64 protein-coding genes are annotated in these 53,099 nt (G+C 72.0%); 57 read left to right on the top strand and 7 right to left on the bottom strand.

Features of this window, described 5'->3' with window-relative positions; all coding sequences use genetic code 11:
- Window positions 1–114 precede the first annotated feature (114 nt).
- The 33 genes from ACFV5N_RS00745 (at window position 115) to ACFV5N_RS00905 (ending at window position 26,271) form a co-directional block, all read left to right on the top strand.
- Window positions 115–750 carry a hypothetical protein gene (locus ACFV5N_RS00745; RefSeq protein ID WP_385592264.1) on the top strand — a complete coding sequence of 212 codons (636 nt, stop codon included), beginning with the start codon at window positions 115–117 and terminating at the stop codon, window positions 748–750.
- A gap of 871 nt (window positions 751–1,621) precedes the next feature.
- On the top strand, window positions 1,622–2,380 hold the full coding sequence (locus ACFV5N_RS00750) for a GntR family transcriptional regulator (protein WP_385592266.1): 759 nt from the start codon (window positions 1,622–1,624) through the stop codon (window positions 2,378–2,380).
- Window positions 2,381–2,500: 120 nt separating this feature from the next.
- Window positions 2,501–2,704, top strand: coding sequence for a helix-turn-helix domain-containing protein (locus tag ACFV5N_RS00755; protein ID WP_385592268.1), 204 nt, complete (start codon window positions 2,501–2,503; stop codon window positions 2,702–2,704).
- A gap of 243 nt (window positions 2,705–2,947) precedes the next feature.
- Entirely contained in the window at window positions 2,948–3,085 is a 138-nt protein-coding gene (locus ACFV5N_RS00760; RefSeq protein WP_385592270.1) for a hypothetical protein, read from the top strand.
- Window positions 3,082–3,471 (top strand): hypothetical protein, encoded by a 390-nt coding sequence (locus tag ACFV5N_RS00765; RefSeq protein WP_385592271.1) that lies wholly within the window; start codon window positions 3,082–3,084, stop codon window positions 3,469–3,471. Before ACFV5N_RS00760 ends, ACFV5N_RS00765 begins: the two co-directional genes overlap by 4 nt.
- Entirely contained in the window at window positions 3,468–3,593 is a 126-nt protein-coding gene (locus tag ACFV5N_RS00770; RefSeq protein WP_385592273.1) for a hypothetical protein, read from the top strand. Before ACFV5N_RS00765 ends, ACFV5N_RS00770 begins: the two co-directional genes overlap by 4 nt.
- A 259-nt stretch (window positions 3,594–3,852) precedes the next feature.
- Complete coding sequence (locus ACFV5N_RS00775; RefSeq protein ID WP_385592275.1) at window positions 3,853–4,950, top strand: hypothetical protein; 1,098 nt, start codon at window positions 3,853–3,855, stop codon at window positions 4,948–4,950.
- The gene (locus ACFV5N_RS00780) at window positions 4,950–5,204 is read left to right on the top strand and encodes a hypothetical protein (protein WP_385592277.1); all 255 of its coding nucleotides are present in this window, start codon (window positions 4,950–4,952) and stop codon (window positions 5,202–5,204) included. The genes ACFV5N_RS00775 and ACFV5N_RS00780 overlap by 1 nt, the downstream gene beginning before the upstream one ends.
- Window positions 5,201–5,914 (top strand): hypothetical protein, encoded by a 714-nt coding sequence (locus ACFV5N_RS00785; protein WP_385592278.1) that lies wholly within the window; start codon window positions 5,201–5,203, stop codon window positions 5,912–5,914. The genes ACFV5N_RS00780 and ACFV5N_RS00785 overlap by 4 nt, the downstream gene beginning before the upstream one ends.
- Entirely contained in the window at window positions 5,911–6,423 is a 513-nt protein-coding gene (locus tag ACFV5N_RS00790; RefSeq protein ID WP_385592280.1) for a hypothetical protein, read from the top strand. The genes ACFV5N_RS00785 and ACFV5N_RS00790 overlap by 4 nt, the downstream gene beginning before the upstream one ends.
- A complete protein-coding gene (locus ACFV5N_RS00795) occupies window positions 6,423–7,418 on the top strand; it encodes a hypothetical protein (protein WP_385592281.1) in 996 nt (331 codons plus the stop codon). Before ACFV5N_RS00790 ends, ACFV5N_RS00795 begins: the two co-directional genes overlap by 1 nt.
- Before the next feature lie 92 nt (window positions 7,419–7,510).
- Window positions 7,511–7,912, top strand: a complete 402-nt coding sequence (locus ACFV5N_RS00800; RefSeq protein ID WP_385592283.1) for a hypothetical protein — start codon at window positions 7,511–7,513, stop codon at window positions 7,910–7,912.
- 273 nt (window positions 7,913–8,185) lie between these two features.
- Window positions 8,186–8,341: a hypothetical protein gene (locus tag ACFV5N_RS00805; protein WP_385592285.1), complete on the top strand. Its 156-nt coding sequence runs from the start codon at window positions 8,186–8,188 to the stop codon at window positions 8,339–8,341.
- Window positions 8,342–8,465: 124 nt separating this feature from the next.
- Window positions 8,466–8,759, top strand: coding sequence for a hypothetical protein (locus tag ACFV5N_RS00810; RefSeq protein WP_385592287.1), 294 nt, complete (start codon window positions 8,466–8,468; stop codon window positions 8,757–8,759).
- 119 nt (window positions 8,760–8,878) lie between these two features.
- Window positions 8,879–9,472, top strand: a complete 594-nt coding sequence (locus tag ACFV5N_RS00815; RefSeq protein WP_385592289.1) for a hypothetical protein — start codon at window positions 8,879–8,881, stop codon at window positions 9,470–9,472.
- 306 nt (window positions 9,473–9,778) lie between these two features.
- On the top strand, window positions 9,779–10,285 hold the full coding sequence (locus tag ACFV5N_RS00820) for a hypothetical protein (RefSeq protein WP_385592290.1): 507 nt from the start codon (window positions 9,779–9,781) through the stop codon (window positions 10,283–10,285).
- A 53-nt stretch (window positions 10,286–10,338) separates the two neighbouring features.
- Window positions 10,339–11,871: a terminase large subunit domain-containing protein gene (locus ACFV5N_RS00825; RefSeq protein WP_385592291.1), complete on the top strand. Its 1,533-nt coding sequence runs from the start codon at window positions 10,339–10,341 to the stop codon at window positions 11,869–11,871.
- 42 nt (window positions 11,872–11,913) lie between these two features.
- Window positions 11,914–12,309: a DUF1360 domain-containing protein gene (locus ACFV5N_RS00830; RefSeq protein ID WP_385592293.1), complete on the top strand. Its 396-nt coding sequence runs from the start codon at window positions 11,914–11,916 to the stop codon at window positions 12,307–12,309.
- 17 nt (window positions 12,310–12,326) lie between these two features.
- Window positions 12,327–13,850, top strand: coding sequence for a hypothetical protein (locus tag ACFV5N_RS00835; protein ID WP_385592295.1), 1,524 nt, complete (start codon window positions 12,327–12,329; stop codon window positions 13,848–13,850).
- 5 nt (window positions 13,851–13,855) lie between these two features.
- Complete coding sequence (locus ACFV5N_RS00840; RefSeq protein WP_385592296.1) at window positions 13,856–14,935, top strand: phage minor head protein; 1,080 nt, start codon at window positions 13,856–13,858, stop codon at window positions 14,933–14,935.
- On the top strand, window positions 14,932–16,476 hold the full coding sequence (locus ACFV5N_RS00845) for an NUDIX domain-containing protein (RefSeq protein WP_385592298.1): 1,545 nt from the start codon (window positions 14,932–14,934) through the stop codon (window positions 16,474–16,476). Before ACFV5N_RS00840 ends, ACFV5N_RS00845 begins: the two co-directional genes overlap by 4 nt.
- Window positions 16,404–17,069 (top strand): hypothetical protein, encoded by a 666-nt coding sequence (locus tag ACFV5N_RS00850; RefSeq protein ID WP_385592300.1) that lies wholly within the window; start codon window positions 16,404–16,406, stop codon window positions 17,067–17,069. Before ACFV5N_RS00845 ends, ACFV5N_RS00850 begins: the two co-directional genes overlap by 73 nt.
- 40 nt (window positions 17,070–17,109) lie before the next feature.
- A complete protein-coding gene (locus ACFV5N_RS00855) occupies window positions 17,110–17,307 on the top strand; it encodes a hypothetical protein (RefSeq protein WP_385592301.1) in 198 nt (65 codons plus the stop codon).
- Window positions 17,308–17,446: 139 nt separating this feature from the next.
- Window positions 17,447–19,255 carry a major capsid protein gene (locus tag ACFV5N_RS00860; protein ID WP_385592303.1) on the top strand — a complete coding sequence of 603 codons (1,809 nt, stop codon included), beginning with the start codon at window positions 17,447–17,449 and terminating at the stop codon, window positions 19,253–19,255.
- A 129-nt stretch (window positions 19,256–19,384) separates the two neighbouring features.
- Entirely contained in the window at window positions 19,385–20,797 is a 1,413-nt protein-coding gene (locus ACFV5N_RS00865) for a hypothetical protein (RefSeq protein WP_385592305.1), read from the top strand.
- Window positions 20,797–21,162: a hypothetical protein gene (locus ACFV5N_RS00870; RefSeq protein ID WP_385592306.1), complete on the top strand. Its 366-nt coding sequence runs from the start codon at window positions 20,797–20,799 to the stop codon at window positions 21,160–21,162. Before ACFV5N_RS00865 ends, ACFV5N_RS00870 begins: the two co-directional genes overlap by 1 nt.
- Before the next feature lie 3 nt (window positions 21,163–21,165).
- Window positions 21,166–23,154 (top strand): hypothetical protein, encoded by a 1,989-nt coding sequence (locus ACFV5N_RS00875; protein ID WP_385592307.1) that lies wholly within the window; start codon window positions 21,166–21,168, stop codon window positions 23,152–23,154.
- A 95-nt stretch (window positions 23,155–23,249) separates the two neighbouring features.
- Window positions 23,250–24,095: a hypothetical protein gene (locus ACFV5N_RS00880; RefSeq protein WP_385592309.1), complete on the top strand. Its 846-nt coding sequence runs from the start codon at window positions 23,250–23,252 to the stop codon at window positions 24,093–24,095.
- Window positions 24,092–24,616: a hypothetical protein gene (locus ACFV5N_RS00885; protein ID WP_385592311.1), complete on the top strand. Its 525-nt coding sequence runs from the start codon at window positions 24,092–24,094 to the stop codon at window positions 24,614–24,616. Before ACFV5N_RS00880 ends, ACFV5N_RS00885 begins: the two co-directional genes overlap by 4 nt.
- Window positions 24,617–24,757 carry a hypothetical protein gene (locus ACFV5N_RS00890; RefSeq protein ID WP_385592313.1) on the top strand — a complete coding sequence of 47 codons (141 nt, stop codon included), beginning with the start codon at window positions 24,617–24,619 and terminating at the stop codon, window positions 24,755–24,757.
- The gene (locus tag ACFV5N_RS00895) at window positions 24,754–25,179 is read left to right on the top strand and encodes an HK97 gp10 family phage protein (RefSeq protein WP_385592315.1); all 426 of its coding nucleotides are present in this window, start codon (window positions 24,754–24,756) and stop codon (window positions 25,177–25,179) included. Before ACFV5N_RS00890 ends, ACFV5N_RS00895 begins: the two co-directional genes overlap by 4 nt.
- Before the next feature lie 61 nt (window positions 25,180–25,240).
- Window positions 25,241–25,699 (top strand): hypothetical protein, encoded by a 459-nt coding sequence (locus ACFV5N_RS00900; RefSeq protein WP_385592317.1) that lies wholly within the window; start codon window positions 25,241–25,243, stop codon window positions 25,697–25,699.
- Window positions 25,696–26,271, top strand: coding sequence for a hypothetical protein (locus ACFV5N_RS00905; RefSeq protein ID WP_385592319.1), 576 nt, complete (start codon window positions 25,696–25,698; stop codon window positions 26,269–26,271). Before ACFV5N_RS00900 ends, ACFV5N_RS00905 begins: the two co-directional genes overlap by 4 nt.
- A 126-nt stretch (window positions 26,272–26,397) precedes the next feature.
- Here the strand turns inward: ACFV5N_RS00905 and ACFV5N_RS00910 are convergent, their stop codons facing one another.
- From ACFV5N_RS00910 to ACFV5N_RS00920, 3 genes are read right to left on the bottom strand one after another with little or no spacing between them, the layout of a single operon-like run.
- Window positions 26,398–27,012 (bottom strand): hypothetical protein, encoded by a 615-nt coding sequence (locus ACFV5N_RS00910; protein WP_385592321.1) that lies wholly within the window; start codon window positions 27,010–27,012, stop codon window positions 26,398–26,400.
- A gap of 46 nt (window positions 27,013–27,058) precedes the next feature.
- Window positions 27,059–27,370, bottom strand: coding sequence for a hypothetical protein (locus tag ACFV5N_RS00915; RefSeq protein WP_385592323.1), 312 nt, complete (start codon window positions 27,368–27,370; stop codon window positions 27,059–27,061).
- 34 nt (window positions 27,371–27,404) lie between these two features.
- Window positions 27,405–27,995 (bottom strand): helix-turn-helix domain-containing protein, encoded by a 591-nt coding sequence (locus ACFV5N_RS00920; RefSeq protein ID WP_385592324.1) that lies wholly within the window; start codon window positions 27,993–27,995, stop codon window positions 27,405–27,407.
- A 1,083-nt stretch (window positions 27,996–29,078) separates the two neighbouring features.
- On the opposite strand from ACFV5N_RS00920, the gene ACFV5N_RS00925 reads away from it, so the two are divergent.
- The 19 genes from ACFV5N_RS00925 (at window position 29,079) to ACFV5N_RS01015 (ending at window position 47,858) form a co-directional block, all read left to right on the top strand.
- The gene (locus ACFV5N_RS00925; protein WP_385592326.1) at window positions 29,079–32,468 is read left to right on the top strand and encodes a hypothetical protein; all 3,390 of its coding nucleotides are present in this window, start codon (window positions 29,079–29,081) and stop codon (window positions 32,466–32,468) included.
- A gap of 19 nt (window positions 32,469–32,487) precedes the next feature.
- Window positions 32,488–33,714, top strand: coding sequence for a hypothetical protein (locus ACFV5N_RS00930; protein WP_385592327.1), 1,227 nt, complete (start codon window positions 32,488–32,490; stop codon window positions 33,712–33,714).
- A gap of 7 nt (window positions 33,715–33,721) precedes the next feature.
- Entirely contained in the window at window positions 33,722–34,855 is a 1,134-nt protein-coding gene (locus ACFV5N_RS00935) for a hypothetical protein (protein WP_385592329.1), read from the top strand.
- A 3-nt stretch (window positions 34,856–34,858) separates the two neighbouring features.
- Window positions 34,859–35,098 carry a hypothetical protein gene (locus tag ACFV5N_RS00940; protein ID WP_385592330.1) on the top strand — a complete coding sequence of 80 codons (240 nt, stop codon included), beginning with the start codon at window positions 34,859–34,861 and terminating at the stop codon, window positions 35,096–35,098.
- A gap of 61 nt (window positions 35,099–35,159) precedes the next feature.
- Window positions 35,160–36,971 carry a hypothetical protein gene (locus tag ACFV5N_RS00945; RefSeq protein WP_385592332.1) on the top strand — a complete coding sequence of 604 codons (1,812 nt, stop codon included), beginning with the start codon at window positions 35,160–35,162 and terminating at the stop codon, window positions 36,969–36,971.
- Between the two features lies 1 nt (window position 36,972).
- Window positions 36,973–38,049: an N-acetylmuramoyl-L-alanine amidase gene (locus ACFV5N_RS00950; protein ID WP_385592334.1), complete on the top strand. Its 1,077-nt coding sequence runs from the start codon at window positions 36,973–36,975 to the stop codon at window positions 38,047–38,049.
- A 20-nt stretch (window positions 38,050–38,069) separates the two neighbouring features.
- Complete coding sequence (locus ACFV5N_RS00955) at window positions 38,070–38,717, top strand: hypothetical protein (protein ID WP_385592336.1); 648 nt, start codon at window positions 38,070–38,072, stop codon at window positions 38,715–38,717.
- A complete protein-coding gene (locus ACFV5N_RS00960) occupies window positions 38,714–39,013 on the top strand; it encodes a hypothetical protein (RefSeq protein ID WP_385592338.1) in 300 nt (99 codons plus the stop codon). The genes ACFV5N_RS00955 and ACFV5N_RS00960 overlap by 4 nt, the downstream gene beginning before the upstream one ends.
- Window positions 39,010–39,249, top strand: coding sequence for a hypothetical protein (locus ACFV5N_RS00965; RefSeq protein WP_385592340.1), 240 nt, complete (start codon window positions 39,010–39,012; stop codon window positions 39,247–39,249). Before ACFV5N_RS00960 ends, ACFV5N_RS00965 begins: the two co-directional genes overlap by 4 nt.
- Before the next feature lie 31 nt (window positions 39,250–39,280).
- Complete coding sequence (locus tag ACFV5N_RS00970; RefSeq protein ID WP_385592342.1) at window positions 39,281–40,525, top strand: helix-turn-helix domain-containing protein; 1,245 nt, start codon at window positions 39,281–39,283, stop codon at window positions 40,523–40,525.
- A 128-nt stretch (window positions 40,526–40,653) separates the two neighbouring features.
- Entirely contained in the window at window positions 40,654–41,058 is a 405-nt protein-coding gene (locus tag ACFV5N_RS00975; protein ID WP_385592344.1) for a hypothetical protein, read from the top strand.
- Window positions 41,058–41,246, top strand: a complete 189-nt coding sequence (locus tag ACFV5N_RS00980) for a hypothetical protein (RefSeq protein ID WP_385592345.1) — start codon at window positions 41,058–41,060, stop codon at window positions 41,244–41,246. The genes ACFV5N_RS00975 and ACFV5N_RS00980 overlap by 1 nt, the downstream gene beginning before the upstream one ends.
- Complete coding sequence (locus ACFV5N_RS00985) at window positions 41,246–41,440, top strand: hypothetical protein (protein WP_385592347.1); 195 nt, start codon at window positions 41,246–41,248, stop codon at window positions 41,438–41,440. Before ACFV5N_RS00980 ends, ACFV5N_RS00985 begins: the two co-directional genes overlap by 1 nt.
- A complete protein-coding gene (locus ACFV5N_RS00990) occupies window positions 41,437–41,727 on the top strand; it encodes a hypothetical protein (RefSeq protein WP_385592349.1) in 291 nt (96 codons plus the stop codon). Before ACFV5N_RS00985 ends, ACFV5N_RS00990 begins: the two co-directional genes overlap by 4 nt.
- A gap of 202 nt (window positions 41,728–41,929) precedes the next feature.
- Window positions 41,930–42,592, top strand: coding sequence for a hypothetical protein (locus tag ACFV5N_RS00995; protein WP_385592351.1), 663 nt, complete (start codon window positions 41,930–41,932; stop codon window positions 42,590–42,592).
- Between the two features lie 781 nt (window positions 42,593–43,373).
- Window positions 43,374–44,636: an MFS transporter gene (locus ACFV5N_RS01000; protein ID WP_385592353.1), complete on the top strand. Its 1,263-nt coding sequence runs from the start codon at window positions 43,374–43,376 to the stop codon at window positions 44,634–44,636.
- Window positions 44,637–44,731: 95 nt separating this feature from the next.
- Complete coding sequence (locus ACFV5N_RS01005; RefSeq protein ID WP_385592355.1) at window positions 44,732–46,633, top strand: heavy metal translocating P-type ATPase; 1,902 nt, start codon at window positions 44,732–44,734, stop codon at window positions 46,631–46,633.
- A 44-nt stretch (window positions 46,634–46,677) separates the two neighbouring features.
- Entirely contained in the window at window positions 46,678–47,385 is a 708-nt protein-coding gene (locus ACFV5N_RS01010) for an RDD family protein (protein WP_385592357.1), read from the top strand.
- A gap of 68 nt (window positions 47,386–47,453) precedes the next feature.
- Entirely contained in the window at window positions 47,454–47,858 is a 405-nt protein-coding gene (locus tag ACFV5N_RS01015; protein ID WP_385592359.1) for a hypothetical protein, read from the top strand.
- Between the two features lie 227 nt (window positions 47,859–48,085).
- Here ACFV5N_RS01015 and ACFV5N_RS01020 read toward each other — a convergent pair whose 3' ends face one another.
- Window positions 48,086–48,811, bottom strand: a complete 726-nt coding sequence (locus tag ACFV5N_RS01020; protein WP_385592361.1) for an alpha/beta fold hydrolase — start codon at window positions 48,809–48,811, stop codon at window positions 48,086–48,088.
- Window positions 48,812–48,970: 159 nt separating this feature from the next.
- On the opposite strand from ACFV5N_RS01020, the gene ACFV5N_RS01025 reads away from it, so the two are divergent.
- Window positions 48,971–49,354, top strand: a complete 384-nt coding sequence (locus ACFV5N_RS01025; protein WP_385592362.1) for a winged helix-turn-helix transcriptional regulator — start codon at window positions 48,971–48,973, stop codon at window positions 49,352–49,354.
- Window positions 49,355–49,641: 287 nt separating this feature from the next.
- Here the strand turns inward: ACFV5N_RS01025 and ACFV5N_RS01030 are convergent, their stop codons facing one another.
- From ACFV5N_RS01030 to ACFV5N_RS01040, 3 genes are all read right to left on the bottom strand, one after another.
- A complete protein-coding gene (locus tag ACFV5N_RS01030; protein ID WP_385592364.1) occupies window positions 49,642–49,854 on the bottom strand; it encodes a DUF397 domain-containing protein in 213 nt (70 codons plus the stop codon).
- 200 nt (window positions 49,855–50,054) lie between these two features.
- Window positions 50,055–50,264 (bottom strand): DUF397 domain-containing protein, encoded by a 210-nt coding sequence (locus ACFV5N_RS01035; protein ID WP_385592366.1) that lies wholly within the window; start codon window positions 50,262–50,264, stop codon window positions 50,055–50,057.
- A gap of 8 nt (window positions 50,265–50,272) precedes the next feature.
- A complete protein-coding gene (locus tag ACFV5N_RS01040) occupies window positions 50,273–51,166 on the bottom strand; it encodes a helix-turn-helix domain-containing protein (RefSeq protein ID WP_385592367.1) in 894 nt (297 codons plus the stop codon).
- A gap of 203 nt (window positions 51,167–51,369) precedes the next feature.
- On the opposite strand from ACFV5N_RS01040, the gene ACFV5N_RS01045 reads away from it, so the two are divergent.
- The 4 genes from ACFV5N_RS01045 to ACFV5N_RS01060 form a co-directional block, all read left to right on the top strand.
- Complete coding sequence (locus tag ACFV5N_RS01045) at window positions 51,370–51,798, top strand: ATP-binding protein (protein WP_078575890.1); 429 nt, start codon at window positions 51,370–51,372, stop codon at window positions 51,796–51,798.
- A complete protein-coding gene (locus ACFV5N_RS01050; RefSeq protein WP_385592370.1) occupies window positions 51,795–52,061 on the top strand; it encodes a hypothetical protein in 267 nt (88 codons plus the stop codon). Before ACFV5N_RS01045 ends, ACFV5N_RS01050 begins: the two co-directional genes overlap by 4 nt.
- Window positions 52,058–52,423, top strand: coding sequence for a hypothetical protein (locus ACFV5N_RS01055; protein ID WP_385592371.1), 366 nt, complete (start codon window positions 52,058–52,060; stop codon window positions 52,421–52,423). Before ACFV5N_RS01050 ends, ACFV5N_RS01055 begins: the two co-directional genes overlap by 4 nt.
- Window positions 52,424–52,484: 61 nt before the next feature.
- Window positions 52,485–53,099: LysR family transcriptional regulator (locus ACFV5N_RS01060; protein ID WP_385592373.1), on the top strand; the 615-nt coding region annotated here is incomplete at its 3' end.

The following is a 53,099-nucleotide window of genomic DNA, read 5'->3' on the forward strand; positions in this document are numbered from 1 at the left end:
GGACAACCCTGTCCGGCCGCCACGCCCGGACAGCCCGGACAGCTTGTCCGGATCGCCTACGCCCGGCCAACAACCTCGCCTACCGTTCCCACATCAACCCGGCAGGAGAGCCCCATGCACACCCCGCCCGCCGCGCGCCGCCGCCACGCCCAGCTCATCGCCGCCGCCACCCGGCTCATCGCCGGCTGCGCCCAGGCCGCCAGCGAGATCTACGACCCGATCGCCCGCAACCCCGGCCAGGACGTCGAGGTGAATGCCCGCGAACTGCTCCTGCTGGCCTCCGGGGCCCCCGCAATCCTCGACCACGCCCGGAACGCCGACTGCGAACGGTGGCCGGAGGAGACCGCCGTCGAGGATCGGAACACCTTCCGCGCTCACGCCGAGCGCGCAGTCCTCGCCGAGGCCGCCGCCGTCCTGGACACGGAGCCCGCCGGCGAACCGGTGGCATGGCCGGCCGGAGTCCCCGAGATCACCCCCGAGCACGACGCCGCGATGGCGCCCATCGCCGCCGCCGAGGAACTGATGGCGGACATCACCGCGGAGCGCGTGCAGCTGCTCGCCCACGCCCACGACGCCCACCCCAGCGAGATCGTCGCCGAGGCCATCACCCAGGCGTCCGGCTCCGCATGCCTCGCCCTCGCCCAGGCCGAGGACATCCTGACCAGCGACCCGTCCGCCGCCGCCGAGATGGCCCTGACCGCAACCCGGTACCTGGCCGACCTCGTCTCTGTGGCGTCACTCGACGTCTAGCCGGCATCTGCCGGCCGCCTTCCATCCCTGAGCCGCTGCCAGACCGGCCCAACGGGATGCCCCTCGACTCCAATCGGATTGGGGTACGCCACGAAAGGCCAATCCTGCCCATCGAGCGCGGACAGTCGCGCCAGTGCCCGACCCAGTCGCGCTGCGCACCTCTCCCACTCCTCGAAATCCTTGTCGAGACGGCGCTCAAGTACCGACTTCGTCTCAGTGCCGCACACGCAACGGATCCTGCGCTCGTCCGCCTCCAGCTCTTCCCCCACGCGGTCAATCAAGCGCCTGGCTTCATCCACGTTCGGAGGATCCTTGCGCAGAGCGCTCCTCGCCTCAGATAGAGCCGCGGAGTACCCCAATCCCCAGACGAACCGATTCCACCCAGGGCAGAACTCGTCCCAGGCGCGCCTTGCATCTGCTGCGGCTTCGGTCGCCTCCGACCAAGCGGCGGACAACTCCTCCTCCCGATCCCGCTTCTCCGCAGCTCGCCGCCGCTTCCGCTCACCCGGAACAACCAACCGGCTATGAAGCCTGTGCATCGGCTCCATCAGGACATCCCGCGCAGGGCCATCAGGCAGGCCCTCCTCGCGGATCTGCTTCAGAGTGCTCCGGCGCCCCCAGCTCCGCCCGAGGATCGCGGAGAGGATTGTCGACACCGCAGCCGTCGCCAGTGGCAGCCATGTGCTCATGCTCATCCGCGCAGCATCCCGTGCAGGTTGGGACATGCGGCGACATCCGGCCACTCCTGTCACTACCCGCTGTGGCCATGTGGTGGCTGATACGCAGCTATCCGTGACGCTGCGCAGCGGATACTCTCGTGAGCCAGGACTATTGCGCAATAGTTCTGACTCACGAGAGAGAGGTGCGGCTGATGGATGACCGCCACGTGAAACGCTACGAGGACCTCGCCGCGACCCTGCGCCGCCGGATCGAGGATGGCACCTACCCGGCGGGGAGCCAGCTGCCGACCGTGCAGCAACTGACCGAGGAACACGGCGTCGCCGTCGTCACGGTGCAGGCCGCGCTGCGCGCCCTGCGGCGCGAAGGGCTCGTGGACAGCGGCCAGGGGCGGCGGTCCCGCGTCCTGGGGAAGCGGGTCATTATCAGCCATTCTGCGAGCTATCTGGCCCAGGATGGCGACGGCCGGCAGAGCCTGACGTGGGCGCAGCACATGGCCAGCCTCGGCATGCGCGGAGACCAGATCCTCGGGCACGTCGGCGAGGCGCCGGCGCCGGAGGACATCGCGGAGCACCTGGACGTGGAGCCTGGCGATCCGGTGATACTGCGCGGCCGGGACATGATCGCGGACGGCGAGGTCGTCGAACTGGCGGACTCCTGGTACCCGCTGGGCATCGCGTCCGGCACGGGCCTGGCGCAGCGGCGCCTGGTGCGCGGCGGTCTCCCGGCGGTGCTCGCCGAGCGCGGCCTGCGGGCGGTGGAGGTCGAGGAGATCGTCACCAGTCCGGTGCCGGGGCCGGAGGCGTGCGAGAGGCTGCGGATCACGCCGGACGACCGGGTTCTCTGCAAGGTGCGCGTGTACTACGCGGAGGAGGGCCGGGCGGTGGCCGTGGACGTCAGTACGATGCGGGCCGACCGGCACGAGCTGAGGTATCGGCTGCCGGTGCACTGATGCTCTGACCTGCACAGATGAGGGCGGACCATCATGGTCCGCCCTTTTCGCATGCCCGATTACCGGACACTATTGCGCTACGGCTTGACTATTGCGCAATACCTGTCCAGGATGGCCTACATGACCTACCGAGAGCGATCGGTCAGCTACACCCCGCTGACCGTCACGCAGGTATCGGGGCTGCTGGGCATCTCCCGGCGCACCGTCCTCCGTGAGATCCAGCGGGGCAACCTGGCCGCCGTGAAACCGGGCGGCATGTACCGGATCGACCCCACCGACTACGCGGCTTACCGCGAGAAGTGCCAGGTCATCCCCACCAGCTGACCGGCCAGCTCCCGGGAAAGGGAGCGGCCCCGGAGGCGCGGCTACGCCTACCGGGGCCGGTGATCAACAACCCCATCCAGCGTGAACAAGGAGTGATCGTGGTGGAGCTTAGTCAGTCCACCCAGACCCCCCCCGGGCGGGGCCCCCCCCGCCGGCGGCACCACCTGGTCCCCGGCCCCCTGGGCCCACGCCTCGGGCGCGTCCTCGACACCATCACCGGCACCCGGCAGAAGGGTGGCCGCCGTGGCTGAGCAGGACCTGCGCGACTACCGCAACGCCGCCCCGCAGCGCGACCCCCAGGCCGTCAAGGACGGCGTGCGCAACGCCCAGGCCAGCGGGTCGTCCACCGGCTCGGCCGCATCGCAGGGGGCCCGGCGATGACCACCATCGACCGCGCCGGGGACATCGCCCGGCAGTCCATCACCTGGCACGCCTACGGCGCCGAGGTGACCGGCGAGCAGGTCGCCCGCCACCTCGACGCGGCCCGCGCGCGGATCGCCGAGGTCGGCTGGCACCCCAGCGGGATGACCACCTCGCTGTTCGGTCAGCTCACGGCCGCCGCCGAGCGGGGACGGGGGACCGCGTCCACGCGCTTCGTCGCCGGACTCGTCATCACCAGCGTCCTCCGTGCCCGCACCGGCGCCCGCCTCGCCTCGCACGAGGTGTGGGAGCGGGAGACCGGCCGCACCCCCGAGGACGTGCAGCAGCTGCTGCTCGACGCCGCCGCCGTCGCCCGCGACGCCGGACCCAAGGGGGCCTCCCGGTGACCGCCCAGCAGCAGCCCAAGCCCGCCACCGGCGGCCAGAGCAACGGCGAGGGCCAGACCCTCGCCGAGACCCTCATCCGCCGCTACGGCGACCTCATCAAGCGACAGACCGGAGGCAACTGACATGGCGAACCAGTTCCCGAAGACCTGCGGGACCTGCGATGGCTGGGGGACCGTCGTCGCCCCCGGCGGCAAGGGCATCAAGCCCTGCCCGACCTGCGCGAAGTAGTCACCCCCGAGCCGTCCGGCCCCGCCACCGGGGCCGGGCGGCCACCCGCCCGCCAGCTGTGTAGGCCGCACCCCGCCCCCTCCCCTGCCTGGGTGCGGTCCACAGAGCCGACGAGCCACCACCCGACCACCCACGCACCAGAAAGGGCGCCCGATGGAGCCCGGACAGACCCCCGCCCAGCCGGGCACCGCGCCGGCCGAGAACCCGTACCTGCGATACCGCACCGAGCGGCGCGAGTGGCAGGTGCCGTACTCCGCCGACGGCGTCCACTTCGAGATGGTCAATGCGCGCGAGGACGTGCGTGTCCCCATCCCCCCGCGGGACTGGGACCTGATCGTCCTCCGCCTCATCACCGCGGCGGTCTACGTCATGCTCGCGGTCACGCTCATCTGGTCCGTCGCCAGCATCGGCGGACTCCTCAGCGGCCTCACGTGGACCCCCATCGCCTACAGCGTCGCTGTCGGGTACGACCTCTCGTGGATGGTCTGCCTCGGCCTGGAGTGGCTTGCCCGCTACGACGAGCGTAAGCGTCGCGCCCCCTTCTGGGCAGGCAACGTCTTCCTTGTCGTCTCCTTCGCCGGTGTCATCGTGCACGGCCTGAGCAAGGTCAACTCCGCATGGATTGCGACGCTCGGAGCCCTCATCTGTGTCATCTCGAAAGCTCTGTGGATGCTGCTCATGCACCACACCGCGATGCCCTTGAGCGCCGAGAACCGGCAGTGGATGCGTGGCCGCAGCGGCAGGATCGGAGCCCGCCTGGCGATGGCCAGCCACATCCGCACCATGGCGCGGATGGAGGCCAAGGAGCGTGCCCTGATGCTGGCCCTCGGCGCGCCCGGACAGCTCCCGGGCATGCAGTCCGGGCAGGCGGACAGCCCGATCCCGACCGCCGGACAGGCCCCGGCTGCACCGGTGCTGACCTCGGCGGACACGCGTCCGGACACGGCCCCGGCACTGTCCGGACCGGTGCCCCCCGTGCCCGCCCCGCAGGTGCCCCAGCCGCCGGCCGTGCCGAGCACACCGCCCCAGCCGACCCAGCCGCCCGCGAACGACGAGCAGGACCAGGAGCAGAAGCGGTACGAGGTCGTGCCGATCGAGCGGGGCAACCTCACCGCCGCCCTCCGCAAACTCCTCGCGGCCGGCATCACCGACCCCACCACCGCGCACCGCATGGTCGTGGAGGCCGGCCTGCACGACGCCAAGGCGGACAGCGTCAGCCGCACCATGCGCCGCCTCCAGCGGAGCGCCTGATGTGGCGTCGACTCCTCGCGCGCTTCACGCGCCGCCGCGCCCCGGAGGAGCAGCCCACCGTGCGGCTGCTCCTCCCCGGAGCCCCACCGCCCCCGCCGGCCACCACGCCCGGCCCGCTCCCCTCCCTGCCGCCGGACATCACCCGGCTCCAGAACCCGGCCCCAGCCGACCCGGCCGCCCCCGACCACACCGAGATCGCTCTCGGCCGCGTCCTCCGGGACCGCGGCGTACACCCCGGAGGACGCCCCCGATGACCACCCACCAGCAACCGCCAGGGGACTGGCTGGACGAGCTGTACGACGGCCCCGGCGCCACCCCGCTGGAGTACGCCGCCCGGCCCGCCCTGCCGCCCGGCCCCACGACGAGCAGCGGCCCGGTCGAGGGGCGCCTCATCCCGCCGGCCCCGACCGAGCCGCCCCGGGCTCCCCACCCGGGTCCGGTCGCCCCGCCCGGCACGGCGGACCTCCCGCCCTGGCGGGTGCCCGACACCCCGCCCGCCCCGGCTCCCCCGCCGCCACCGCCCCAGCAGGTCGTCGCGCCGGTCGTGCTCCCCGAGAACCTGACGATCGAGCTGCGCTGGGAGGACCCCCCGCCGCCGCCCACGAACTGGCAGAGGTTCAAGACCTGGGTCAAGACCCGGACGCACCCGGTCAGCACCCTCGCTGGGATCGGGCTGGCGTTCGTGCCGATCCCCGAGGTCGGCTACGGCGCTGCGGCGATCTGGGGCTCTCTTCTCCTGCGGATCCGGGGGGCAGCGGGCGCCGATTGGGGCTACGCCGCCGCCATCGCCGCCATCGTCGTCGCCTCTGCGTGGGCCTGGTGCATGCGGGACGTCGAGATCGTCCGCATGGAGTGGCCCCGCGTCCTGCTCACCCGATTTGTCGTCGCCACTGTGGCGGTCGGCGCCCTGTCCGTCATCCACCCCTGGGATCCCATCCAGGTCCTCACCGGAGTAGCACAGTGACCACCGACCAGCTGACCTACGGCGGCGGCGCCGTCGCCCTCGGGATCATCACCGTCTTCCTGATCCTTTGGTGGGTCAAGGACAACCACAAGATCACGAAGGCGCTCGGGATCGCCGCTCTGCTGTCCGTCGGCGCCCTCTTCACAGTCTGCACCGGCGGTCTCCTCGGCCTGGCCGCTGGCGTTGCAGCGCAGGGCACCAACCAGGCCGGCCGCATCGCAGCTGGTGGAACCGGCGCACTCGACGGCGACATCGCCACAGCGTCCACCCAGCAGTTGACCGGCGGCGCGGCCATCATCCTCGTGGTGCTCCTGGCCGCCTTTGCCATCAACATCTACCTGGCCAAGAAGTCGGGGGACATGCTGCGCATGGCGAGGAACGTTCTCCTCCCCGTTGCCGGGGCCGCGCTCGCATTCTCAGCCGGTGGCGCCGAATTCCTCAACGACCACCTGTACAGCTGGCTGAACGACTCCGGTCAGCCCCTCGATGACTGGCTGAACGGAGCGTAATGACCACCATCGGACTGCTCCTCGTAGTCGTCGCGCTCGTCACGGCATTCGCTTTCCAGCGGAAGCTCGTCACTGCCATTTCCGTGCGCATCACGGTGGGCGGCGAAATCATCACGCGCAAGTTGCGCCGAGCCGTTATCCGCTGGGCCCGGTGCGAGCCAAAGCCGGAAGCGGAGGAGGCAAAGGAAGGCAAGAGGAAGCGCGGCAAGAAGAGCGAAAGCAAATCCTCGGGAGATGTCGCGAATTCCAAGTCTGAGGGAATCGCGTCTCCGGCCAATGCAGCGAGCGACGGGGGAGAAGGCGACACCAAGAAAGACCCCGACGAGACCAAGGCCGAGCGTGCCTTTGAAATTACCCTTCGCGTCGCGCTGCTCCTCGGCCTCGCATATGCCGCTTTCCGCGTCTTCGTCGCCTGGCCCTGGATCGGGGTCGTGCTGTCCCTGCTGTGCGGCATCGCCGCCTGGGTGGCCGGCGCCCCCGACGAGGACCAGGAGCAGCGCCCGGTCGACGACGACATCGAGACGCCGGGGGACCGCGAGATGAGCCCCCGCGAGGAGCTGCTGCGCTGGCTCCGCGACACCATCGGCGACGACAACGGTATCCACCTCCGGGACCTATACCCCCTGCTGGCCGAAGCGCTCCCCTCAGACACCCCGGAGAGCAGCCTCACCAACCCGGCTCTGCGGGCCATGCTCGACCATCACCAGATCCCCATCCGTGACCGCATGTCAGCGCGGGGCGTAGACGGCCGCACGGGGGTCCACCGAGGGGACGTCGAGGAGGCTCTGCGGGAGCTGCTCCAGGCGCTCCCCGCCCCCACCGAGAGTGCCCCCTCTCCTGACCACTCTCGGGCCACTCTCGGGCGGCCTGACCTGCGGAAATCTCGGGACCCGAGAGGGGCCGAGAGTGGCCGAGAGAGGCACTCTCGGACGTCCGAGAGCGGCCCCGGGAGGGGTGCCAGCCCGGACTTCAGCAGCGGCCTCGTGCGGCTCTGAGACCGACCTCACTCACCCCGTGCAATCGAGCGTGCACACCCGCCCGTCCCGCTCGTAGACGCTCATGTAGAGCCCACAGATCGGAGCAGATCATGACCCCCAGGGCCCTGGAGCGTCTCGCGCTCGGCGCCCTCCTCAACACCACGTTCGGCGCGCTGCACCCCCTGATGGACCACTGGGCGCAGCGCGGCGAGGACGCACGCCTCAAGGGCCTGCACGGCCGCCAGCTGGTGCACGCCGACGGCACGCCGGCCACAGGTGAGGAGAGCCGGCCGACGATGACGGCGTCCGCGTGCGGGCGTCGGGCCGCGGCCCGACACGTCGCCGGATACACGCTCGGGCAGGTCGCCGGCACGGTGGCCGTGACCCGCGCGCTCGGATATCGCGTACCGCCCGGACGGCACCGAAGCCGGCTGGGCCGGAATGATCCAGCAGCAGACAGGAATGACCGCCCAGCAGGCGCGGGACACCGCCGAGGCCCGAGTGCGAGCTGAGGCGCCGGCGGGGACGGTCATCGTCTCGTCCACCGCCAACTAGTCGCCCGGGGCGGGCGGGTGCCTGCAAGCTGCCGCCCGCCCCGGAGCCCCGCCCAGTACCGCCGTACAGAGAGCAGGACAGCCCATCATGGCAGCACCCATCATCGTCGGCCGCGCCCCCACCTGCGGCAGCTGCGGCAGCCCCACGGTGCGTGACAGCGCGGGACGGTGGGCATGCCCCAAGGAGCAGCAGAGGGGGCGGTGAGCATCAACACCGAAGAGGAGATTGCAATGCCCAAAGACGTGATGTCCGCCGAAGACGCCAGCCGACTGCTGGAGGCCGCGCACGACGTTGACCCCCAGACCGGGCACGTCGTCGAGCAGCTGCTGGACGGGCAGCGCCTCGGGCAGGCCCTCGACAGCGGCGCCTCCAGCGAGGCGCGCTGACAGCCCGGCAGACCTGAGCCGATGAGGGGCCCGCACCATGCGGGCCCTTCTTCGCGCCCCGTACACGGCGGTACGGTCCCCACGGCCGCCCGGAGCGGGCGGCACCCTACGAGAGGACAGCGCGATGAGTCTGCCGATCGAGATCACCCAGGTCCGCGACCTGGAGGCGAAGTTCCCGAAGAAGCCCAGCGAGACGCCCACCTACGTACTGACGCTGCTCCACCAGCCCAAGAAGGGCGCCCCCATCCACCTCGCGACCATGCGGAGCGCCGGCCCGCTCCCCTCCCCCGTCGACGGGGAAGACATCGAGGTCCACGGCGAGACCCTGACGGTCGTCCGCTCCACCCAGGCCATCGGCCGCGACACCAAGACCGGAGCGCCCATCGTGCGCACCGAGCTGCTCGTAGACGCCGCCTGACCACCCCAGGTCACACGCCGGTCACGCCCGGCTCATATACGCCCACGCTCCGCGCACGATCGGGCACGATCCCCCTGCACATACCGTCTCAGCCCACCTCAGCAGGGGGATATCCCACGATGACCAGACACCGCGCCGCCGCCCTCGGCCTGGCCGCCGCCGTACTCCTCGCCGGCTGCTCCTCCAACAGCGACGACGACACCGCCGACAACCCGCCCGCGGCGCAGGACGCGGACGCCGGCTCGGACCCCCAGACCGAGACGGCCGACGACAGCGCCCAGCCGGACGGCGCCGCCGCCGGAGACCTCTCCCCCGGCGACACCTACACCTGGGACGACGGCCTGGCGCTGACGATCGGCCAGCTCACCGAGCACACCCCGACCGGCGAATACGACTTCGTGCCGGACGGCGAGATCGCATTCACCGCGACGTTGACCCTCGTCAACGGCGGCCAGGAGCCGGCCGACCTCGGCGAGCTGTCCATCACCGCAGACGGCATCACCGCCGGCGGCATGCTCATGGGCATCCACCTCGACGGCGTGACCGAGCTGCCGTCCGGCCGACTCGCACCCGGCGCAGAGACCGACCTCACCATGGCGTGGACGATCGACGAGGCCGAGCAGGGCCGGGACGTCGCGATCGCTGTCCTGCGGGTCACCGGGACGCTGCCGTCGGAGACCCCGACCTGGTCCGGGACGATCGCCGCCCCGTAGCGCTACGCTCAGCACCACACGCCGCCGCAGGCGGACGGGCCCCACTGACCGGCCCGTCCCGGCCGCTGCGAGACGTCGTGCACGCGCCGAGACCGCGGATCTCGTGCGCGCAGTGGGCCCGGACGGGAGAAGTCTGTCCGGGCCCACTGGCCTGTGACGGTCGCTACACTCTGCGTATCGCGCCCGGAGGCACCCACCCCTCGCGAGCCTGCCCCGCCGCCCCCCGTGCGGGGCAGGCACCCCCGCCTCGTACACGCCCATACCCTGCTGATCAGGACACCCGCAGGGAGGGAGGGAGGGGGCGACATGGCCAGCAAGGCGCAGCGCGACAGAGCGCTGGCCCGCGAGGTGCGCGTGGTCGAACTCCGGCTCCAGGGGCACTCATTCGACGCGATCGCGCGGGAGCTCAAGTACGCCGACCGTGCCGGTGCCCACAAGGCGTTCAGCCGCGCGATGCGCGCGGCGTTGGAGGAGCAGGCCGCGGACCGCGACGAGCTGGCCCAGGCCGAGCTGGAGCGCCTGGACTGGGTGATCCGCTCCATGGCGCCCGCCCTGGCAATGGGCGACCACCGGGCTGCGCAGGCCATCCTCGGGGCGATCGACCGCCGTACCCGCCTGCTCGGCCTGGACTCCCCGCAACGCGCCGAGGTGACGATCCACGAGCCGCCCGGCACCGAGGCGGAGCGGCAGCAGCGGCTCGCCGCCGTCGCCGCCGAGCTGATGCGCCGCGCGGAGGCCGGCGGCGGGCCGCTGGACGACGAGGCGCTGCTGTCCGGACCGCGCCCGGACGAGTCCGGAGAGGGCGAGTCGTGAGCGCTCTGACCAGGGCGGACAGGGTGTCCGGCTGTCCGGACAGCGTCGCGGACATGTCCGACGCCGAGTTGGACGCCGAGCTGCGGCGCCTGGCCGCGATGCGGGACCCGGCCACCATGGGCCTGTACCTGCACCGCCACGATCCGGGCGCGTTCCGGATCCGCGCTCACCACCGTCTGATCGCCTCGCACCTCGCCGAACTCGGCCCAGAGCGCGACCGGTTGCTGATCGTCACGCCGCCGCAGGTCGGCAAGTCGACGCTCGTCAGCGAGTTGTTGCCGTGGTGGTGGCTCGCCCGACGGCCCCGCGACCGCGTCGCCATCACCTCCTACGCCGCGAGCCTCGCGCTCAAGAAGTCGCGCACGGTGCGCCGCTGGGTGGGCGAGCATGGGCGCGAGTTCAGCCTGCGGCTCCAGCCCGGTGACTCCGCGATCTACGACTGGTCGCTCACGACCGGCGGCGGCGTCCGGGCCGCAGGGGTTGGCGGCTCGCTGACCGGCTTCCCGACCACCGGCGTGGGCATTGTCGATGACCCGCACAAGGACCGCCAGGAGGCCGAGAGCCCGCTCATGCGCGACCGGGTGTGGGACTGGTGGTCATCCGTGTTCTTGAGCCGCCTCCGGCCGGGCGTGCCCGTGGTCATGGTGCTCACCCGCTGGCACCAGGACGACCTCGCCGGGAGAGTCCTCGCCCAGGAGGGACGCGTCGAGGACGGCGGCCGGTGGCGCGTCGTGCACCTGGAGGCCATCCACACCGGCCGGCATGGCCCCGACCCTCTCGGCCGTGCCCTGGGCGCGCCGCTCACCCACCCGGCGATCGACGACGGAGACCAGGCGGCGCTCGCCGCGCACTGGGCGGACAAGCGCCGCACGTCCACGCCGCGCGACTGGGGCGCCCTGTACCAGGGCGATCCGCAGCCAGCCGAGGGCGCGCTGCTGTCCTACGACCTGCTGATGGCCCGACGCTGCTCCAGCCCGGCCGGGGCGCAGCGCCGCGCTGTGGCCGTGGACCCGTCCGGCGGCGGCCGGGACACCGCCGGCGTCGTGGCCGGCTACCTCGGCGCCGATGAGCGGCTGTACCTCACGCACGACCGGACCGGCGTCATGTCGTCCGATGCGTGGTCCCGCGCCGCCTGCGCGCTCGCTGCGGAGACCGGGGCGCAGATCATCTACGTGGAGCGCAACTACGGCGGCGACATGACCACCCTCGCGATCCGCACCGCGTGGGACGCGCTCCAGCGCGAGGGCACCATCCCCTCCGACCTGCTGCCGCCCTACGTGCAGCCCGTCACCGCGCGCACCGGCAAGCTCCTGCGCGCTGAGCCGATCGCGCAGCAGTGGCAGGAGGACCGAGTGCGGACCGCCGGGGCTGGCGGTCCGCTCGTCGAGCTGGAGCAGGAGTGGGCGACGTGGCAGCCCGGCGCCGCCTCCCCCGGCCGGATCGACGCCTCCGTGTACCTCGCCTACGGGCTGCTGCGGCCCCCGTCCACCGCACAGGCCATCAGCTCCCCCGCTGGCATCTCCCTGTCGCAGGCCGCCAGTTCAGGCCGCTCGGGCGGCGGCCTCGGCGCCGTGCGGCTGCGATAGACGCCCGAAGGGCTGCGCGTACACGCACATACCCTGCCGTCTGTGAGCACCGCAGACATCTACCTCATCGTCACCGGCGTCCTCAGCGTCGGCGCCGCCGCCCGGCTGACGCGCCTCGTCGTGGACGACACCATCACCGCGCCGATCCGGGACGCCATCACCACGCGGGGCAGCACCCGCGGCGGCACCTGGGCGTGGGTCAGCAAGCTGATCACCTGTACGTGGTGCGCGTCGATCTGGGTCACGGCCGGCGTCGGCGCCGCGCACTGGCTGGCCGGGGACACCCGCCTCTACCTGTACGTCGCCGCCGCCCTCACCGCCTCGTGGCTCGTGTCGATCGCCGCGCAGTGGCTGGACGCGCCGCCGCCGGTCCGGCAGCACGAGGTAGCGCCGCTCCAGGTGACGCACCAGCACGTCATCACCGACCGTCGCCGCTGAGCGGGGAGAGGAGCACCATGGCCTGGCCCTGGAGGCGATCCCGCCCCCGCCCGCCCATCGACCCCGGCGACGGCGCCGTGCAGCGGCACGAGGTCGACGGCGCGCTGCTCGCCTCAGCCGCGCTCGTGTCCCGCAGGCAGGTCCGCACCGTCCTCGGCCAGCGCCAGCCGTGGCAGGCCGAGGCGTGGGACTTGTACGACCGGGTCAGCGAGATCAAGTCCGGCACCCGGTGGGCGAGCAACGCCTGCTCGCGGGCCCGGCTGTACGTCGGGCGCGTCGACCCGGACGGCAGCTCGGAGCCGGCGCCGATCGACGCGCAGGACGAGGACGAGGACCAGGAGCTGGTGGCGCAGCTCCTCGCGCCGCTGAACGAGCTGGCCGGCGGCCAGGACGGGCAGTCCGAGATGCTGCGGCGGATGTCCATCCTGCTCGATGTCCCCGGTGAGATGTACCTCGTGGGGTACGACGACGAGCAGCTGGGCCGCCGGTGGGTCGTCGCCTCCCCCAGCGAGATCCAGTCGGGCGGGGGCGGCCGAATCCACCTCGCCAGCCAGGAGATCCCGGGCGCGCAGATCAGGCTGCACCTGGACTCTGCATCGGTGATCCGGATCTGGCATCCGCACGCGCAGTGGGCTGCCCGGCCCGACAGCCCGATGCAGGCCCTCCTCGACCCGCTCCGGGAGCTACAGGGCCTGTCCGGTCACGTCATGGCCACCACGGACTCGCGCCTGGCGGGCGCCGGTCTGCTGCTGGCGTCGCAGGACGTGGTGCCTGCCAAGATGGGGCAGTCCGAGGGAGTCAACCCGGCGCACGGTGGGGCCCTCGCCCAGGTGCTGCTGGAGGCCATGGCCACACCGCTCAAAGACCGCGACTCGGCTGCGAGCATCGTGCCGCTGCTGCTCACCGCCCCCGGTGACGTCAAGGACAAGGTGGAGCACCTCACGTTCGCCACCGAGCTGGACACTCAGGTGCTGCCGCTGCGGGAGTCCGCGATCCGCCGCGTCGCCGTCGGGATGGACATGCCGCCGGAGCAGTTGCTGGGCATGGGCGACATCAACCACTGGGGCGCTTGGCTGATCGAGGCCAGCGGCATCAAGTTGCACATCCGACCCAAGCTGGGGCTGCTGTGCCAGGCGCTCACATCTCGCTGGTACCGGCCGTCTCTGCGCGCCCTCGGCGTGGACCGACCCGAGCAGTACGTGATCTGGCACAACACGGCGGCGCTGGAGCGCCGCCCCGACAACGGGCTGGAGGCCGCGCAGGCGCACGAGCGTGGGCTGCTCTCCGACATCTCGTACCTGCGGGCCCTCGGCTACTCCCGCGACGACATGCCGGACGACGCCGAGCAGGAGCGGCGCACGCTGCTGCGGATCGCTCTCGCGCACCCCCACCTGGCGCCCCCAATCCTCGCCGAGCTGGGCATCACCGTGCCGGGCCTCGCAGAGGCCGCCGCCGCCATGCCGCGCCGCACCACCACAACCGCCCCAGCCGCACCGGCAGCTGAGCCGCAGCTGTCCCGACCCGGGCCGCCCGCCTCATGACCGCCGTGACCGAGCAGGCCGCAGCGGACTGGCGCCGCTCGTGCCTGGACATGGCGACCCGCCGGGCGCTGGAGCGCGCCGGCCAGTGGCTGCTGCACTCCAGCGGCCGGCCCCTGCGCGGCCGGTACCGGCACGTGCCGCTGCACTCCATCCACGTGCACGTGCTGGCGCAGCCCAGCAACCTTGACCGCATGCTGCACGGCGCCTACCGGGAGTTCACCGCGGCGACGCCGGGCGAGGTGGCGCTGCACCAGTCCGTCGACCAGTACGTGCGGGCCCTGATCCTGGCCCGGGAGGAGCACCGCACCGAGTACCTCGACACAGTGATCCGCCGCGCCGAGCGGCCCGAGGCCGTCGCCGAGGCCGAGATGTACACCGCGGTGCGCGAGGCCGTCGGCGAGTACCTGGACGCCGTCCGGGCCGGTGTCCTCGGCCTCGGCGCGCTCACCGCCGCTGGGGAGCCGGCCGGGCCTCCGGACTGGTCGGCGTGGCCCGACGCCTCGGTGTGGGCCCGGATCGTGGAGCGCCTGATCGCGCCGGTGCAGCGCCGGATCTGGGAGCGCGCCTACCGGCAGGCCGCGCCGGACGCCCCCGCCGGGGCCGAGCGGGGCCCGAGCGAGGACCTGCGCCCCGCGCTGGTCGAGCGGCTGTCCGGGCTGCCCCGCCGGGTGTGGGACCGGCTGAGGGCAGCAGCCGGCACCGGGCTGGCGCGCGGCGAGCAGCTGCCCGAGTTGCGGGCCCGCCTCGCGCAGCAGGCCACGTTGGAGGAGTGGGACGGCTCGGTGCGCACGATGACCCGCACCGAGACCATGTCCGCCCTCAACTCCGGCGGCCTCGCGGCGGCGATCAGCGAGCAGGACCGCACCGGCCGCATCTGGACCAAGACCTGGGTGGCGACCCGGGACGGGCGCACCCGGCCGTCGCACGCCGCCGCGCACGGCCAGACCCGGCCCGTCAGCGAGCCGTTCGATGCCGGTGGTGCCCGGCTCCAGTACCCGGGCGATCCGCTCGCTCCGCCCGGCGAGACCGTCAACTGCCGCTGCACCGCCACCTACCGCCTCTCACCTGGAGGATCTGCACGATGACCCAGCGCACGCACTGGCAGTCTCTGACGGCCGCCGCGTCCCCCATCGAGGTCGCCGACGACGGCACGTGGAGCGGCCCCATCACCTGGACCGGCACCTGGTCGGCCGACGGGCGGCAGCTCGCGGCGCTCGACGGCGAGGTGCCGGTCCGGCCGCTGCCGCTGCCCGTAGCCGTGCAGTGGCACCTGGCGCAGGGCCACGACGGCGCCGAGGTCGGCCTGATGCGCCTCGATGAGGTGTGGCAGGACGGCGACGCCATCATGGGCCGGGGCGTCATCGACATGCAGGACCCGCGCGGCCCCGAGCTGGCCCGGAAGATCCGCGAGAAATTCATGAGGTTCGTCAGCGCCGACGTCGACGACGTGGAGGCCCGCGACGTACCGATCGGCCCCGACGGGGACATCCTCGACACCGAGACGTTCGACGGCACCGTGCCCGCCGGCCAGCTGTGGACTCGCTGGCGCATCATGGGCGCCACGCTCCTCGCACACCCCGCTTTCCCCAACGCCCACATCGACGTTGACGAGGCTGTGGCCGCCCCGGAGCCGGAGGCCGCGCCGGTGCCCGTGGAGGTCGAGCTGACCGCCGCCGCAGAGCTGGCAGAGGACGACGAGAGCGACGGCCAGGAGCCGGTCGCGGCCGGCCTCGTCATCAAAGCGGCGGACACCGGCCGTGTGCTGATGCTCCAGCGGTCCCTGGACGACGAAGACGACCCGGCGCGCGGGACATGGGAGTTCCCCGGCGGCGGCATCGAGACCGAGGAGGGCGAGGAGCCGCTGCACGCGGCGCTCCGCGAGTGGCAGGAGGAGACCGGCGCGACCCTGCCGGAGGACCTGCCGATCGTCGCCGAGTGGCTGTCGGAAAACGGGGTGTACGCGGGCTTCGTGGCGGTCGTCCCGACCGAGGACACGATCGACATCAACCTGGACCACGACGGCAGGTCCTCAACCCCGACGATCCCGACGGCGACCACATCGAGGTCGTCGCCTGGTGGGATCCGGCCGAGCTGCCCGACATGCCAGCTCTCCGCGAAGAGGTACGCGCCACCCCATGGCACCTCATCGCCGAGGCCAGCATCACCAAGGAGCCGGACGACGGCCCGGGCGACGACGTGCCCGATGGTGAGCTGGGCGGTGCCCTCACAGCGGCGGCGGCCCGGCTGGACGGCTGGACCCCGCCCGCCGCGTGGTTCGCGGACCCGCAGCTGCCGGGACCGCAGCCCATCACCGTGGACGACGACGGGCGTGTCTCCGGGCACCTCGCAGCGTGGCACGTCCCCCACCGCTCCTACCCCGGGCGCGACATCACCGCGCCCCGCTCCAGCACCGGATACGCCGCGTTCAACTCCCGGCCGCTGGCGACCGCTGACGGCCTGGTCGATGTCGGCCTCATCACCATGGACACCGGGCACGCCGGCCTCCAGCTCGGCCGGCAGCAGGCCGCGCGGCACTACGACGACACCGGCACCATGGCCGCTGTTGTCCGCGCCGGTGAGGACGCGCACGGCATCTGGCTGGCCGGGGCCGTCCTGCCGTGGCTGACGGACGAGCAGCGGATGCGGCTGTCCCTGTCCAGGTTCTCCGGCGACTGGCGCAGCGAGGGCGGGGCGATGGAGCTGGTGGCCGCGCTCGCCGTCAACACCGAGGGATTCCCCGTGCCGTCGGGACCGTCCGGTGACCGGGAGGAGTACGCGCTGATCGCTGCCGGGGCGCTGCCCAGCAGTCAGCAGACCGCGCGCGTGACGGCCGCACTCGACGCCGGGCGGCGCCTCCAGGCGTGGCAGGCCGCCCGGTCGATCCGCTCGCCCCGGATCCTCGCCCTGGCCGCGTCCGCCGCTGGCCCGGCCGACCAGGAGGACGACCTACCGCCCCTGGACGGCATCGAGCCGGACCCCGAGGCCCTCGCGGCCCTGAACTGGGTGGACGACGTGGGCGGCTTGCCGCGCTACATCCGCCGGATCGCGGACCACCTGATGCGGGAGGGCCGCACCGAGTCCCACGCCATCGCGATCGCCGTCAACGCGGTCAAACGCTGGTGCCGGGGCGGCGGCAACGTGCAGGCCGACACCCGCGCCAAGGCGTGTGCAGCCGTCGCCTCGTGGGAAGCGAAGCGGGCGCGCGCCCGCGCGTCCTGACACAAGCCCCTGCGGACGCAGGAGAGATGAGGAGACCCCTATGGGATGCAGCAGCTGCGGCGGCCGGAGCGCCGCCCGCCCCCTGTCCGCCAGCGGCCAGCCCGTCGCGTGGCGGCACTACCAGCCGTCCGGTGGCTCGGTCGACTACCTGGACGAGGCCCGCGCCGAGCGTGCCAAGACCGCGCTCGGCGGCACCGTCGTGAAGGTCGACACCCGGACGGGAGCACCCATCGCATGATCGACCGCCACCCGGCCGCCGTGCGGGCCGCTGTCGCCGCGGCCGAGTGACCAGCGCGTACACGCATATACCCTGACACTGCTCTGGCTGGTTGGTGGACCGAGAGCTCGTGACGACCCCTGTCTGAGGACTGGACCCCATGAGCTTTCTGACCGATCTACTTGCCCGCCTCGCTGACCTGCCCGAGGACCAGCGCGCCGACGCCGTGCGCGACGCGCTGACCTCGGCGGCCGACCTCGACACCGGCGCCCTGAGCGCCGATGTCTTGGCCCGTTTCGGCGCCGCCCGGGAGGCTGGCCTCACCTCCGATGAGGACATCGCCGCCGCCGAGGTCCTGGCCGTCGTCGCCGACGGCATCCAGGCCCACGAGCAGGCCAGGGAGGCGCGGCAGGAGCAGCTGGCCAGCGTGACCTCCCGCATCAACACCCTGGTGCCGCCCGCCACCGAACCGGCCGCCGAGCCCACCGGGACGGACCCGGCTCCCGCCCCGGCTGAGCCGGTGGCCGCCGAACCGGCCCCGGCGCCGCAGGCCGTGGCCGCCTCGGCTGTGCGGCCCTCCCCCGCGCCGATCCCGCTGGGCCGCGTGCCGTCCACCCCGCCGCCCGCCGAGACGACCGAGCTGGCCCGCGAAACGTACTCGCTGGTCGCCGCCGCCGATGTGTCCGTCGGCGCCTCGACCTACCAGGCCGGTCTGAAGCTCGACGGCCTCGTCGACTTCGGCGCGATCTGGGGCGAGCGTATGCGGGCCGTTCTCGGCAGCAAGGGCCGCGAGCGCCGCCAGGTGCCCATCGCGCGGATCCAGCGGCACAGCCCGGCCGAGCTGACGATCAACGACGCCACCGACCACGTGCGCGGCCAGGAGGTCATGCGGCTGGCAACGGACGAGACCCGGCTGAAGGGCGGCAGCCTCACCGCAGCAGGCGGTTGGTGTGCTCCCTCGGAGACGTTGTACGACCTGTGCCCGATCAGGATCAGTGATCAGGGCATGGTGTCGCTGCCGACGATCACCGCCCCCCGGGGCGGAATCCGCTATCCGGCGGACTTCGATTGGGCGTCGCTGTGGGGGTCGATCGGCTTCCACCAGACCGAGGCTGAGGCAATCGACGGAGTCGAGAAGCCGTGCTTCGAGATCCCGTGCCCGGACGACTTCATCGAATGCCGCCTCGACCCGACCGGCGTGTGCCTTCGCACGCCGATCCTGTCCGAGCGGGGCTGGCCCGAGCGCATCGCCCAGTTCACGCAGGGTGCTCTGGCCATCCACGCGCACCAGATGAACGCGTGGAAGCTGAGCCGGATGGAGTCCCTGTCCACGGCGGTCACGATGCCAGCCGCAGGCGCGCCGGATCCGCAGGCCGCCGTCGTCGACCCGCACGGCCCCGGCGCGGTCGAGTCGATGCTGTCGCAGCTCGAACTGCTCGTGCAGCACTACCGGTACCGGGAGCGGCTGTCCCAGACCGAGAGCCTGGAGATGATCGCCCCGTACTGGCTGCGCGGTATCCTCAAGTCCGACTTGAGGAAGAAGCTGGGCGTCGATAACCGGTGGTCGATCAGCGACAGCCAGCTGGACACCTACCTGCGTAGCGTCGGCGTCTCTCCGCAGTGGGTGTACGACTGGCAGGACGCCTATAGCGACGGTGACGAAGCCGGATTCGGTGGTGTGATCCCCACCGTGTGGCCCTCTGAGGTCAAGATCATGCTGTACCGGGCCGGCGCATTCTTCCAGCTCCAGTCTGACGTGATCAGCCTCGACGGCGTGTACGACGCCGCCAGCCTCTCGCAGAACATGTACACCTCCCTCTTCACCGAGGAAGGCATCCAGGTGTGCAAGCGCTGCGGTGACTCCTACGTCATCACCATCCCGCTGTGCCCGTCCGGCCTGTCGGGCGGCGTGCAGTCCGTGACCTGCGTGACGTCCCCGGAGCCGGAAGCGCTCGCGCCCGCGGCCTGACCCTCCCCCTGATCAGGCGGCCCGGAGAGCGCTGCGGCACTCGCCCGTCCCCCGGCGGTGCGTGCCGCGTGCGGTGTCCGCTCCCACCCTCTCCGGGCTGCCGCCCCGTCGACCAGCGCGGAGGCGCTCATGTCCACTCCCACACCGGCCGCGCCGCGCGCGGAGGTCGCTCCGCCGCCGCTGGAGCCGTACAGCTACGGCCTGCTGTCCGTCGCCCGCGTCATGTCAGGCGAGGGCCGGTGGCAGGTCGGCGGTGTCGAGTACCCCACCGACGCGTGCGCTCAGGGCGGGTCGGTGCCCGGGTCGTGCCCGGTGCCCGAGGGCGGCGGCGAGGAGCGCACCGCTGTCCTGACCGCGACACCGGGCGGCGGCGACGGCACGGGCGGGTACGGGGTGCTGGTGGTGCCGGCCGCCCCGGACTCCACCACGGGTGTGGTGCTGGTCGCTGACGAGCATCTGCCGGGCCCGGTCGATGTCGAGGTCGTGCCGCCCGGCGAGCTGGGCCTGATGCGCATGCAGCTCCAGCCCGGCCAGCGGCACGAGCTGGCGACACCGGCCGACGGGCTGTGGCGCCTGTCGGTCGGCGCCGGGGACTGCCCCGAGGTCGGCTGGGAGGTGCCCTACGCGACCGGTCAGGAGGCTCTCGCGGGCTGCCTGACGATCGCCTACCCGGTGGTGTGGTCGTCGGCGGCGGACAGCGAGACCGCGGTGACCTACGAGGTCCACGATGCCGGCACTCAGGAGGTTGTGGACCGGGGCACGGTCGCTCCGGGCGAGACCCGGCCGCCGGTCGTCTACCCGTCGCCCGCCAGCTACGAGTTGACGTTCCGCATCCCGGGCGCCGGCAACACGGTGGAGGGGCAGCTGTCGCTGCCGGGCGGCACACTGACGCAGGATCTGCTGCTGGTCACCCCGGCCGGCTCGTCGCATGACAAGCCGGTCGGCGGCGGCCTGGACTGGGTGACTGGCGCACCACCGTTCACGGTGTACTCCCGTGCCGAGTGCAACCGGGTCGGGTTCCCCGAGGCGGCAGCCGTCGCTGAGAGCCGCCTGCGCCTCATCGAGGAGCGCGAAGTCGAGAAAGCCTTTTCGCTCTACCTGGGGACGCTCACGCACCGACTGCCACTCGGCGAGGACCCGGTGCCGCTGCTCGTGGCGCTCGGCGCGCTGGAGCAGGACGCCGCCCTGCACTACGCCGGCGCCCCGACGCTCCACGCCCCGCGCTGGACGCAACCGGCGTGGACGCGCCTCAGCCTCGTGGAGCCGGCTGGGCCGATGATGCGCACCGCCCTCACGAGCCGGGTGGCGTTCGGCGGCGGCTACTACGACGACCCACGCGCGCCGCTGCCGCCCGCCCCCGCCAGTGGCGAGTTCTGGTTGCTGGCGACCGGCACGGTCACCGCCCGCCGCAGCTCGCCCTTCACCCGCGAGGCGTTCGATCCGCCGACCAACCGTGCGCTGGCGATCAGCGAGCGCACCTACGCCCTTGACCACGACTGCTACACCGCGGCCGTCCTCGTCTCCCTCGGAGGTACCCCCTGATGCCGCCCGTCATCTACCCGGAGCCCGGCGAGCGTCTGCCCGCGCTGGTGCGCCGCACGCTGGCCGCTCTGCCGGCCGATCAGCGGCACCGCGTCACGGTGGTGACCGGCGGCACCCGGTACGGCCTGGACGTGCCGCCCGGGGCTCCGTCGGTGCCCGGTGCCGACGGGCCCGGACCGGAGACCGCCGCCCCCTCCATCCCGGAGGGGAGCGGGCAGCACGCGCCGCCCGATGCTTCCGAGCCCCAGCTGGCCGAGGGCCTCTCGGCCGACGCCGACGACGAGACCCCCGTCGACGCCCTGACCGTCCCCGACCCGACCCCCCGCAAGACCAGCAGCGGCAAGCGACGCCGCACGAAGGAGTAACGGATGCCAGCCATTGAGTGCCCGTCCCTGGTGCGCGGCGTCGTGCTGCGCGCGACCCGCCTGGACCCGTGCGGCCGGCCGATGTACGGCGACTGCAACCAAGTCGTGTCCAAGGGGTTCATCTCGGTTCAGATGTCTCCGCAGACCGAGGAGGGGGAGTCGATCACCGTGACTAACGCCGCGGGCGAGACGTGCGTGTCGGAGGCCCCCTGTACGCAGATCTCCAGGATCAACACCACGATCGAGTTCTGCGCCGTCGATCCCGACCTCGTCAACATCCTCAATCCCACGTATGAGCCGTACCTGGACTGGCAGGGCAACACCATCGGTTGGGACACCCCGGGCCGCCTGACCTGCGACCAGGGGTTCGCGCTGGAGGTGTGGACCGGGACCGCGCGCTCCGACGCCGCGTGCAGCGGTGGAGGTGGTCAGGGCTCATGGGGCTACCTGCTGCTGCCGTGGGTCATCGGCGGCGCCGAGGGCGACCTGAACGTCGGCAACTCCGCGCTCACGTTCACTTTCAACGGCAGTACGAAGCTCGGCCACGGCTGGCGGCGCGGCCCTTACGCGGTGCAGGCAGGCGAGGGCGGCGTCCCGTCCCCCATGCTCCAGCCGATCGCGCCGGACAAGCACCGGCGATTCTTCGTGACGTCGATCCGGCCGCCGGAGCCCGAGTGCGGGTGCCAGCCGGTGGACCGCCCGACGCCGGACCCGGCGGACCTGGAGGTCACGGGCATGCCGGGCGAGTCGCCGCGGCGCACGGTGCGCCTGAGGGCCGACAACCACGGTTTCGGACCGGTCGTCATCAACTGGGGCGACGGCTCCGCGCCGCAGGAAGCACAGGATGGCGCGTGGGTCACCCACACCTACACGACGGACGGCGACTACACGATCAGCGTCGCCGACAAGGAAACCCCGGTCGTCACCGCAACCCGGGACATCACCGTGCCGATCCCGGCGGATGAGCCGACGGTGACACTGACCGGCCCCGACCCGGACAACCGGTACACCGTGGCGGCGACGGTGACGCTGCCGCCGCAGGCCGCCCGCACGGCGACGCTCGACTGGGGCGACGGCTCCGACGTCCAGGAGGTGACCGTCGGCGAGGACGGCACCGTGACGGTGCTGCACACCTACACCGTGCCGGGCGTGTACACGGTGACGGTGCGGCGTGGCGACATCAACACCTACCGGGGTCGGTCGGCGATCCGCGTGCCGGTGACGGAGGCCCCGGACGCCACCGTCGCCGTCGACCCGGAGGACCCATCGGGTCAGAGCGTGGTCCTCACCTACGACAACTCCGGGCGCGGGCCGGTGAGCATCACGTGGGGCGCGGGCGGCACTCCGCAGCAGGCGGAGGAGAGCGGCACGGCCTCGCACACCTACGCGCAGCCCGGGGACTACGTGATCCGGGTGCAGTCCCTGGGGGACCCGGCGGCGGCCACCCAGGTGCCGGTGACGGTGCCGATGGATCTGCCGGCGGAACCGCTCACCGTGACGGTGGCGGGCGACAACGCGGACCCCACCGGCATGACTGTGACGGCGGCGGTTGACAACAACGGCCAGGGGCCGGTGAGCATCACGTGGGGCGACGGCCAGGAGGACACCGGAGTCACCGGATCGGCGACGCACACCTACGCGGCAGCCGGCACCTACACGGTGACCGCCACGGACGAGGACGATCCGGCCCGCACCGGCACTGCCGAGGTGACGGTGCCCGTCGAGGTCGAACAGCCGGCGCCGGGCGTGACGCTCGCCCAGGACCCGGACGACGCCACCGGCATGACGGTGGTCGCAACGGTCGACAACGGCCTGTTCGGGCCCGTGACGGTGGCCTGGGGCGACGGCGAGGAGAGCACCGACGTGCCCGGTGACGGAACCGTCTCCCACCAGTACGCCGAGGAGGGCACCTACACCGTCACCGTGACCGACGAGGACAACGCGGCGGCCCCGGCGGGGACGGCGACCGTCACCGTGCCCGTGGGCGGCTGACGCATCATCTCCGCCGCCCCGGGGGCGGGCTCTTGGGCTGGGACTCTCCGGACCCCGGGGCGGCGGGCTCATCACACCAACAGGGGGCACATCACATGGATGAGGTCCGGGACGACGACAGCCCGTGCGGGCCGTGGCCGGTCGACCTGACGTGCTGCCCCGGCTGGCCGGAGGACCCGGCCGACTGGCAGCCGGAGCACCACCTGGCGGTGGAGATCGCCACCGACGTGCTGTGGCGGCTGACGGGCGGCCGGTACGGGTTGTGCGAGGAGCTGATCCGGCCGTGCCGCACGGCGTGCTCTTCGGGGCGCGGCGGGGCGCTGGCGTGGGGCGCGGGCGGGCTGCTCTCCCCGACGCTCGGGCCGGGCGGCCGGTGGACCAACGGCGGCGGGTGTGGCTGCCGGTCGGGCTGCTCGTGCCGGCCGCTGTGCGCGATCGACCTGCCGGGGCCCGTCCATGAGGTGCTGGAGGTCCGGCTGTCCGGGCATGTCCTCCCGGTGTCCGCGTGGACTGTCCACCGTGTCCCCGCAGGTGGGAGGCTTGTCCGGACAGACGGCGGGTGCTGGCCGGACTGCCAGGACATGACGCGTCCGGACACCGATCCGGACACGATGTCTGTCCGCTACCTCATGGGGCGCGACGTGCCGGCAGCCGGGCGGCGCGCCGTCGGCCAGCTGGCGTGCGAGATCTACAAGCAGTGCACCAAGTCCAGCGGGTGTGCTCTCCCCGCCGGGGTGAAGACCGTCACGAGAGAGGGCGTGTCCTACGAGATCGTGCCGCCCGGGGACTGGCCGGAGACGCTGCGCATGCACCTGCCGCAGGTGTGGGCGTGGGTGCAGCTCGCCGCCCCGCGGCCCGGGGCGACCCGGCCCGCGCTGTACTCCCTGGACCTGCCGGGCCCGCCGCTCGCCACCCGCTACCGGCCCGGAGGCCGCCCATGACCACCCCCACCGAGCAGTTGCTGCCGGGCGACGCCGACCCGCTGTGGGGACCGGTCCTGACCAGCCTCACCACCTGCCTGTGCGCCACGCTCACCGCCGCCGGACGGCCCGCCTGCGCCTGCTGCCTCGTGTGGGGCGCCTCCCCGCCCGCGCACGACTGGTGCGATTGCGACTGCGGCGACGGCAGCGGCCAGGCGTGGGTGCGGCTCGTGCGCCTGGACCCCATCACGGACTACGGCGCCGACAGCGCCGGCCGGTGCGGAGCATGGCGGATGCGCGCCGTCATCGAGGCAGGCATCTCCCGCTGCGTCGCCGTCGCCGGGCCGGACGGCTCCGCCCCGGACTGCGAGCAGCGCGAGACGGACGCACTGTCGGCGCTCGCCGACGCGCGGCTGCTGCGGCAGGCCATCGCCTGCTGTGACGCCCTGGCCGACCTCCGCGTTGAGCCGGACACCATGCGCCCGACGGGCCCGCAGGGCGGGTGCGCGGGCGCCATCATGCAGATCACCGTGGAGGCGTAGATGTCCGGACCCACTGCTGTGGTGCTCGTCGTCGGCATCGGCGGGCTCGTCATGATCGTGGCGATCCTCGCCGGAGTCGCCGCCTGGCGGCACGTCAAGGTTGCGCAGATCGAGCAGGCCCCGACCCGGGCACGCCGATGAGCAGCCGCGTGCGCGTCGACCTGGACGAGGCCGCGATCGCCCGCGACCTCGGCGTGGACGGTCGCGTCGGCGACCTGGTCCGGCAGGTCACCGCCGACGTGGCCGCCGCCGCCCAGCGCCGCGCGCCCGTCGTCAACGGGCAGCTGCGCGCCTCGATCCGTACCTCCGTGACCGGCACCGGCACCGAGGTGCGGGGCGAGGTGTACACGCCGCTGGAGTACGCCCGGTACGTGCATGAGGGCACCGGCATCTACGGGCCCGCCCGCCGGCCGATCCGGCCCGTGCGCGCCAAGGCCCTGTCGTGGCGCGGCCCCGGCGGCAGGCGCGTGTTCGCGGCCGAGGTCCGAGGGCAGCGCCCCAACCCGTTCCTGCTGGATGCCCTCATGGAGGCGTCGCCCTGGCCCGTCACACGCGGCAGTTGAGCGGCGCGTACACGCACATACCCTGCCGGGAGCAACGATTCTTCCCAGCTCAGGAGAGACGATGGCCAGCATCGAAACCGACTTCATCATCGACGGCGACGAGGGCTACGACCCGGACAGTGCCCCCACCGTCCCCGTCCGGGTAGACGGGAAGGTCTACACCGCGCACCGACCCAAGGACAGCGTGCAGCTGCTGTTGGAAGACCTCCAAGCGCAGGCCACTGACACCCGTCAATACCGCGAGATCCTGCACCAGCTCCTGCTCGCCATGTTCGACGAGGACGATGCGGAGGCACTCCTCGCGCAGATCATGGACCCTTCGAACCGGAAGGTCGGCATCCTGTACATGCTGGACCTGTTCCGGAAAGTCGTGGCGCATTTCAAGGATGAGCTGGGCTTTGAGCTGGAGATTGAGGAGCAGGCGCAGAACCGGGAGGGGCGCCGCGCCGCAGTGAAGAAGGCCGCCGCGAAGAAGACCAGCACCCGGAAGGCTCCCGCCAAGAAGACGGCCGCGGCGTGACATTCGGCCCTGTCTCCCAGGGCCGGCTCCCCTTCACGGTCAACGGCACGGCATATTCGCTCCTGCTGCCCGACGACGGCCGCGTCCTTGCGGGGATCGCAGCGTCCGGGCAGTGGTCGCAGATCGTGCCCGGCCTGCTAGATGACCACGACTGGCACGAGTGGATGGACCGGCTCCGGGACCCTCGCGACCCGCTCCAGTACCGCGTGTGCTGGCGGGTCGCGCTCGGCCTGTCCGAGCGCATCTACGGCATGCCCTGGTGGGCGGCGCACCGGCTGTGCGCGATCGCCGTGGATCAGTGGCGCGTGTATGAGCCGTGGACCGTCACCCGCGGGTTCGACCCCGGGGCGGCGCCGGCGCACCGCATCTGCGCGTCGATCCTGGCGTGGGCACGGGCTGGCTGCCAGAAGGAGAGTGAGCTGGCGCGGCTGGACCACACGATTTTCACGCCGCCGCCGGAGTGGGTCAGCGTCAACGGCCCTGCCCGGCCAGCGGGGTTCAGCGACGCCGAGTTGGAGCAGCAGGCCGCGCAGCTCGCCGTGTACCAGCCGGGCCAGATCGCCGACTCTTGAGAAGAAGTTGCACGACGAAGGCCCCGACTACCACGGTGGTCGGGGCCTTCGCGCATCAGGTCTGAGGTCGACGCGCGGCAGCAGCCCCGACCTCCGATTGAGGGCGGGGCCGCCGCTGTGGGGGTGCTAGCCCTCCGCCTTCTGCCAGCCGACGGTGCGGCGCAGGGTGTAGAGCTGGTGCCAGAGGGCGAGGTTGGCGGTGCCCTGCTGGAGGGGGGTCATGGGCGCCAAGCCGATATCGGTGGTGGCGTGGCCGTAGACGTCCAGCAGCGCCTCGTCTGCCGCCTTCGCAGTGCCAGCGGGCCCACGCTTGCGCAGCATGGTGAGATCCCGGTCGATCCGGACCTGTGAATCTGCCACGATCGCGGGCGGGATCTGGAATTTCTGGAAGAAGGGCATGACGAAATCCCAGGCGGTGCTGATTGCGGTGCGCCCGTCCCGTCGCGCGCCGCGAGTGCGGGCCTCGTCAATGAACATCAGGACACCGCACCAGCGGCCGATGACGGCGGCAGGATCGTTGCTGTCCATGACGGTGGAGTTGGTGGGCTGGTGGACGAGCTTGGAGACGGCGGCCTGGCTGATCTCGCCCAGCTCGGCGAGGCGGGTCTGGGTCCAGGTCTGCGGGTCGGCGTCGTAGAGGGCGCGGATCAAGCGGGCCCGCTCCTTCTTCGCGTCTTCCCCATCCTTGACCTGGACGGCGAGTTCGGCGAGGCGGTCGGCGGGGGCGGTGATGTCGGTCATGGTGCTCCGGTGGTTGTCGGTTGGTCAGCAGGTGGGAGTCGGCGTGCTACCGGCAGTGAGCCTGGATCACCTCGGGCTCGTAGACCGTCGCCCAGCCGTTCGCGTGCGGCTCGGAGGCGCCCTGAACTTTCAGGTATCCGTCGAGGTAGAGAGCAGCCTCGGGGTCGGCGAAGTCCCCCGGGCCGCGCTTCAGCTCGCCGGCCTCCAGTGCCAGCTCGACCGCTTCCTCCAGGTCGGCGGCGCGAAGCCGACCGACTGCGAAGCCGCCGTTGAAGTCCCAGTCGAAGGCGTACTGCTTGCCCTTGGCGGCCACCTGTTCGGGGGCCAGATCCTCGGGCTGCGTCTGGGTGTCGCTCATGTCGGTCCTCTCGGGGGTTTGGCTGTCGGGTTGGTCAGCAGGTGCAGGCGCCGCCGTAGCGGCCGGACGCGCACTCGCAGCGGAAGGCGCGGCGGCCGGTAGTGCGGCGGGTGGCGAGGCGCTTGAGGGTGTCGATCCAGTGGCTGGCGGCCGAGCGGGTCAGCAGCGGCCAGTCGGTGCGGGGCGGGCAGTCCGCGGGGAGGACCGCGATCCGGTCGGCAAGCTGGGCGAGGTAGTTCAGCTGCGGCTGGGTGGCGCGGGGGCCGGTGCCGTACTGGGCGGCGCGGGCGTCCTCCGTGGCCCGCTCGGCGCGGAGGGCTTCCTGGGCGGCGCACTTGCCGCAGGGCCGCTGACGGGCGCCGGGGATGCGGTCCCAGGCGACGGTGGCCAGGTGGCCGCAGGTGCCTCGGGCGCAGGTGGCGCTCCGGGAGGGGCGGGGCCAGGACCGGCTGGTGGCGCGGTCGCGGGCGATCTGGAGGCGGCGGGCGAGGGAGGCGGCCTCGATGACCCACCGGCCGGCGGTCTTGGTGGCGGCGATGACGCCGGTGCGGCACCATGCGCGAATGGTGGCGACGGTGACGCGGGCAGTGGCGGCGGCCTGCGTGGTGGTGATGGTGTCGGTCATCGGGCCCTCCCCTCGGTCGGTATAACTCAGTTATACGCAACCTGAGGAACGATTACAACTCGGTTATACCAACGTGTTGGAGCTGGCACGGCCGAGCAGAGACAGGCCCCGCCCTCCGCGCGGGCTTCGGGGCGCTGCCGGCGTGCCCTGCTAGGGTCGGCACCCTCATCTCCGCGCGAGCGGAGGAGCGCGCCACCTGCCCGCGAGACCGGGCGTAGCCCCGGACCGCAGTGAGCTGCGGCCCGGGGCTTTCTGGCAGCGCGGCGACTCGGCTTGGGCTATGAATCCGCCTAGCCTGACCGACATGGGTGGTCACACTTCGAGCGATAGCTCTCGGCTGGCGACTCGGCACCAGCTGGCGGAGGAGGTCGAACTCAGCGTGTCGTCGCTGGAGCGACTCTGGGCGGCGAGAGCGACCAATGGCCACCCGGCGCCAGCCGACTGGATCACCAACACGCCGGGGCCGGCTCGGCCGCTCTGGCTGGTCAGCCAGTGGCGCCAGTGGTACGCCGAGTACCTGAGCAGGCGGCGAACGATCGGAGAGGTCCCCGGCCTCCAGTCCGACGATCTCGGCGGCCCGGCTGAGTTCGCGAGGCTCTGCGGACATGCCGACACCTCGACCATCAGCCACTGGGTGACGGACCTCCCGGAGGGTTTTCCCAGACCAGACACCTGGGTGGAGTTGTCCGGCGGCGGACGCCGACCGCAGTGGCGGATCTCCCGGATGCAGGAATTCGCAGCCAACCGTCCGTACCGGGGCCAGCGCGGCGGCCGTCCCGCTGGGTCTGCATCCGGTGGCCAGCCATACGCGGGCGACCCACGTCTAGAGCTGGCACGTCAGGCCCTCGTGGACCACCCGCATGCGTCCGACGCCGAGCTGATCCGCCACCTGCGTGCCAGCCCTGGCGACGCGTCATCTCGATCGACGTGGCACCGCATCCTCAACGCTGCTCGCCGCAGTCCTCGCCCCTGACAGCATCTCCGGCTGCCCGTACACGCGCGTACCCTGGCCGCAGGTAGCTGACTGGCTGGTGGGCCGGGCGCCGCACCCCTTCGGGGTGCCGTGTGCCCGGAGGTGCCCCCGTGACGACGCCGTCCTACGGCCGCGCCTCTGTACAAATCGTCGCCGACCTCAGCACGTTCCGCCCCGAGCTGCGCCGCGAGCTGGACCGCGCGGGCCGCGACGGTGGGCGTGCCCTCGACACGGCGCTGCGCCGCCAGCTCCGCGATACCGGGGCCCGCGCGGGACGCCAGATCCGGCAGGACCTGGAGCGGGCGCTGCGTGGCCTGCGCGTCAGGGTCGATGTCGTGGCGCCGACGGCGGGGGTGCGGCGCGAGATCGAGCGGGCGCTGCGTGGCCTGCGGGCACAGGTCGCGGTCACGGCCGACACCGACCGGATGCGCCGCGACGTGCAGCGGGCTCTGGTCGGGCTGCGCGCCCAGGTCGATGTCCACGCCAACCTGACCGGCCTGCGGCGGGAGTTGCAGCGCGGCCTGCGGGCGCTCCCGCCCGTCCAGGTGCGCGTCGACCCGGACTCGCCCCGCGCGTTCCACGCCGCGCTTCAGCGCGGCGTGCGGGCGCTGCCGCCGGTGCGGGTGCGGGTCGATACGGACATCGACACGGCGGCGCTGACGCGGCAGCTGACCGCCGCGCTGCGGGCCGTGCCCTTGCCACCGCTGGTACTGCCCGGTGGCGGCAATCAGGGGGGCGGGAGCGGACCGAACGCCGGGGCGATCGCGGCCCTGGGAGATGCCGCACGCTCGGCAAGCTCGGCTCTGGCCTCGCTGTCCAAGGCCCTGGCGATCACAGGGCTGGTCAGTGCGCTGGCGGCCGGTGTCGGTGGCCTGATCGCTGCGCTGGGATCGCTGGTCGGCGCTGCCGGCCAGGCGGTCGCCCAGATCGCCGCGCTGTCTGCTGAGCTGGCGCCAGCGGTCGGGATCCTCGCGGCGGCTCCGGCCGCTGTGGCTGGTCTGGGTGCGGCGCTCGGTGCGCTCATCGTCGGGTTTCAGGGCATGGGCGATGCCCTGTTCGGCGATGCTGAGAAGTTCGAGGCGGCTCTGGAGGGGCTGGCGCCGGCCGCTGCGGACGTGGCCGTCGAGTTCCGGGGCCTGGGCGACCAGCTCACGGAGATCCGGCAGACCGTACAGCAGGCCATGTTCGAGCCGCTGGTCGGTGAGGTCGGCCGCCTGTACGAGGCGCTGTCCGGGCCGCTGTCGGATGGCCTGACCGCGATCTCGGCTGAGTTCGGCCGCGCTGCTCTGGGTGTCTCCGAGTTCCTGCGGTCGGCACGGGGGATCGCGTCGATCGAGTCGATCATGGCCGGTACGACGCAGGCCACCCGTGGTTTCGCTGACGGCCTCCAGCCGCTGATCGCAGGGTTTTTCGAGATCTCGGCGGCGGTTCAGGACGCGTTCGGCGAGCGGTTCGGTGACTCCCTCGCCAACCTCATGACGAGGTTCGGCGAGTTCATGTCGCGGGCGGCGGAATCGGGCGACGCGGTCCGCTGGGTCGAGGACGCCCTCATCGTCTTCCGGGAGCTGGGGCAGCTCGCGGCGTCCGTGGGCGGCATCATCCGCACCGTCTTCACCGCCGCGTCCGAGGTCAATGAGAATCTCCTCGGCGCGCTCAACGCCAACCTTGCTGCGCTCGACGCGTTCTTCAAGAGCGCGGAGGGGCAGGAGACGCTCCTCAACGTCTTCGCCGGGCTGCACGCCATCGGCACCGCCATGGGGCCCGTCTTCCTGGAGCTGGTGCGCGTCATCGGGCAGCTGGCGCCCGCGTTCGTACCGCTGTCGGAGGTCGTCGGTCCTGGCCTGGTGTCGGTCGTCCAGGCGCTCGGCCGTGCCCTGGAGGTCGTCCTAGACCAGGTGGAGGGCAGCTTCGGAGACGTGGCGGACACGGCCGTCGCCCTGCTCGATCAGGTCGGGCCGCTCCTCGCGGCACTCATCGCCCAATTCTCCCTGGTGGCGGGGCCCGCGCAGGAGCTGATCGCCGTACTCGGCCCCGGGCTGACGCAGGTGGTCCAGGCCCTCGGCCCTGCCGTCGCCTCGCTGGTGTCCGGCCTCGGCCCGGCGATCTCTGGCCTGCTGCCCGGCCTGATTTCGGTGGCGGACGGCCTGGCGGGAGCCTTCGACGCGATCGGTCCTGCCCTTGGCCCGGTCGGCGCTGCGCTCGGTGAGGTGCTGTCCGCCGCCGCGCCCCTGCTGCCGGTCGTCGGTCAGATCGCTGCCCTCGTGGGGGGCGCCTTCGCGACGGCGCTGTCCCTCGCCGCGCAGGTAGCCGCACCCCTGGTGCAGGTCCTCGCGTCCAGCCTCGCACCGATCCTCCCCCAACTGGCGGGTGCCTTCGACGCGATCGGCGCTGCTCTTGGACCGGTCGCGGCCGAGATCGGTGGGGCCCTGGCCGAGGCGGTCGCGGCGATCCTGCCGCACTTCATGGCGCTGGTGCCTGAGCTGGTGGATGGACTGATCCCGGCCCTACTGGCCGTCACCACCGCGGTGATGCCGCTGGTGCCGGTCCTCCTCGACCTGGTCGTCGTCGCGCTGGAGCCGCTGCTGGGCGTACTGCCCGATGCGGCCGGGCTCCTCGTCTCTCTGACGGAGGCCGCGCTGCCACTGATCGAGATCGCCGTCGCCCTGCTGGTTCCGATCACCCAGGTCACGGGCGCCCTACTCGGATTCGTGTCGGCGGGCGTGGTAGTCCCCGTGATCCAGGGCATTGTTTGGGCGCTAGACCTGCTGGTATCCGCCGTAGAGGCCGTCCTGCGGCCGATCGAGGCCGCCGTCGACGGAATCATCGGCGTTTTCCAGTGGCTGTACGACCGGCTGGTGGGCAACAGCATCATCCCGGACCTCATCAGCGGCATCGCGTCCTGGTTCGGCCGGCTGCCGGGCATGGTCTACGGGCTCGTCGAGGGATTCGTCGCAACGGTGGTCGGCTTCTTCACCGGGCTGCCGGGACGGGTTGCGGGCGCGCTGGCGACGGTCGGTACGCGCATCGCGTCCGCGATCGCCGGATCGGGTGTCGTCTCCTCCGTCCGCACAGCCGTCAACAACTTGATCTCCAACATCGTGAACTGGTTCAGCGCCCTGCCGGGGCGCGTTGCCGGCGCCATCGGCGATATCGGCTCCACGATCGCCAGCTCGGTGACGGGCGGCCTCGGCAAGCTCGGCAGCCTGATCGGCCTGGCGGACGGCGCGATCGTCCGCTCGCCGATGATCGCGCAGATCGGCGAGGCAGGCCCGGAGGTCGTGATCCCGCTGACCCGGCCGGAGCGCGCGGCCGAGCTGGTGCAGCAGTCGGGCCTGCTGGACATCCTCGCCCGCCAGGGCCTCCACATCGGCGGCGCGGTGAGCAGCAGCACCAGCAACACGACCATCAACAACCACTGGCACCTGAAATCGAACATGTCCGATCCGATGGTCCTCGCGCAGCACTGGCAGGGGCAGATCGCCCGAGCAGCGGGGGTGTGAGCAGGTGTACAGCGGCTACATGGATCTCGCCGGCGTCGAGATCATCAACAACGGCCGGGCGCATGTCTACGCCACGGCGCGGGGCGTGCCTGTCACGTGCGAGCCGTGCCCGGAGATCGCCGGCGCCGTCGGCGATCTGCCGTACCGGGACCCGGTGACGGATGACGCGCCGTGGTACGACCCGCAGATCCCGCAGTCCGCGGGGGTGCTGGGCGTGATGGGCCTGGCCGTCACCGGATTCGAGCGGGGCACGACGGAGCGCTCGCCGGTGCAGCTGGTCGGGGACGGCGCGGCATTGGGGGTGCTGCGGCGCACTCACCGCGAGATCGGCTACACGGTGCTGATGATCGCCATCTCGGACTGCGCGCTGTCCTACGGCCTGGAGTGGCTGTCGTCGGCGCTGCTGGGCGGGGCGTGCGACGGCGGGGCCTGCGCGGGCGACCAGCTGTGCATGTTCAGTTGCTGCCCGACCGGCAGTGATACGGAGCTGCGGCACGTCTACGACGTGGGGCTGCTGGACGCACCGCAGGTCACGCAGACTCAGCGGCTCTCCAACGGCGTGATCTTGGCGACGGTCACGTTCGCGCTCGCGGCCGGCAACCCCTTCGTGTTCCGTGAGCCGTTGGCGGCGTCCACGAACTGGGTGGACCTCGGCGGCGGCGTCGTCGCCAACCTGGATCCGGACGCGGTGTACGACCTGTGCCAGCCGCCTCCGCCGTGCCTGGACGATCCGACGTGCCCGCCGCCGCCTCTGCCTCCGCTGCCCCCGATGCCGGTCTCCCCGTGCTACCCGACGGGCGTTGACACCTTCAAGGGCTCCGTGATCTCCCTGGGTGTCCTCGATCAACCGCAGTGGCTGGAGACCGTCCCGGTCGTGGAGGTGCAGACCGGCGCGAGCGAGATGCGGCGCCTGGTGATCCGAGGCTGGGCCAACCCGCAGGGAATCCCCTGCGCCGACGTGACGGACCCCTGCTCGGCGTGCTGGCACATCACCATCCCGTACCTGCCGCCCGGGTCGGTCCTGACCGTGGACGGCCGCACGCAGCGCGCGGTGGTCGAGTGCCCCTCGGAGATCGGCACGTCCACGGCCGCGCCGACCCTGTACGGGCCCGAGGGCAGCAGCTTCGAGTGGCCGACGTTCACGTGCCCGTCCGGCTTCTGCGTCGAGGTCCTGTCCCTGGAGTCGTCCACCGCGCCGGACGCGCGGGCCCGCGTGCAACTCGTCCCCCGATCGGACATGGGGTGAGCCGGCCGTGAGCGTCCTCGGGTGTGCCCAGGAGTACCGCGCCGTCATCCACTGGCGCGGCGGCGGCCGACCGTACACCTCCCCCGCCATCTCCTCGCTGACCTCCGTGTCCTGGGGCCGGTCGCTGAACGACATCAGCGAGGCGTCCATCACCGTCGCCAAGTCCGACGCCGGGCCGGAGTGCTGTGCGCAGCTCGGCGCGATCCACCCGTGGGTGCATGAGCTGACGATCTACCGCGACCGCGACCTGGTGTGGCAGGGCCCGGTGTCCGCCGTCGTGGAGTCCCGCGACTCCATCCGGATCGACGCCCTGGACGTGATCGCGTGGCTCGGCCGCACCGTCAACACGACGCTGCTGCGGTACGTCACCGCCAACGCGGACGCGGCCGGGCGGCGCCGGGGGCCGGTGCAGTGGATCGCGGAGCACATCATCCGCACCAACCTCACCAGCGCGCTGTCGGTGCCGCCGGACTACCCGGGGATGCTCGACTACATCGTCCGCCAGGACGGGCCGACGACCCGATTCGAGATGGACGGCGAGAGCAACACCTCCGTGTGGACGGCCTATCTCCTCACCGTGTTGGAGGAACTCGCCAAACGGGGGCTGGAGTACACCACCGTCGGGCGGACGCTGCTGCTGCGCGGCCCCGCCGACGAGACGACCCCGGCACAGGCCCGCCTCGGCCTGGCCGACATCGCCGGAGACGTCGAGGTGATCCGCGACGGGGCGAGCGCCGCCACGCACGGCTGGGCCACCACCCAGCGCGCCAACAACATTGACGACGGGCGGACGGCGGGCTGGGGCGCGACCGGCACCCCGTATGGGCGGCTCGACTGGCTGGTCACCTCGGAGACCGATACCGACGACGCCGAGCTGCTGGACATGGCCAAGGAGGCCAAGCGCGGCCGGTATCCGGCGCCCACCGGCATCAGCATCCCCAGCGGCTCACGGCTCGCCGCCACCGCCCCGGTGACGATGCAGCAACTGGTCGCCGGGGAGCGAATCGACGTGTCCACCGCGGGCTACTGCATGGAGACCGTCCAGGCGTTCCGGGTCGGCGACGTCGAGGTGTCGTGGGGCAGCTCCGGGGAGCAGGTCGCCGTGTCCCTCGTACCCGCCACGTCCCTGGGAGGGGAGTAGCCGATGCCAGCAGTACCCGGGCAGCGCGCCGCGCAACGCCCGCAGCGCGCGGCCGTCGCCGCGCAGCGGGCCCTCGGCCGGGCCGCGACCGGCAGCGGCGGCCTCGCCACCGTCCAGGTGATCCACCTGCACGGCCGGCTGTGGCACGTCGAGCACGACCAGGAGGGCCGGCAGTGGTGGACGTGCCAGCAGAGCGGGGCCCGCTACGAGGGCGGACCCCGCACCGACGAGAGGAGCGCCTGAGATGGCGAGGTGTGGATGCGCCACGGCGTGCGGCTGCCGCGTGGAGGGGTCCGGCCCGATCGTGGTCAGCGGCAACGGCAGCCCGCTGAACCCCTACGTGGTGGGGATCCAGCACGGTGGGGAGGAGGGCTGTGACGCCATCACCGCCTGCGTGGCCGACAATCTGGGGCCGGGCCTGGGCTACGATGCGGGCACCGGCCGTATCCAGGCCCGGCTGGAGCCGGGCGGCGGGATGACGTTCGGCCCGTCTGGTGGCCTGGCGACCACCGGTGGCGGAGGCGGAGGCGGCGACAGCTGCAACCGCTCCATCGGGCAACTCCCCCCGGCGCCCGACGTGGTCGGCGCCGACAGGCTGGCCGGGCTGGTGCACCCCTTTAACTCTCCCTACGGCGTGGACTACTGCATCACGCACCAGGTGGACATCGTGGGCGCGCTGCTGTGCGCCACCGCCGACGGCACGGCGTGGGTCGCCGACGACGAGACCGGCAACGTGTCGGACACCCGCAGCAGCCTGTACGTCACCCAGCACGCGAGCATCCTGGCGTCGGACACGATCGCCTCGGCCACGTCCTACGCTGGCGACCCGGACGACCCGTACCCAGCTGAGGGCATGTCACGGGGCGACCGGCGGGGCGGCTGGTACGGGTGGCTCGCCCCGAACTACCAGCACATGATGGTGACGGACCTGCTGGAGCGCATCGGGGGCCGGGCGGTCGCGATGCTCCACTGCCACGCGGTGACCGCCGCGAACGTGCCGGACGAGACCGCTGCGGCGACGGTGCAGGCCGCGATCCGGGCCGTGTTGCAGCACTGCGCGCAGGACTGGGCGATCATCGCGACCCGCCGCCTCGTCGACGTGTCCACCATCCAGAACTCCGGCTTGGTCGCGGCGCTCGCCTCGCCGCAGCCGGCGCAGTGGGGCGAGACGACGCTGCCGTGGCCCGTCGCGGACGTAACGGCCGCGGGCGTGCAGTGGATGCTCCTGGACAGGTACTACGCCGACGAGGTGTTCACCGCGTACCGGGACGCTGGCGTGCAGGTCCTGATGTGGGGCGCGACCCGGCACGTGCACCGGCAGCGCGTGGCTGACCTCGGTATCCGCGGCGGGTACGGCGGGGACCCGGTGTACTACCGGGGCCCGGACGTGCACGACTACCGCATGACGTGGGACCCGTGGACGCACCGCCGGTTCGGCGTCGGCCAGCTGACGCATGCGACCGACCGGCGATCCGTGATCGGCCCGCAGGTCCGCGGCTACACCCAGGGCGTACCGCCCACCTCCCCGCAGCCGGAAAACGTGCAGGGGTTGGTGTTGCCCCCGGATTTCGGTCGGCAATTCGGCTCTCCGGCGGCGCTCGCGGGCTGGTACTGCCCGGTCTGGGATCCGCAGGAGTATCGAATTGAGGTCGAGTCGAAGTTTCTCACCGTCAACCGGGTGCGCCGCAACAAGCTCAGTATTCTGTTCGGGTCGGAGACGGACGAGGAGCCGTATCAGTGGCCTGCGGACGATCCGGCGGTCAATCCGGAGGGTTTCCCTGCTCAGTCGCTGAATTGCTATCGGGCGTGGCAGAGGGCCACTGGAGATATTGGCATCGGTATCTGGGTCGACGGCGAATTTTCCACGCTGGCGGAGATCGCGACGCCGGAGCCAGCCGTCAACGCCTGGTCATCCTACGAGCTTGTGGTGACGCCGACGAGCATCCGGTGGACACGGACGGCGGCGAACGGCCAGTCGTATACCGTGACCGCTGCGGACACCACCCACCGGGGCGGCTATTTCTGGGTCGAGAAAGAGGAGTCTCTTCCTGGGAGTTCCGCCGTCCCATTCCGAGGGAAATTCAGGAATTTGCACTACCGACCGGGGCTGACCTGACATGGCAAATCCGCTATCCGCTGCACGCGTTCTGGCGGCACTGAAGGCCGAGGGGGTGCGCGTTGTCGAGTACAAGGGCTGGCGCACCCATAACCGTAATTCCGCTGGCGCCTGGGGGCCGGTGCACGGCGTGATGATCCATCACACGGTGACGTCCGGCACCGCCTCCTCCGTCGAGCTGTGCTACTCCGGCCGCTCCGACCTGCCGGGGCCGTTGTGCCACGCGGTGATCGACAAGGCCGGCGTCGTCCACCTGGTCGGGCACGGCCGCGCCAACCACGCGGGCCGGGGCGACAGCGCCGTCCTCCAGGCCGTGCAGGCCGAGCGGCCCCTGCCGCCCGACACCAAGGCGGACACCGACGGCAACCCGCACTTCTACGGCTTCGAATGCATCAACCTCGGCGACAACCGGGACCCTTGGCCCGCCGCCCAGGTCGAGGCCGCGGTACGGGCGTCGGCCGCGCTGCTGCGCGCGCACGGCTGGGGCCGCTCCGGCGACACCTCCGTCATCGGGCACTCGGAGTGGCAGCCCGGGAAGATCGACCCGCTCGGCCCCGGCGTGTCGATGGCCGACATCCGGGCCCGGGTCGCGGCCCGCCTCAGACACACCCCCGACTGGACACCCCCCGAGGAGGACGACATGCCGCAGCGCATCGTGCTGGAGACCAACGGCTACGAGCGCACTATCCAGCCCAACACATGGACCACGCTGAACTGGACGCGGGTCTGGGAAGGGGCGTGGCGCGACAAGGACCCGGAGCCGTCTGTGCTGCTCGGCCCGTGCGCGTACTCCATCTCTGTCGGCCTGACCGTCGCCGGTCTGGCGCACGGCCAGGAGTTCAAGGTGCGGGTGGCGCGGTACCGGGAGGAGGACGGCAGGTACGTGCGGGTGTCGGCGATGCCTACCAGCTCGCCCGTGAACGACGCCGGGAAGGGTCACTTCGTCCACGCGTGGACCGGGCATGTGCCGGCTGCGAAGAAGGGCCGGCTGCGCGTCGAGGTCCAGCACCACGGCGAGGATCCGGTCACCGTGGAGTCCGCCCGCGCGGAGGCCCTGTACTGGCCGGGTGCGTCATGACGACGGCGCGGGTGCAGACCGTGGCCGTCGACTTCGACGGCGTCGTCCACTCGTACACCCGGGGATGGGCTGACGGCTCCATGTACGACCCGCCCGTGCCCGGCGCCCTGGACGCGCTCCGCGACCTGATGACCCGGTACGCGGTCGTCATCCACACGGCGCGGGATGCTGGACAGGTCGCGGAGTGGCTGGACGGGCACGGCTTCGAGTGCGTGCTGGATGACGGTCGGCCGTTCTGGTCCGTACAAGGCCAGCTGCTGGTGACCAGCCGCAAGCTCCCGAGCGTCGCCTACGTAGACGACCGCGCGGTGCTGTTCCGAGGGGACTGGGCGGAGGCTCTCGCCATCATCGAGACGGGAGAGCCAGCCCCGACGTCTGCGCAGCTGACGGCTGTGTACCGCGAGCGGACTCATCTCCTCGCGCATCTTGCTGCGCTGTACCCGTCACGTCTGCGTGATGGGGGCGACCCAGAGAGGCCCGGATGGGCTGTGCTGGACGTGGAGCTGCCGACCGGTCAGGCGTCATGGCACATCGCACCCCGAGACCTGGACCTCCTGACGCACGTGCCAGCCGGGCCAGGCCAGTGGGACGGCCACAGCACGGCCGAGAAGTACGAGCGTCTGGAAGCGCTCACCACCACCATCGCCAACGGAGGAGCCTCCGGATGACGTTCTTCGTGTCGTTCATGCGCTTCTTCGTGCCGGTGATCGCTGGCGCGGTCATCAGCGGCGCCGCCCGCATCGGCCTGGACCTGGACGACGCCGAGGTGACGGCCGCCGTCCAGGTCGCGGTGTCTGCCGCGTACTTCGCCGCCTTCGTGCAGTTGGAGCGGTACGCGTCCCGGATCGGGTACGCGCGTCTGCGCCGCGCGGCCGGCGTCCTCCTGGGCTGGGTCCGGCCGCCGGACGACGCCGAGCCGCCCCGCACAGACAGCGCGAAGCGAGTGGAAGAGAGACCGCGGTGAGCCCGCCCGACGACGGCCAGGAGCCGGGGAGCGTGTACATCAGCGCCGCGCAGATCTACGGCGAGGTGCGCAGGCAGTCCGATCTGCTGCTGCGGCTGTCCGTGCAGTTGGAGGAGGGCCGGTACGAGCAGCGGATCCGAGCCCTGGAACGCCGGGTGTGTCGCACCGGCGGGCGCTCCCGCGCCGGCGGATTCACGGGCGCGTCTACCGTCCGACATATGGCGTCCCTACGCTGAGGGCAGGATCTCACCGCTGGGGGCACCATCCATGAGCACACTCGGGCAAAACATCCGGAAATACCGCAAGCTGCGGCAGCTCACCGTGCGGGCACTGGCTGACCGCGTGGCCATCTCGGTCAGCGCGCTGGAGAAGTACGAGCGGGGCGACCGAGTCCCGCCGCCGGCCGTCGTCACGCAGCTGGCGCGCGTTCTCCACGTCGGCCCGGACCGGCTGCACGGGCAGCCGTGGGCGGCCGAGCCGGCCGACTGCGAGCTGAGCGTCGTACCTGAACTCCGCCGGATCCTCCTGACGTATGACACCCCGGACGCCGCGGTGCTGGAGCCGCGCCCGCTGGAGGTGTTGACGGCGGAGATGGACCAGGTCGCGCGGATGCGGCAGGACGGGCAGTACGTGCAGCTGGCGCCGCTGCTGCCGGGGCTGCTGACGGAGCTGACGCACCTGGCGCTGGGCGGGACTCCAGCGGTCGCCCGGGACCGCCGGGCGCTTCCGCAGCCGCAGGCCCGCGCGTTCCGGCAGCTGGCCATCGGCTACCGGGCGGCCAACAGCCTCGCGCACAAGCTCGGTTACCACGACCTGAGCTACACGGCGTGCGAGCGGGTGCACTGGGCGGCGGACCGCTCCGGCGACCCGCTGATGCAGGCGACGGCCGCGTACCTGCGCGCGGGGGCGATGATCCGCATGGGCGCGCTCGGCTCGGCCCGCACCGTACTGGAGGGCCTGGCCGACGAGGTGGAGCGAATGGCGCCGGAGCTGTCGCTGTCGCCCGAGCACATGTCGGTGCTCGGCGCGGTGCTACTCAAACTCGCGGTCGTGGAGGCCCGTGACGGGCAGCCGGATCGGGCGATGGAGCGCCTGGCCGAGGCTGGGACGTGGGCCGAGGTCCTGCGGACGGATACGACGCACTACGAGATGTCGTTCGGGCCAGCGAACGTGCGCATCCACCAGATCTCGGTGCTGTCCGACACGGGCGATACGGAGCAGGCTCTCGCACGACTCCGGGAGTGGGGCAGCGAGCAGGGCGTGGACGAGTGGGAGCTGCCGGACGGCCTGGCGGCCGAGCGCGCGAGCCACCATCACATCGACGTGGCGGCGGCCAAGTTGGCGGAGGGCGACCGGGCGGGGACGCACCGGAGCCTGCTGGAGGCGCGGCGGATCGCGCCGATGCACACCCGCCACCACCCGACGGTGCGGGCGACGGCTGGTGCGCTGCTGCGGCTGGACCGCGGGGCGGACGACTCGATCGCCGGCCTGGCCCGCTGGGCAGGCGTGTAATTAGCGGCATCGCAGCGGCCTGTCAAGGTTGCTGACGCGGAATCATCCGCACAATCTGTGCGGTCGTGCCGGTCACAGCTCGGCATCATCACCTCACCGACAGCTACACGAGGGGATGGTGCCGAGCTGTGCCTACGACCATGCACGACACGACGAGAGCGGCCGAGTGGCTGGTGTCCGCCTGCCGTGACCCCGAGGGGCGCCTGCGGTGGCTCGCGTCCGCCGGGCAGGCCATACTGCCGCTGGGCGTCTGCTGGGACGCAGTGCGTATCCCTGCGGGCACCAGCCCGCTCCCACCCGGGCCCATCGCCCAGGACCCCCTCGGCGCGCTGTACGCGCTCGTGCCTGTGGGCACGGCGGCGACCTGGTCCGCGCGCGACACCGAGCCGATGGGCGCCCCGCGCTACCTCCAGCTGCCCGCGCCGCACCGGACCGGGCCGCCCGGGATCTACTGGGTGCAGCCCCCCGACGGCAGCGGCCTCCTGGTGGATCCCGACGAGCTGCTCCAGGCGCTGCTCGGGCAGGTGGTCTGATGCTCGCCGTGGAGGCGCCTCCGTGTGCCATGTGCCCGGCCCCTGGCGTGGTCGAGGTCATCGTCATCGTCGTCGGCGAGGAGCGGATCGTCAGGTCCTGCGGCTGGCACGTCCTCGCCGCAGGCATCGAGGAGGTGCAGGCCGCGATCGACAGCGCGGCCGAGCAGCGGGCGGGGGCGGCCCGGTGATGACCAGAGCAGAGTGCCGCTGGTGCGACGCCGACGAGGACCTGGTCCTCATCGGCGTGATCGAGCGGGGATCGAGCGCGGCTGGCGGTATCTACGCCTGCGGGACCTGCCGGGCCCGGCACAGGGTCCGGCCGATCAGCGAGGTCACAGAGTCCGGCCCTGGCCGGATCACCTACCACGGGGGGATGCGGTGACGGACAGGCCAGAGATGACGCGGCGGGCGGGCGTGCCGGCCCGGCGGGTGGGTGAGCTGCTGGAGCTGCCGGTGCTGCTCCTCGCCGGCCCGGACGGCGAGAAGACGGCGGACGGAGAGGAGACGGTGGAGGCTGTGCTGCTGCTGACGCCTGCTGGCGCCGAGGTGCTGCACACGCAGCTGTGCCGGCTGCTGGACGGGCACACGGCGCCTGCGGACGCCCCCGTGTGCCGGTATCGGACTCCGGCGGAGGCCCTGGCCGTGGCGATGCGGAGGGGGATCCGGTGAGCAGGCGGCCGTGGACGTATCGCCAGGTGCTGCGGGTCGCTCTGGGAGCTGTGCCGCTCGGGATGCTCTGCGCGGCGCTGATCCTGCTCGTCGCGGCGGTGATCTCGTGGGGGTGACCACGAGGTCTCGCTGGGCGGATGTGCATCCGGCGATCCAGCGGGCGGTCGAGGCGCGCACTGGCCCTGTGCGGGGTGTGCGGGACGTGCCGGACGTGGACGGCGCCCTGGCGGTCGTCGTGGACACCTGGACGGAGAGCGTGCTGGTGCGCGGCGCGCGGATCGGGGACCAGCGCGGCCGGGAGGCTCTGCGTGCGGAGGCTGCGGTCGCGGCGCTGGAGCTGGAGCACGTGCCGGCGCTGAAGTGGCGGGCCATGGTCGGCGCGTGGGATCTCGTCGCCACGGCGCTCGCCCCCGGCCGGCCTGCGGATCTGTCGCCCGGATCACCCGACGTCACCCGTTTGGGTGACGTGCTGCGCAGTTCGTGCGGATCGACCATTCGGGGGATGGTGCCGGAGTACGCGGACCGCTGGTTGGACTGGACCACTCGGCCCGAGTTGGAGCGGCTGCGCGGGTCTCGCCTGCTGCACACCTGCATGTGCCCGGCGCATGTGCTGGTGACGCGTGACAGCGTCGCTGTGGTCGACTGGCGGAGAGCTGCGCGCGGGCCGGCCTGGGTGGACGCCGCCTACGCCCTCGTGCAGCTCGTAGAGGCGGGTCATCGTCCGGATGCCGCGCTCGGGTGGGTGCGCAAGGTCCCGGCCTGGAGCGCGGCATCGCCGGAGGCGCCACGTGGGGGGCAGCGCACAGCCGGTACTGGGCAGCGCAGTCCCTCACACGGCGGGCGACGATCGCCCAGGAGCTGCTGACGGGGGGAGTTCATGTCTGATCACCAGAGCCGGTCGTCCACGGCAGGACAGCCCTGCCCAGCCCTCCTCGTGGGCCTCATGGCGTGAGTCGATCCGTGCAGTGAGCTGTCGGGCGACTCGCGGCCGGGTAGGCGTCGACGCGAGGTACGCCATGCCCGTCCAGATGTCGGGCCCCGGCCTTGATCACCCCGAGCTAGCCTCAATGGCTACTCGGGGTGATCTGTGTTGACGGCATCATCAGTTGCCGGTCATTTTCAGCGACGAATTTAGGGAAAGTGCTTCGACGTATTACGCTCCGGTGCGACCTGCAAAAACGCTGGTTAGCACAGCGCTCAGGAAGAAATACCTTCTAAGCACTTGGCCGCAGGTTCGAGTCCTGCCGGGGGCGCTTGCCTTGTCATCGGCGTTTCCGCAGGTCAGCGCGGGCGTTAGGGAGCTACGGGGCGCCCTGCGGGGGCGCCGTACGAGCGGGGCGGACCGCCGCCCGCTCCCCCCGGTTCCGGGGTGGCCGCACCGTGGTGCCCGGCAGCGCGCCGGGCGGGTCCGGCGCAGCTCACGGCCCGTGCGCCCGGGCCTTGCGGATCTTCACCCAGGCAGCCGCCGCTCCCGCCGGGCGCGGCCGGGACGAAAACGGGTGGCCACCGGAGGGCGGATCGGGTTCAATGCTCCGGTCACCGGACCGCCGGGAGAGCGCGTCCGATGCCGACGGGCACGGACACCGCCCGCTCGTCACCGTGCGGGACCGGGCGCGTCCCGACCCCGTCGCCGCCGTGGAGGGCCCGTGCGTGAGGATCTGTCCGTGCTGCGCCAGCGGCCGTTCCGCCGGCTGTTCCTGTCCCGGGCTCTCCAGTTGGTGGGCAGTTCGCTCGCCCCGATCGCCCTGGCGTTCGCCGTCCTGGGCATGCCGGGCGGCTCCGCCACCACGCTGGGCCTGGTGCTCTTCGCGCGCTCGGCGGCCCAGGTGCTGCTCCTGCTGTTCGGCGGGGTGATCGCCGACCGGCTGCCCCGGGCGCGGGTGATGGTGATCGCCAATGTGCTGGCCTTCGTGAGCCAGGCGGGCATGGCGCTCGTCCTGGCCGCGCAGACCGGTGGCGTCCCCGCACTGTGCGCACTGGCGACGCTCAACGGCGCCTCGACCGCGCTGTTCCTTCCGGCCGCGGCGGGGATCCTGCCGCAGGTGGTGACGCGGGACCGGCTCCAGGCCGCCAACGCGCTGATCCGGCTGTCGCGCAGCGCCGCGACCATCGGGGGCGCCGGGCTGGCCGGGGTGCTGGTGAGCGCGTTCGGCGCCGACCGGGCGCTGGCGGTCAGCGCGGTCCTCTTCGCCCTGTCCACCCTCTACCTCCGGGGCGTCGTCGCGCAGGCCCCGGCGGCCCGCACGAGCACGCCTCGGATGCTGACCGACCTGCGGGACGGCTGGCGGGAGTTCACCTCCCGGCGGTGGATCTGGCAGGTCGTGCTCCAGTTCTCGGTGCTCAACGCGTGCTTCAACGGCGGGATGTACGTGCTCGGCCCGGTCGTCGCCGACGACCGGCTGGGCGGCGCCGCCGCCTGGTCGGTGATCGTGGCCGCCCAGGCGGTGGGCTTCGTCGCGGGCGGACTGGTGGCGATGCGGATCAGGCCGCGGTTCCCGATGCGCACGGCCACCCTCGCCACTTTCGGCTTCGTCCCGCCGTTCCTGCTGCTCGCCCTCGGCGCCCCGGTGTGGCTGATCGCGGTCTCCGCCCTGGTCAACGGCGTGTGCGGCGACATCTTCGAGGTGCTGTGGTCCACCGAGTTGCAGCGGCACGTGCCCCAGGAGGCGCTGTCGCGGGTCAGCTCGTACGACGCCCTGGGCTCGTTCGTCCTGGGCCCGCTCGGTCTGGCCCTCATCGGGCCGGTCTCCGCCGCGGTGGGGGTGGAGCGGACCCTGGCCGCCTGTGCCGTCCTGGCGCTGCTGGTGAACACGGCCGCGCTGCTGAGCCGGTCCGTGCGCGACCTCCCGGCCCAGCCGGCCGTGCCGGTTCCGGCCCCGGCCCCGTCCGGCGAGGCCCAGAACGCCTGACCGTGGCCCCGGGCGCCGTCCTGCCGGGCCTCCTGTGAGCCGTGTCACTCCCCCTGCGTCCTCTCACCGCTCCGCCATGGCCTATATATGAATAGGTGTTCACGTCTACGTATGTACGGCTGCCTGAGGCGCGCTGGGCGCTCGCCGCCCTGCTCCTCTTCCTCCTCGCCCTCCCCACCCACCTGCTCGGCGCCCCCGCCTGGCTCTGGGGCCCGCTCTACGCCGCCACCTATGTCTGCGGCGGCTGGGAACCGGGCTGGGAAGGGCTCAAGGCCCTGCGCGAGAAGACCCTGGACGTGGACCTGCTGATGATCGTGGCCGCCCTCGGCGCCGCCGCCATCGGCCAGGTCCTCGACGGGGCGCTGCTCATCGTCATCTTCGCCACCTCCGGCGCCCTGGAGGCGATCGCCACCCACCGCACCGCCGAGTCCGTCCGGGGCCTGCTGGACCTGGCCCCCGCCACCGCCACCCGGCTGCGCCCCGGCGGCGACGGCGAGGAGACCGTGCCCGCCGACCGCCTCGCCGTCGGCGACACCCTGCTCATCCGGCCCGGCGAACGGATCGGCGCCGACGGCCTGGTCCTCTCCGGCGAGAGCGAGGTCGACCAGGCCACCATCACCGGCGAACCACTGCCCGCCGCCAAAGCGCCCGGCGACGAGGTGTTCGCCGGAACGGTCAACGGCACCGGCGCCCTGCGGGTGCGCGTCACCCGCGACCCCGCCGACTCCGTCATCGCCCGGATCGTGAAGATGGTGGAGGACGCCTCCCGCACCAAGGCCCCCACCCAGCTGTTCATCGAGAAGATCGAACAGCGCTACTCCTGGGCGATGGTGACCGCCACCCTCGCGCTGTTCCTGATCCCACTCGCGCTCGGCGCCGCCCTCGACGCCACCCTGCTGCGCGCCATGACGTTCATGATCGTGGCCTCCCCCTGCGCCGTCGTGCTGGCCACCATGCCGCCGCTGCTGTCCGCCATCGCCAACGCCGGACGGCACGGCGTCCTCGCCAAATCGGCCGTCGTCATGGAACGCCTCGCCCAGACCGACGCCGTCGCCCTCGACAAGACCGGCACCCTCACCGAGGGCACCCCGCGCGTCACCGCGCTGCGCCCGCTGCCCGGCAGCGGACTCGACGAGGACGCGCTGCTCGCCCTCGCCGCCGCCGCCGAACACCCCAGCGAACACCCCCTCGCCCGCGCCATCACCGCCGCCGCCCGCGAACGCGGCCTCGTCCTCGCCGACGCCACCGGCTTCAGCTCCGCCCCCGGCACCGGGGTCACCGCCACCGTCAAGGGCCAGGAGATCCGGGTCGGTGCCCCCGCCCGGCTCCTCCCGGACGAGGACCCCACCGAGCTGGAGAAGGAGGGACACACCGTCGTCGTGGTGCTGCGCGACGGCGACCCGGCCGGGTACCTCGGCCTCGCCGACCGACCGCGCCCCGGCGCCGCCGCCACCGTCGCCGCGCTCACCGCGCACACCGGCCGTACCCCCGTCCTGCTCACCGGCGACAACGCCCCGGCCGCCCGCCGGCTGGCCGAGGAGGTCGGCATCACCGACGTACGGGCCGGGCTGCTGCCGCAGGACAAGGCCGCCGCCGTACGGGAGTGGGAGAGCGCCGGCCGCAAGGTGCTGCTGGTCGGCGACGGCGTCAACGACGCCCCCGCGCTGGCCGCCGCCCACACCGGGGTGGCGATGGGCCGGGCCGGCTCCGACCTCGCCCTGGAGACCGCCGACGCCGTGGTCGTCCGCGACGAACTCGCCACCATCCCCGCCGTCCTCCATCTCGCCCGCCGCGCCCGCCGGCTGGTCATCCAGAACCTGGTCATCGCCGGAACGTTCATCGCCGTCCTGGTCACCTGGGACCTGGTGGGCCATCTCCCGCTCCCGCTGGGCGTGGCCGGGCACGAGGGCTCCACGGTGCTGGTCGGCCTCAACGGTCTGCGGCTGCTGCGCGAGTCCGCCTGGCGGCGGGCGATGGCGTCCCAAGACGGGGCCTAGGATGCGGAGTTGATCATCACAACGCCACATCTCCGGGGGACACCATGGCCCAGCAGGACCCGGCTCCACCGCCCGCCCGCGCCCCGCGCACCCGCCGGCTGCTGGCCTGGCTGCTGGACTTCACGGTGATCCTCGCGATCGCCGCGCTGCTCGGCTGGCTCACGTTCAACCGGATCAGCGCCAAACTGACCGGCGTCCCGGGCCTGGTGGGCATCTCCGCCTGGCAACTCGTCACCTCCGGCGGTGACCTGGTCGGCGCGGCCCAGGGCGTCGGCTCCTCCCTGTGGCGCTCCTCGGTGCGCGCGGTGTGGCAGGGCTTCGCCGGACTGGTGGTGTTCGCGTTCGCCTACCGGTTCGCGTCCCTGGCCCTGATGGGCCGCACCCCCGGCCAGGCGCTGCTGGCCCTGCGCGTGACGGGCCTCCGCGACGGCGAGCGCCCCACCCGCGCCACGATGGCCACCCGGGCGGCGGCCGGCACCCTGGTGGACGTCGGCTGGTACGCGCTGGCCTGCTGCCTGCTGGTGGGCGGCGCGATCGGCCTGTCGGTGCTGTGCTGGATCCTGGCGGTGGCGGTCTTCGGCCTCAGCGCGCTGCTCGCCCTCGCCGGGCCCCGCCGCTCGCTGGCCGACCGGGCGGCGGGCACCACCGTCGTCAGCGTCTTCCGGATCACGACCGTCTGGACCCGGCTGTCCGCCACCGTACGGCGCCGCGCCCCCGACGAGGAACAACCGCCGCTGGCCCCCGTCGCCTGATCCCCCATCACCCGCACGGCCCGGTGCGCTTCCCCGCGCCACCGGCCGGGCGGGCCTACGGTGCCCCCGTGACGGCCACCGAACTGCTGCCCATCATCGCCCTCTTCTCCCTGGTCTCCGTCGAAACCAGCGGCTTCATCCTGCTGCGCTTCATCAACGCGAACCGCCAGGACCTCGGCCCCGCGCGCGAACAGTTCTTCCGCGCCGGCCACGCCCACGCCGGGGTGCTGCTGATCCTGTCGCTGGTCTACTACCTGTATCTGGACCGCACCGACTGGGGCGGCTTCCTCCAGTGGCTGTTCGGCATCATGCTGCTGGTCGGCCTGCTCGCCCTGTCCGGCGGGTTCCTCGTCCACATGCTGTACGGAGCGCCCGAACGCACCACGCCCGGCATCATCCTGACCCGCGTCGGCGGCCCGCTCATCGCCGCCCCGCTCGTCGCCCTGGCCATCGGCCTGATCCAGGCCCTGTGAGGCCGGTCCGCCCCGGTCAGCCGAACCGCGCCTGCTGAAGGCCGGCTGTCCGGCCGGGTTACGTCCGGATCCGGACGATGACGGCGGAGGCGGTGGCACCGTCCGCCGATGACCGGGCTGCGCCGGAAGGCGTCACGTTCCCCGGCCGCCCCGCCGACAGGATGAGAGCGACAGCGGCCGGTTGCGGTAGCCCTCGGCCGCGTCCGCTGTGCGACGGCCGGAGGCTGTCAGAGGCCGACCCTCAACAGCAGTTCGCTCAGCTGGTCCGGCATGGTGATCATGCAGTCGTGCCCGGTCGGCAGCTCCCACACCTGGGCCGGGGAACCATTGGGCTGCAAGGCGGGGACAGGTCGCCGGGCGATGCCTTCCGGCTTCACGGCGCAGTGGATGTGCGTGCGGGGAATCGCGTCCACGGCCGGGTTGTCCAGCCGCACCGGCTGCCGCAGGCAGCCCACCGGCTGATCGGTGAGCATCGTGCGCAGCCACGCGACGTCCGCCGGGTCGGTGACCCCGAACAGACCGAAGGGCGGCGGCATCTCGGGCAGCGGCGGGATGCGCCAGCCGCTGCCGGACGCCTCGGCCCGGTCGATCAGTTGCCGGGTCACGGGCTGGACGTCGATGGCCGCCTCGCCGTGTTCCGGGACCATCGCGTCCAGGTACACCATGTGCGCGATGCGTTCCGGCACGTCGTTGGCGACGGACGAGATCACCAGGCCCGCGTAGCTGTGCCCCACGAGCGTCACCTCGGTCAGCTCCTCCTCGTGGAGGAGCTTGACGATGTCCTCGACGTGCGTGTCGAGCCCCACCTCGGGGCTGAGCAGGTGCGCCTTGTCGCCGTAGCCGGTCAGCGAAGGCGCGTACACGCGGTGTCCGGCCGACTCCAGCAGCGGCACCACCCGGTCCCAGCACCGACCGCTGTGCCAAGCGCCATGGATCAGCAGAAACGTTGACATGAGGGAAACAGTCTTCCTATCCGGGGAGGGCGAGGCGCGGAGACATCATGGTTCCGATCCGTTCCTCGGTACCCTTTGAGAACCGATGCCATCGTGCTGCACCCGCCGCATAAAGCGCAATAAGGCACATTTCGGTGCCCCGGTTCTCTGGAGGTAACCATGAACCCAGTCGACGGTGAGTCACAGCCGACCCGTCAGGAGGACCCGTGCCGCACCCGCGAAGTGCTGGACATCGTCGGTGACAAATGGGCACTACTGGTGGTGCGCACCCTCAGTCAGGGGCCACGCCGCTTCACCGAACTCAAGCGAGCGATCGACGGAATCAGCCAGCGCATGCTCACCGTCACCCTGCGTGACCTGGAACGGGACGGAATCCTCACGCGGACGGTCCGCAACGTCATGCCACCGCACGTCAGCTATGAACTCACCCCGATGGGCATGACCCTTCGGGAGGCCACCGCACCGCTGCTGGAGTGGAGCGTCCTGCATCTCCCGCGCATCGACGCCGCCCGCGCCGCGTACGACGCCCGCCCGGACGCGTAGAGGCTGCGCCGCACGCGAACGGGCCCGGTACGCGTCCCCCACCGCCCCCGCGCCGCCACGTCCTCCGCTCAGGTCTCCCCCCTGCCCCTGCCCCACCCCAGGTACGGCGCGGACGCACGCGCCCGGTGATCGCCGTCAGTCATCCCCCCACTCCTCACCGGCTCCGGACCGCGCGCCCCGTCGCGCTCCACGGTAGGTCGCCCGCCCGGGGGTCGCCTGAAACCGCAGCTCAAGAGGACGGCCCTCCCCATGGGTGTGGGAAGGGCCGGTTGCGCGCCGGAGCGCAGCTACAGCGTTCCTTCGTTCACAGCCTGGCAGAAGTCACCCCACTGGCCGGCGGAGCAGCGCAGGGTTCCCCTGGCCGGGTCCTTCGAGTCCCGGACAGCGATGCCACCCGGCAGGCCGGCGACCTCAACGCAGTGCTCCCCGCCGTTGCTGAACGACGACGTGTACCAAGCGGCGTCGCTGAGGTCGGAGGCATACAGATCGCCTGTGTTCATGTCCGGATCCTCCGCAGCGGCTTCTCTCAGCCTTCGCTAGCTGCCCTGGAGCACCGGCTACGACCCGTACGACCGGATTCCTACCCGGTGAGATCGGCTGAGCCACGGCACGAAAAGGCCATGACACGGGCGCTGTTGATGCACGTCTGCCGCCTCACCGGAGTCGGACGACTCAAGGTGTGCGCACCTGCCGCGCGTTCTCAGGGCCCCAGCCGCGCGTTCTTCACTGCCCGTATGAAGTTGCTCCATGAGATCGGGTCGGACACGAGCGCTCCTCTGGCACGGTCTTTGCTGTCTCCTACGGCGAGGAACCCTTCCTCCGTGAACTGCACCTCGACGCACTGGCCTCCGTTGTCGGCACTGTACGAAGAACTGCGCCACCGATGTGCGGGCAGGTTATGCCGGACCATGAGATCCCTCAGACTTCTCTCTCCAGGTCCCGCGAGAGTCGCGAGATGAGTGACATGGATTGCCGAGACGATAGGGCCGAGGCTCTGAGCTGGTCAAAGGCCCGGTGGTATCGCCCGACACTGGCATCGTCCTCCAGGTACAGGGCGCCGTCCAGGTAGTCCACGGTCACGACGTCCAGGTGCAGCGGATCGGGATAGGAGTACACGCTGAAGCCACCGTCGAGTCCCGCGTGCCAGCCCTGGCCGAAGGGGATCACCTGAATCGACAGGTCCGGCGGGGAGTTGATCTCCAGCAATCGGTCCAGTTGCCCCTTCAGGGCGGACGCGCCGCCGACACGTCGGTGCAAGACCGCCTCGTCCAGCAAACACACCAGTTGGGGCGCGGTTGCTCGACGGAGGATCGCCTGTCGTGCCATGCGCATCTCGACCCAGTGCTCGACTTCTGCCTCAGTAGCCGTTCTCTCCGCACTCCGGATGACCGAGCGGGCGTACTCGGTGGTCTGGAGCAGTCCCGGCACCAGTAGTGGCTGGAAGGCGAGTATGCGAGCGGCGTCGTCCTCCAGGTCCATCCGTTCTTCGAAGTGCGGATGAAGGTCCTGGCTGTACTGATGCCACCACCCCTTCCGCCTGGTCTGCTTGGCCATGGCAACCATCGCGGTGACGACCTGTTCGTCGCTGACCCCGTACAGGCTCAGCAAGGCCTCCAACTCCAGTCGGCGGATGGAGGCAAGGCCGTTCTCGATCCTGCTGATCTTGGGCTTGTCGGCGTCGATCCGGCGGGCTGCGTCTTCCATCCGTACACCGGCCGCCTCACGGAGTCGGCGCAACTTCCCACCAAGCCGCCTCAAACGCACCCGAGGTCGCGGACGTGCTGCCATGTCATTCGCTCCTTCGCCTGCCATCTGGAGGCCGAACCGGTGAAACCTCGGACACAGAGCGTATCTGCTTCCTGTCCGATGCCATCTAACAACGTTGTTAATTTGCCTGGTTGCAAAATCCGGATGTTGCCTGCACTCTAAGCCGTAGCGACACAGCGTGCCTTCGGGGTGACTGTTGGTGGTGCCCCTCTTGGCGACAGGGTCGCGCCTACCGCCTGGAGGGTGCCGTGAGCAGTTCCGTACGAGTGGCCTACGACCAGAACGTGTACGGGCAGTCGTTAAGGGCCGATGGCCGCAGCATCGAGTGGTGGCGGCGGGAAGCGGCTGAAGTGTTGCTGGCCTGGGGTGGGTCGGCGGGGGCGGTCGAGCTGGTGCGGTTGGGGGTCAGTGAGTTGCTGTCCAACGTCATCCGGCATGTGGCCGAGCCCCGTTGCTACCTGCGGATCGTCCGGATCGGGAGCGAGGTCACGGTGCAGGTCTTCGACCGTTCCGTCGAGATGCCCGTCATCGGGGAAGCGCCCGACTGGGACGCGGAATCCGGGCGCGGGTTGTGGCTGCTGCGGGAGATGGCCACCCGCTTCGGGTGCGAACGCACCGGGCACTGCGCCGGGAAGATCGTCTGGTTCAGCTGCGACCTGTTCGGGGACCCGCGATGACCGCGCACGAGACCAGTGAGCCGCCGCAGTGGGTCACGGTGACCCTCGACGTTCCGGTGCAGCGGGTCCGGGAGTGGGACCGGATCGAGGTGGGGGGCCGGACGGAAAAGGTCGAGTCGGTGACCGTGCTGCACAACGGGCGGCGGCTCAACTTCATCCGGGGCGGGCGGCTGACGCTCAGCACCGGACGGATGCTCACCGTCCGCCGGACCGTCGACGGACGGCGTACCGAAGAACCACCGCACGGAAGCCGACGCGCATGACCGTTCCCACCCCCCTCGCCTGGCTGCACGCCGGGGAGTTCACCGGCTGGGCGCAGGCCGGCCGGTGCTCCATGTGCCGCACCGACGACGTACCGGTCCTGTGGGCCGGGTCCGTGGTCGCCGACGGCCGCGCCCGGGCCGTCCGGGCCTGCGGCTCCTGCCTCGCCACCCTGCGCGCGTTCGTCCGGGGCGAGCAGGACGGCCCCTGCGCACCGACCCGGCACACCACCGGCGAGTTGCGGCGGACCGCCCCGGTCGCAGGCCGCCGTACCGCTGCGGACCGGGCGTTCTCCACCATCACCGTCCTCGGCCTCGCCTCGCTCGCCGCGAGTGTGGCCAGCGCCTGGTGGACGGTCCGGTGATCCCGGACAACCGGCCTCCGGTGAGCCACAACCGTTGGTTGTGGCTCCCTAGGATCCAGTCGTGGACACCGAAGCACTGCGATCATTCGTCCGGGCCGCCGAGCTCGGCCAGTTCCGGCACGCCGCCGACGAACTGGGCGTGACCCAGCAGGCGATCTCCAAGCGGATCGCCGGACTGGAACGCGAACTGGAAGTACGTTTGTTCACCCGCACCGCACGCGGCGTCGAACTGACCCGGGACGGACACACCTTCCTTCCCCACGCACGTGGCGTCGTCGCGAGCGTCGAACGCGCCCTGACCGCCGTCCGGCCCGGCACCCGCGCCCTCCGGATCGACGTCCTCGGCCTGCGCACCGCGCAGGCCGTCATCCTCCACGAGTACTGGCGCTCCCGCCCCGGCAGCCGGATCGACGTGGTCACCCTCAAGGTCACCGACCCGTGGGAGGCGGTCGCCGCCGTGGCGGCGGGCGAGGTCGACGCGACGTTCCGGACGGTCACCGACCCGGCCGGGCTGCCGCCCGGCATCCGGATGCGGCACGCGTTCGACTCCCCGGTGGAACTGCTCGTCGGCCCGAAGCATCCGCTCGCCGACGCGACCAGCCTGACCCCGCACCAGTTGCGCAAGCACCGCATCTGGGTGCCGGGCATCGCGCCCGGCAGCGAATGGGCCGATTTC

The sequence above is a fragment of the Streptomyces sp. NPDC059853 genome, assembly GCF_042731495.1.
Taxonomy (GTDB): domain Bacteria; phylum Actinomycetota; class Actinomycetes; order Streptomycetales; family Streptomycetaceae; genus Streptomyces.

Bases quoted from the DNA above. Each gene is read 5' to 3' on its own strand.
- ACFV5N_RS00855 (WP_385592301.1), top strand. From the start codon at position 17,110: ATGGGATGCAGCAGCTGCGGCGGCCGGAGCGCCGCCCGCCCCCTGTCC.
- ACFV5N_RS00970 (WP_385592342.1), top strand. From the start codon at position 39,281: ATGAGCACACTCGGGCAAAACATCCGGAAATACCGCAAGCTGCGGCAG.
- ACFV5N_RS00890 (WP_385592313.1), top strand. From the start codon at position 24,617: ATGTCCGGACCCACTGCTGTGGTGCTCGTCGTCGGCATCGGCGGGCTC.
- ACFV5N_RS00775 (WP_385592275.1), top strand. From the start codon at position 3,853: ATGGAGCCCGGACAGACCCCCGCCCAGCCGGGCACCGCGCCGGCCGAG.
- ACFV5N_RS01010 (WP_385592357.1), top strand. From the start codon at position 46,678: ATGGCCCAGCAGGACCCGGCTCCACCGCCCGCCCGCGCCCCGCGCACC.
- ACFV5N_RS00825 (WP_385592291.1), top strand. From the start codon at position 10,339: ATGTCCGACGCCGAGTTGGACGCCGAGCTGCGGCGCCTGGCCGCGATG.
- ACFV5N_RS00805 (WP_385592285.1), top strand. From the start codon at position 8,186: ATGCCCAAAGACGTGATGTCCGCCGAAGACGCCAGCCGACTGCTGGAG.
- ACFV5N_RS00835 (WP_385592295.1), top strand. From the start codon at position 12,327: ATGGCCTGGCCCTGGAGGCGATCCCGCCCCCGCCCGCCCATCGACCCC.
- ACFV5N_RS00850 (WP_385592300.1), top strand. From the start codon at position 16,404: ATGGCCGCTGTTGTCCGCGCCGGTGAGGACGCGCACGGCATCTGGCTG.
- ACFV5N_RS00985 (WP_385592347.1), top strand. From the start codon at position 41,246: ATGACCAGAGCAGAGTGCCGCTGGTGCGACGCCGACGAGGACCTGGTC.
- ACFV5N_RS01050 (WP_385592370.1), top strand. From the start codon at position 51,795: ATGACCGCGCACGAGACCAGTGAGCCGCCGCAGTGGGTCACGGTGACC.
- ACFV5N_RS00870 (WP_385592306.1), top strand. From the start codon at position 20,797: ATGCCGCCCGTCATCTACCCGGAGCCCGGCGAGCGTCTGCCCGCGCTG.
- ACFV5N_RS00930 (WP_385592327.1), top strand. From the start codon at position 32,488: ATGGATCTCGCCGGCGTCGAGATCATCAACAACGGCCGGGCGCATGTC.
- ACFV5N_RS00865 (WP_385592305.1), top strand. From the start codon at position 19,385: ATGTCCACTCCCACACCGGCCGCGCCGCGCGCGGAGGTCGCTCCGCCG.
- ACFV5N_RS00820 (WP_385592290.1), top strand. From the start codon at position 9,779: ATGGCCAGCAAGGCGCAGCGCGACAGAGCGCTGGCCCGCGAGGTGCGC.
- ACFV5N_RS00800 (WP_385592283.1), top strand. From the start codon at position 7,511: ATGACCCCCAGGGCCCTGGAGCGTCTCGCGCTCGGCGCCCTCCTCAAC.
- ACFV5N_RS00875 (WP_385592307.1), top strand. From the start codon at position 21,166: ATGCCAGCCATTGAGTGCCCGTCCCTGGTGCGCGGCGTCGTGCTGCGC.
- ACFV5N_RS00960 (WP_385592338.1), top strand. From the start codon at position 38,714: ATGACGTTCTTCGTGTCGTTCATGCGCTTCTTCGTGCCGGTGATCGCT.
- ACFV5N_RS01040 (WP_385592367.1), bottom strand. From the start codon at position 51,166: ATGGCAGGCGAAGGAGCGAATGACATGGCAGCACGTCCGCGACCTCGG.
- ACFV5N_RS00755 (WP_385592268.1), top strand. From the start codon at position 2,501: ATGACCTACCGAGAGCGATCGGTCAGCTACACCCCGCTGACCGTCACG.
- ACFV5N_RS00860 (WP_385592303.1), top strand. From the start codon at position 17,447: ATGAGCTTTCTGACCGATCTACTTGCCCGCCTCGCTGACCTGCCCGAG.
- ACFV5N_RS00885 (WP_385592311.1), top strand. From the start codon at position 24,092: ATGACCACCCCCACCGAGCAGTTGCTGCCGGGCGACGCCGACCCGCTG.
- ACFV5N_RS00795 (WP_385592281.1), top strand. From the start codon at position 6,423: ATGACCACCATCGGACTGCTCCTCGTAGTCGTCGCGCTCGTCACGGCA.
- ACFV5N_RS00780 (WP_385592277.1), top strand. From the start codon at position 4,950: ATGTGGCGTCGACTCCTCGCGCGCTTCACGCGCCGCCGCGCCCCGGAG.
- ACFV5N_RS00915 (WP_385592323.1), bottom strand. From the start codon at position 27,370: ATGAGCGACACCCAGACGCAGCCCGAGGATCTGGCCCCCGAACAGGTG.
- ACFV5N_RS00980 (WP_385592345.1), top strand. From the start codon at position 41,058: ATGCTCGCCGTGGAGGCGCCTCCGTGTGCCATGTGCCCGGCCCCTGGC.
- ACFV5N_RS01020 (WP_385592361.1), bottom strand. From the start codon at position 48,811: ATGTCAACGTTTCTGCTGATCCATGGCGCTTGGCACAGCGGTCGGTGC.
- ACFV5N_RS00900 (WP_385592317.1), top strand. From the start codon at position 25,241: ATGGCCAGCATCGAAACCGACTTCATCATCGACGGCGACGAGGGCTAC.
- ACFV5N_RS00940 (WP_385592330.1), top strand. From the start codon at position 34,859: ATGCCAGCAGTACCCGGGCAGCGCGCCGCGCAACGCCCGCAGCGCGCG.
- ACFV5N_RS00880 (WP_385592309.1), top strand. From the start codon at position 23,250: ATGGATGAGGTCCGGGACGACGACAGCCCGTGCGGGCCGTGGCCGGTC.
- ACFV5N_RS01030 (WP_385592364.1), bottom strand. From the start codon at position 49,854: ATGAACACAGGCGATCTGTATGCCTCCGACCTCAGCGACGCCGCTTGG.
- ACFV5N_RS00910 (WP_385592321.1), bottom strand. From the start codon at position 27,012: ATGACCGACATCACCGCCCCCGCCGACCGCCTCGCCGAACTCGCCGTC.
- ACFV5N_RS01035 (WP_385592366.1), bottom strand. From the start codon at position 50,264: ATGGTCCGGCATAACCTGCCCGCACATCGGTGGCGCAGTTCTTCGTAC.
- ACFV5N_RS00895 (WP_385592315.1), top strand. From the start codon at position 24,754: ATGAGCAGCCGCGTGCGCGTCGACCTGGACGAGGCCGCGATCGCCCGC.
- ACFV5N_RS01055 (WP_385592371.1), top strand. From the start codon at position 52,058: ATGACCGTTCCCACCCCCCTCGCCTGGCTGCACGCCGGGGAGTTCACC.
- ACFV5N_RS00950 (WP_385592334.1), top strand. From the start codon at position 36,973: ATGGCAAATCCGCTATCCGCTGCACGCGTTCTGGCGGCACTGAAGGCC.
- ACFV5N_RS00810 (WP_385592287.1), top strand. From the start codon at position 8,466: ATGAGTCTGCCGATCGAGATCACCCAGGTCCGCGACCTGGAGGCGAAG.
- ACFV5N_RS00845 (WP_385592298.1), top strand. From the start codon at position 14,932: ATGACCCAGCGCACGCACTGGCAGTCTCTGACGGCCGCCGCGTCCCCC.
- ACFV5N_RS00920 (WP_385592324.1), bottom strand. From the start codon at position 27,995: ATGACCGACACCATCACCACCACGCAGGCCGCCGCCACTGCCCGCGTC.
- ACFV5N_RS00750 (WP_385592266.1), top strand. From the start codon at position 1,622: ATGGATGACCGCCACGTGAAACGCTACGAGGACCTCGCCGCGACCCTG.
- ACFV5N_RS00815 (WP_385592289.1), top strand. From the start codon at position 8,879: ATGACCAGACACCGCGCCGCCGCCCTCGGCCTGGCCGCCGCCGTACTC.
- ACFV5N_RS00745 (WP_385592264.1), top strand. From the start codon at position 115: ATGCACACCCCGCCCGCCGCGCGCCGCCGCCACGCCCAGCTCATCGCC.
- ACFV5N_RS00785 (WP_385592278.1), top strand. From the start codon at position 5,201: ATGACCACCCACCAGCAACCGCCAGGGGACTGGCTGGACGAGCTGTAC.
- ACFV5N_RS01025 (WP_385592362.1), top strand. From the start codon at position 48,971: ATGAACCCAGTCGACGGTGAGTCACAGCCGACCCGTCAGGAGGACCCG.
- ACFV5N_RS00765 (WP_385592271.1), top strand. From the start codon at position 3,082: ATGACCACCATCGACCGCGCCGGGGACATCGCCCGGCAGTCCATCACC.